The 56,857-nt window shown below is 67.7% G+C and carries 51 protein-coding genes and 1 riboswitch (1 of these 52 cut by a window edge); of the genes, 34 read left to right on the forward strand and 17 right to left on the reverse strand.

Going from position 1 to position 56,857, the window contains the following annotated elements; genetic code table 11:
* Positions 1-36 precede the first annotated feature (36 nt).
* Positions 37-765 carry a tetratricopeptide repeat protein gene (locus CWC60_RS22825; RefSeq protein ID WP_109796212.1) on the forward strand — a complete coding sequence of 243 codons (729 nt, stop codon included), beginning with the start codon at positions 37-39 and terminating at the stop codon, positions 763-765.
* A gap of 89 nt (positions 766-854) precedes the next feature.
* Complete coding sequence (locus CWC60_RS22830) at positions 855-1,766, forward strand: DnaJ C-terminal domain-containing protein (protein ID WP_109796213.1); 912 nt, start codon at positions 855-857, stop codon at positions 1,764-1,766.
* 17 nt (positions 1,767-1,783) lie between these two features.
* Here CWC60_RS22830 and CWC60_RS22835 read toward each other — a convergent pair whose 3' ends face one another.
* A complete protein-coding gene (locus CWC60_RS22835; RefSeq protein ID WP_125182858.1) occupies positions 1,784-3,070 on the reverse strand; it encodes a YihY family inner membrane protein in 1,287 nt (428 codons plus the stop codon).
* A 132-nt stretch (positions 3,071-3,202) separates the two neighbouring features.
* On the opposite strand from CWC60_RS22835, the gene fabI reads away from it, so the two are divergent.
* The 4 genes from fabI to CWC60_RS22855 all read left to right on the forward strand — a co-directional run bounded on the left by fabI (position 3,203) and on the right by CWC60_RS22855 (position 8,025).
* On the forward strand, positions 3,203-4,015 hold the full coding sequence (gene fabI, locus CWC60_RS22840; RefSeq protein WP_109796215.1) for an enoyl-ACP reductase FabI: 813 nt from the start codon (positions 3,203-3,205) through the stop codon (positions 4,013-4,015).
* A gap of 19 nt (positions 4,016-4,034) precedes the next feature.
* A complete protein-coding gene (gene aroC, locus CWC60_RS22845; protein WP_109796216.1) occupies positions 4,035-5,111 on the forward strand; it encodes a chorismate synthase in 1,077 nt (358 codons plus the stop codon).
* Entirely contained in the window at positions 5,108-6,835 is a 1,728-nt protein-coding gene (gene sppA, locus CWC60_RS22850) for a signal peptide peptidase SppA (RefSeq protein ID WP_109796217.1), read from the forward strand. The genes aroC and sppA overlap by 4 nt, the downstream gene beginning before the upstream one ends.
* A 62-nt stretch (positions 6,836-6,897) precedes the next feature.
* Complete coding sequence (locus tag CWC60_RS22855) at positions 6,898-8,025, forward strand: cyclic nucleotide-binding domain-containing protein (RefSeq protein ID WP_164516704.1); 1,128 nt, start codon at positions 6,898-6,900, stop codon at positions 8,023-8,025.
* 16 nt (positions 8,026-8,041) lie between these two features.
* On the opposite strand, the gene CWC60_RS22860 is transcribed toward CWC60_RS22855, so the two are convergent.
* The 6 genes from CWC60_RS22860 to gluQRS all read right to left on the reverse strand — a co-directional run bounded on the left by CWC60_RS22860 (position 8,042) and on the right by gluQRS (position 13,386).
* A complete protein-coding gene (locus tag CWC60_RS22860; protein ID WP_109796219.1) occupies positions 8,042-8,833 on the reverse strand; it encodes a DUF2927 domain-containing protein in 792 nt (263 codons plus the stop codon).
* The gene (gene plsY / locus CWC60_RS22865; protein WP_109796220.1) at positions 8,833-9,471 is read right to left on the reverse strand and encodes a glycerol-3-phosphate 1-O-acyltransferase PlsY; all 639 of its coding nucleotides are present in this window, start codon (positions 9,469-9,471) and stop codon (positions 8,833-8,835) included. Before plsY ends, CWC60_RS22860 begins: the two co-directional genes overlap by 1 nt.
* A gap of 5 nt (positions 9,472-9,476) precedes the next feature.
* Positions 9,477-10,778 (reverse strand): dihydroorotase, encoded by a 1,302-nt coding sequence (gene pyrC, locus CWC60_RS22870; protein ID WP_109796221.1) that lies wholly within the window; start codon positions 10,776-10,778, stop codon positions 9,477-9,479.
* Positions 10,771-11,745, reverse strand: a complete 975-nt coding sequence (locus CWC60_RS22875; protein ID WP_109796222.1) for an aspartate carbamoyltransferase catalytic subunit — start codon at positions 11,743-11,745, stop codon at positions 10,771-10,773. Before CWC60_RS22875 ends, pyrC begins: the two co-directional genes overlap by 8 nt.
* A 93-nt stretch (positions 11,746-11,838) precedes the next feature.
* Positions 11,839-12,462: a DUF2062 domain-containing protein gene (locus tag CWC60_RS22880; RefSeq protein WP_109796223.1), complete on the reverse strand. Its 624-nt coding sequence runs from the start codon at positions 12,460-12,462 to the stop codon at positions 11,839-11,841.
* A gap of 51 nt (positions 12,463-12,513) precedes the next feature.
* On the reverse strand, positions 12,514-13,386 hold the full coding sequence (gluQRS, locus tag CWC60_RS22885) for a tRNA glutamyl-Q(34) synthetase GluQRS (protein ID WP_109796224.1): 873 nt from the start codon (positions 13,384-13,386) through the stop codon (positions 12,514-12,516).
* A gap of 43 nt (positions 13,387-13,429) precedes the next feature.
* On the opposite strand from gluQRS, the gene CWC60_RS22890 reads away from it, so the two are divergent.
* From CWC60_RS22890 to rodA, 7 genes are all read left to right on the forward strand, one after another.
* Complete coding sequence (locus CWC60_RS22890) at positions 13,430-14,083, forward strand: DNA-3-methyladenine glycosylase family protein (protein ID WP_109796225.1); 654 nt, start codon at positions 13,430-13,432, stop codon at positions 14,081-14,083.
* 25 nt (positions 14,084-14,108) lie between these two features.
* Positions 14,109-14,843, forward strand: coding sequence for an alpha/beta hydrolase (locus CWC60_RS22895; protein WP_109796226.1), 735 nt, complete (start codon positions 14,109-14,111; stop codon positions 14,841-14,843).
* A gap of 130 nt (positions 14,844-14,973) precedes the next feature.
* Positions 14,974-15,525, forward strand: a complete 552-nt coding sequence (locus CWC60_RS22900) for an HNH endonuclease (protein ID WP_109796227.1) — start codon at positions 14,974-14,976, stop codon at positions 15,523-15,525.
* A 190-nt stretch (positions 15,526-15,715) separates the two neighbouring features.
* Positions 15,716-16,534, forward strand: a complete 819-nt coding sequence (gene mreC, locus CWC60_RS22905; RefSeq protein ID WP_206420112.1) for a rod shape-determining protein MreC — start codon at positions 15,716-15,718, stop codon at positions 16,532-16,534.
* On the forward strand, positions 16,531-17,049 hold the full coding sequence (gene mreD, locus CWC60_RS22910) for a rod shape-determining protein MreD (RefSeq protein ID WP_164516705.1): 519 nt from the start codon (positions 16,531-16,533) through the stop codon (positions 17,047-17,049). Before mreC ends, mreD begins: the two co-directional genes overlap by 4 nt.
* Positions 17,046-18,914, forward strand: a complete 1,869-nt coding sequence (mrdA, locus tag CWC60_RS22915; RefSeq protein ID WP_109796230.1) for a penicillin-binding protein 2 — start codon at positions 17,046-17,048, stop codon at positions 18,912-18,914. Before mreD ends, mrdA begins: the two co-directional genes overlap by 4 nt.
* 9 nt (positions 18,915-18,923) lie before the next feature.
* Positions 18,924-20,057 (forward strand): rod shape-determining protein RodA, encoded by a 1,134-nt coding sequence (gene rodA / locus CWC60_RS22920; RefSeq protein ID WP_109796231.1) that lies wholly within the window; start codon positions 18,924-18,926, stop codon positions 20,055-20,057.
* A 9-nt stretch (positions 20,058-20,066) separates the two neighbouring features.
* Here rodA and CWC60_RS22925 read toward each other — a convergent pair whose 3' ends face one another.
* Positions 20,067-20,624 (reverse strand): TlpA family protein disulfide reductase, encoded by a 558-nt coding sequence (locus CWC60_RS22925; protein WP_109796232.1) that lies wholly within the window; start codon positions 20,622-20,624, stop codon positions 20,067-20,069.
* A 19-nt stretch (positions 20,625-20,643) separates the two neighbouring features.
* Between CWC60_RS22925 and argH the strand changes: the two genes are divergently transcribed.
* The 12 genes from argH (at position 20,644) to CWC60_RS22980 (ending at position 35,375) form a co-directional block, all read left to right on the forward strand.
* Positions 20,644-22,038 carry an argininosuccinate lyase gene (gene argH / locus CWC60_RS22930; protein ID WP_109796233.1) on the forward strand — a complete coding sequence of 465 codons (1,395 nt, stop codon included), beginning with the start codon at positions 20,644-20,646 and terminating at the stop codon, positions 22,036-22,038.
* Complete coding sequence (locus CWC60_RS23805; protein WP_164516706.1) at positions 22,035-22,172, forward strand: hypothetical protein; 138 nt, start codon at positions 22,035-22,037, stop codon at positions 22,170-22,172. Before argH ends, CWC60_RS23805 begins: the two co-directional genes overlap by 4 nt.
* The gene (gene lysA / locus CWC60_RS22935) at positions 22,169-23,482 is read left to right on the forward strand and encodes a diaminopimelate decarboxylase (RefSeq protein ID WP_109796234.1); all 1,314 of its coding nucleotides are present in this window, start codon (positions 22,169-22,171) and stop codon (positions 23,480-23,482) included. Before CWC60_RS23805 ends, lysA begins: the two co-directional genes overlap by 4 nt.
* On the forward strand, positions 23,483-26,014 hold the full coding sequence (locus CWC60_RS22940; protein ID WP_109796235.1) for a TIGR02302 family protein: 2,532 nt from the start codon (positions 23,483-23,485) through the stop codon (positions 26,012-26,014).
* A gap of 143 nt (positions 26,015-26,157) precedes the next feature.
* Positions 26,158-27,279 (forward strand): ABC transporter ATP-binding protein, encoded by a 1,122-nt coding sequence (locus tag CWC60_RS22945; RefSeq protein ID WP_109796236.1) that lies wholly within the window; start codon positions 26,158-26,160, stop codon positions 27,277-27,279.
* Between the two features lie 46 nt (positions 27,280-27,325).
* Positions 27,326-28,426 (forward strand): extracellular solute-binding protein, encoded by a 1,101-nt coding sequence (locus CWC60_RS22950; RefSeq protein ID WP_109796237.1) that lies wholly within the window; start codon positions 27,326-27,328, stop codon positions 28,424-28,426.
* A gap of 155 nt (positions 28,427-28,581) precedes the next feature.
* Positions 28,582-29,850 (forward strand): ABC transporter permease, encoded by a 1,269-nt coding sequence (locus CWC60_RS22955; RefSeq protein WP_109796238.1) that lies wholly within the window; start codon positions 28,582-28,584, stop codon positions 29,848-29,850.
* A 4-nt stretch (positions 29,851-29,854) separates the two neighbouring features.
* Entirely contained in the window at positions 29,855-30,709 is an 855-nt protein-coding gene (locus CWC60_RS22960) for an ABC transporter permease (RefSeq protein WP_109796286.1), read from the forward strand.
* A 101-nt stretch (positions 30,710-30,810) separates the two neighbouring features.
* Positions 30,811-32,007 carry an acyl-CoA dehydrogenase family protein gene (locus CWC60_RS22965; RefSeq protein WP_109796239.1) on the forward strand — a complete coding sequence of 399 codons (1,197 nt, stop codon included), beginning with the start codon at positions 30,811-30,813 and terminating at the stop codon, positions 32,005-32,007.
* Positions 32,008-32,051: 44 nt separating this feature from the next.
* Positions 32,052-33,182: an acyl-CoA dehydrogenase family protein gene (locus CWC60_RS22970; RefSeq protein WP_109796240.1), complete on the forward strand. Its 1,131-nt coding sequence runs from the start codon at positions 32,052-32,054 to the stop codon at positions 33,180-33,182.
* A gap of 81 nt (positions 33,183-33,263) precedes the next feature.
* A complete protein-coding gene (locus CWC60_RS22975) occupies positions 33,264-33,836 on the forward strand; it encodes a PAS domain-containing protein (RefSeq protein WP_164516707.1) in 573 nt (190 codons plus the stop codon).
* A 66-nt stretch (positions 33,837-33,902) separates the two neighbouring features.
* Positions 33,903-35,375, forward strand: coding sequence for an AMP-binding protein (locus CWC60_RS22980; protein WP_109796287.1), 1,473 nt, complete (start codon positions 33,903-33,905; stop codon positions 35,373-35,375).
* A 66-nt stretch (positions 35,376-35,441) separates the two neighbouring features.
* Here the strand turns inward: CWC60_RS22980 and CWC60_RS22985 are convergent, their stop codons facing one another.
* Together CWC60_RS22985 and CWC60_RS22990 are read right to left on the reverse strand one after the other, a co-directional pair.
* Positions 35,442-36,437, reverse strand: a complete 996-nt coding sequence (locus CWC60_RS22985; protein ID WP_109796242.1) for an NAD(P)H-dependent flavin oxidoreductase — start codon at positions 36,435-36,437, stop codon at positions 35,442-35,444.
* 243 nt (positions 36,438-36,680) lie between these two features.
* A complete protein-coding gene (locus tag CWC60_RS22990; protein WP_164516708.1) occupies positions 36,681-38,306 on the reverse strand; it encodes an AMP-binding protein in 1,626 nt (541 codons plus the stop codon).
* Between the two features lie 107 nt (positions 38,307-38,413).
* Between CWC60_RS22990 and CWC60_RS22995 the strand changes: the two genes are divergently transcribed.
* Both CWC60_RS22995 and CWC60_RS23000 read left to right on the forward strand, forming a co-directional pair.
* Entirely contained in the window at positions 38,414-39,484 is a 1,071-nt protein-coding gene (locus CWC60_RS22995; RefSeq protein ID WP_206420113.1) for an isocitrate/isopropylmalate dehydrogenase family protein, read from the forward strand.
* Complete coding sequence (locus tag CWC60_RS23000) at positions 39,481-40,488, forward strand: Gfo/Idh/MocA family protein (RefSeq protein WP_109796245.1); 1,008 nt, start codon at positions 39,481-39,483, stop codon at positions 40,486-40,488. Before CWC60_RS22995 ends, CWC60_RS23000 begins: the two co-directional genes overlap by 4 nt.
* Positions 40,489-40,685: 197 nt before the next feature.
* Here CWC60_RS23000 and cobO read toward each other — a convergent pair whose 3' ends face one another.
* The 4 genes from cobO to CWC60_RS23020 all read right to left on the reverse strand — a co-directional run bounded on the left by cobO (position 40,686) and on the right by CWC60_RS23020 (position 47,035).
* Positions 40,686-41,303 (reverse strand): cob(I)yrinic acid a,c-diamide adenosyltransferase, encoded by a 618-nt coding sequence (gene cobO, locus CWC60_RS23005; RefSeq protein WP_109796246.1) that lies wholly within the window; start codon positions 41,301-41,303, stop codon positions 40,686-40,688.
* Between the two features lie 3 nt (positions 41,304-41,306).
* Positions 41,307-45,137: a cobaltochelatase subunit CobN gene (gene cobN / locus CWC60_RS23010; protein WP_109796247.1), complete on the reverse strand. Its 3,831-nt coding sequence runs from the start codon at positions 45,135-45,137 to the stop codon at positions 41,307-41,309.
* Between the two features lie 125 nt (positions 45,138-45,262).
* Positions 45,263-46,312 (reverse strand): cobalamin biosynthesis protein CobW, encoded by a 1,050-nt coding sequence (gene cobW, locus CWC60_RS23015; RefSeq protein ID WP_109796248.1) that lies wholly within the window; start codon positions 46,310-46,312, stop codon positions 45,263-45,265.
* Between the two features lie 84 nt (positions 46,313-46,396).
* A complete protein-coding gene (locus tag CWC60_RS23020) occupies positions 46,397-47,035 on the reverse strand; it encodes a HupE/UreJ family protein (protein WP_109796249.1) in 639 nt (212 codons plus the stop codon).
* A 37-nt stretch (positions 47,036-47,072) separates the two neighbouring features.
* Positions 47,073-47,290, reverse strand: a riboswitch (cobalamin riboswitch).
* 99 nt (positions 47,291-47,389) lie between these two features.
* Between CWC60_RS23020 and CWC60_RS23025 the strand changes: the two genes are divergently transcribed.
* From CWC60_RS23025 to CWC60_RS23055, 7 genes are all read left to right on the forward strand, one after another.
* Positions 47,390-48,904 carry an ABC transporter ATP-binding protein gene (locus CWC60_RS23025; RefSeq protein WP_109796250.1) on the forward strand — a complete coding sequence of 505 codons (1,515 nt, stop codon included), beginning with the start codon at positions 47,390-47,392 and terminating at the stop codon, positions 48,902-48,904.
* Entirely contained in the window at positions 48,901-49,986 is a 1,086-nt protein-coding gene (locus tag CWC60_RS23030) for an ABC transporter permease (RefSeq protein WP_206420114.1), read from the forward strand. Before CWC60_RS23025 ends, CWC60_RS23030 begins: the two co-directional genes overlap by 4 nt.
* Positions 49,986-50,906: an ABC transporter permease gene (locus CWC60_RS23035; RefSeq protein WP_109796251.1), complete on the forward strand. Its 921-nt coding sequence runs from the start codon at positions 49,986-49,988 to the stop codon at positions 50,904-50,906. Before CWC60_RS23030 ends, CWC60_RS23035 begins: the two co-directional genes overlap by 1 nt.
* Before the next feature lie 62 nt (positions 50,907-50,968).
* Positions 50,969-52,045: a BMP family ABC transporter substrate-binding protein gene (locus tag CWC60_RS23040; RefSeq protein WP_109796252.1), complete on the forward strand. Its 1,077-nt coding sequence runs from the start codon at positions 50,969-50,971 to the stop codon at positions 52,043-52,045.
* Positions 52,046-52,066: 21 nt separating this feature from the next.
* Positions 52,067-52,702 (forward strand): uracil phosphoribosyltransferase, encoded by a 636-nt coding sequence (gene upp, locus CWC60_RS23045; RefSeq protein WP_109796253.1) that lies wholly within the window; start codon positions 52,067-52,069, stop codon positions 52,700-52,702.
* Positions 52,703-52,729: 27 nt separating this feature from the next.
* Complete coding sequence (locus tag CWC60_RS23050; RefSeq protein ID WP_109796254.1) at positions 52,730-53,122, forward strand: rhodanese-like domain-containing protein; 393 nt, start codon at positions 52,730-52,732, stop codon at positions 53,120-53,122.
* A 102-nt stretch (positions 53,123-53,224) separates the two neighbouring features.
* The gene (locus CWC60_RS23055) at positions 53,225-54,091 is read left to right on the forward strand and encodes an ABC transporter ATP-binding protein (RefSeq protein ID WP_109796255.1); all 867 of its coding nucleotides are present in this window, start codon (positions 53,225-53,227) and stop codon (positions 54,089-54,091) included.
* On the opposite strand, the gene CWC60_RS23060 is transcribed toward CWC60_RS23055, so the two are convergent.
* The 3 genes in view from CWC60_RS23060 to CWC60_RS23070 are tightly spaced (at most 16 nt apart) and all read right to left on the reverse strand, a layout consistent with a single transcriptional unit that may run on beyond the window.
* On the reverse strand, positions 54,082-54,519 hold the full coding sequence (locus CWC60_RS23060; protein ID WP_109796256.1) for a DUF1801 domain-containing protein: 438 nt from the start codon (positions 54,517-54,519) through the stop codon (positions 54,082-54,084). The genes CWC60_RS23055 and CWC60_RS23060 overlap by 10 nt on opposite strands.
* A gap of 11 nt (positions 54,520-54,530) precedes the next feature.
* Positions 54,531-56,498, reverse strand: coding sequence for an acetyl/propionyl/methylcrotonyl-CoA carboxylase subunit alpha (locus CWC60_RS23065; RefSeq protein WP_109796257.1), 1,968 nt, complete (start codon positions 56,496-56,498; stop codon positions 54,531-54,533).
* A 16-nt stretch (positions 56,499-56,514) separates the two neighbouring features.
* Positions 56,515-56,857 carry the 3' end of an acyl-CoA dehydrogenase family protein gene (locus CWC60_RS23070; RefSeq protein ID WP_109796258.1) on the reverse strand. Its footprint extends 833 nt past the window's final position, so 343 of the gene's 1,176 nt are visible here — the last part of the coding sequence; its start codon lies off the right edge, out of view; its stop codon occupies positions 56,515-56,517.

A 56,857-nucleotide genomic window follows, 5' to 3' on the forward strand; every position in this document is an offset into this window, starting at 1 on the left:
CGCCTTGCCGTCAGAAGCACACCGGAGGGTCAAGTCATGACCAAGCGTATAGTCTCCCTTTTCGCCATTCTTTTCGTCTGCGCGCCGCTCGCGGCCGCCGAAGCCAGTTTCCGCGACGGGTTGGAGGCCTATCGCGCCGGTGATCACCCGCGAGCCGCGGAAATCTGGGAGGAAGCCGCCAGGGCGGGTGATCCTGCGGCGCAGCGCAATCTGGGCCTGATGTATCTGAACGGCGTCGGCGTGGCGCGCGATCCGGAGACCGCCGCGGACTGGTTCCGCCGCGCCGCCGAACAGGATTTCGCGCCGGCGGCGGCGAATCTCGCCGACCTCTATCTGAAGGGGAATGGCGTGGAAGCGGATGCCGAACGGGCCTTCCGCTACATGAAACAGGCGGCCGAGGGTGGCCTGGCGGAATCGATGCACAATCTGGGCATTCTCCATGAAAGCGGCTACGGCACGGCGCGCGACCGCGAGGCGGCGATCCGCTGGTTCCGCCGCGCCGCTGAACTCGGCTTCGGCCGCGCCGCGGCGCGGCTGACGGAGATGGGCGTTGACCGCCAGGCGCCTTCGGATGCCGAGGTTCGTGCGCCTGCCGGCGAGCGCCCCGAAAACGGCGCCGGGGCCGACACTTCACAGATCGAATCCGCGCCGGCGCCGGCCGGAGAGGAGTCGATCGCTTCCGGGCCGCCGCCGCGCAACACCGAACTGGTCAATGACGGTCTAGTGGATCATCTGGTGGTGCTCTTTTCACCGGATCGGCAGTGACCATATATATGGCCGGCCGGGCCCATCCGCGCTATTGATGGCGGCGTGGATGACGGCAGGGGGCCGTTGATCCGAAAAGACCGAATCAGATGATGCGAGATCCATATACGGTTCTGGGCGTCGGCAGGAACGCGTCCCAGGAAGACATCAAGAAAGCCTACCGCAAGCTGGCGAAGGACCTTCATCCTGACCGGCATCCTGGGGATTCGTCCGCCGCCGACCGCTTCAAGGAAGTGTCCGCGGCCTACAACCTGCTGGGCGACGTCGACCAGCGCGCGCGCTATGACCGGGGCGAGATCGGTCCGGACGGCCAGGAGCGCATGTCCCGCACCCAGTACCGCACCTACACCGGTCCGGAAGGCGGCGAGGAAGGCTTCGGCGGGTTTCACGGCGGGGGCGCGCGGGGCTTCGACGACATCTTCGGCGACATCTTCACCAGCTTCCGCGGCGGCCGGCAGCAGGCGCGCGGCCGTGACCGCAAGTACACCCTGGATGTGAGTTTCCTGGAGGCCGCGCGCGGCGCCAACCGCAGGCTCACCCTGCCCGGCGGCAAGACGCTGGACGTGCGGATTCCCGCCGGCCTGGAAGACGGCCAGCAGATACGCCTGAAGGGGCAGGGCGACGCGCCTCCCGGCGGCGCGCCGGGCGACGCCCTGATCGAGGTTTCGGTGAAGCCGCATCCGCTCTACACGCGCCGCGGCAACGACATCCATATCGAGTTGCCCATCTCGCTCACCGAAGCGGTGCTCGGCGCGAAGATCAAGGCGCCGACGATTCACGGGGATGTCACGGTCACGGTGCCCGAGGGCTCCAATACCGGACGCACGCTCCGCCTGAAGGGCAAGGGCATCGTCAACCGGAAATCGGGGCAGGACGGCGACCAGTATGTCCGTCTCAAGATCGTTCTGCCCGACGGCAAGGATCCCGAGTTGCAGCAGTTCGTGAAGTCCTGGTCGCGCGGCGAGGCCTTCGATGCGCGCGCCGACCTGAAGACCGACTGAGGCCGTCCCGGCTTCGCTCAGTCCGCGGCTTCCCGGGGGCGTGGCGTGATGGGCGTCGGCTGGTCGCCATCGAGAACCCGGGCCAGCGGTACGCCGAAGACCGAACGCTCCATCTGGATGGCCTCGTCGATGGGGCCTTCCAGGCCGGCGACCGGGCTGCCGGCCAGCGAAGGCTGCCGGGTCTGGATGTCCATGGCGAGCATCAGGTCGTACAGCGTCAGGTCGGCGATTTCCCTGGCCAGTATCCAGCGATGCCGCCGCGTTTCACGGACATAACCGGCATTTTCCAGGCGCTCGAAGAGCTGTTCGAGCGCGGTGGGGGACATCCTGAGTCGCCGCACCAGCACGTGCGGGCGCACGTCGTCGCCATCGCGGTGGGCCTTGCGCAGGATACGCAGGGCTTCGATGGCCAGCGCCAGCCGGCCCGAGCGGGGCGCGGCCACCAGTTCGACGCCGCTCGCCGCGCGCCATTCGGGCAGGGCGGCGGTGATCCCGGCGCCGACCAGGGTGACCACCCAGGCGAGATAGATCCAGAGCAGCAGGATCGGCAGCACCGAAATCGCGCCGTAAATCGTCTGGTAGACGGGAAAGGTGGTGACATAGAGCCCGAACAGCGCCTTCAGCGCCTCGAACAGCAGCGCTGCGACGCCGGCGCCGATCGCCGCGTCGCGCACCTCGACATGGCGGTTCGGCATAACCGTGTACATCACCACATAGCCGGCGAAGGCCAGCACATAGGGCACAACGCGGCCCAGGAAAGAGACCGCATTGCCCAGTTCCTGCCCGCCGGCCTGGTTGGCGAAGGCGAACAGCATCGAGGACAGGGTGACGCTGACCAGGAAGAAGATCGGTCCCAGCGTCAGCAGCGCCCAGTAGGCCAGCAGCCGCCGAATCATCGAGCGCTGACGGCGGACGAGAAACAGGCGGTTGAGCGCACTCTCGATGGTCACGAGCAGCAGCACCGAGGTCACGCCCAGTCCGACGATGCCGAAGGCGGAGAGCTGCCCGACATTGCCGCGGAAGCGCGTGATGTACTCCTGCACCGCGTCGCTGGCGTGGGGCACGAAATTGCCGAAGATGAATGCCTCCAGCTCGGCCTCGGCCTGATTGAAGGCCGGAAACGCGGCGAATATGGCGAAACTGATCGTCATCAGCGGCACCAGCGCCAGCAATGAGGTGAAGGTCAGCGCCGAGGCCACTTCCGGCAGGCGGTTGGCGACGAAGCGCCTGGCCACGAAGACGGCGAGCGACGCCCCGAGGCGCCCCCAGCGCCGCGCCAATTGCATGGCCTTTTGCCGGTTCAACGCTTATAAATCCTCGTCAATTCGCTTCGGTTGCACATGGCGCCAATGGATCACATGGTTGCGCTGAACCGGGCGTCAAAGCAACTCGGGCCATGGCCGCCGGTGGCGGATGGTCCTGTAGGAGAGACAAGCATGAGCGAACCGAGCGGGCTGTTGGCGGGCAAACGCGGACTGGTTATGGGCGTTGCCAACGACCGCTCAATCGCCTGGGGCATCGCGCGCGCGGCCGCCAGGGAGGGCGCCGACCTCGCCTTCACCTATCAGGGCGACGCCCTGAAGAAGCGCGTCGTGCCGCTGGCGGAGTCGATCGGCTGCGACTACGTGATGCCCTGCGACGTCACCGATCCCGCCTCGATGGATTCGGTCTTCGAGGATATTTCCGGCCGCTGGGGCGGCCTCGACTTTCTGGTCCACGCCATCGCCTATGCCGACAAGGACGAGCTCAAGGGCCGCTATGTCGACACCAGCCTGGAGAACTTCCGCCGCTCCATGCAGATCAGCTGCTATTCCTTCACGGCGATCGCGCGCCGGGCGGAGCCGCTGATGGCCGATGGCGGCAGCATGCTGACGCTGACCTACTACGGCGCCGAGCGGGTCATGCCCCACTACAACGTCATGGGCGTTGCCAAGGCGGCGCTGGAGGCGAGCGTGCGCTATCTCGCCGTCGATCTCGGGCCGAAGAACATCCGCGTCAACGCGGTCTCGGCTGGACCGATCAAGACCCTGGCGGCTTCGGGCATCGGCGACTTCCGTTACATCCTGAAGTGGAACGAACTGAATTCGCCGCTGAAGCGCAACGTCACCATCGACCAGGTGGGCAACTCGGCGCTCTATCTGATCAGCCATCTGGGCGAGGGCGTCACCGGCGAGGTGCTGCACGTCGATTCGGGCTACCACGTCGTCGGCATGAAGGCCGTGGACGCGCCCGACATCGGCAACATCTGAGCCGGGCCGGGGACCGGCCATGTCGCACAACACCTTCGGCCATCTGTTCCGGGTCACCACCTGGGGGGAAAGCCACGGACCCGCCATCGGCTGCGTGGTCGACGGCTGTCCGCCGCTGATCGAACTGGCGGAAGCCGATATCCAGACCTTTCTCGACCGCCGCCGGCCCGGGCAGAACCGGTTCACCACGCAGCGCCGCGAGCCCGACAGCGTGCGCATCATGTCCGGCGTCTTCGAAGGCCGCACGACCGGCACGCCGGTCATGATGATGATCGAGAACGTGGACCAGCGCTCCAAGGACTATTCCGACATCAAGGACAAGTACCGTCCCGGCCATGCGGACTATGTCTACATGCAGAAATACGGCATACGCGACTATCGTGGCGGCGGCCGTTCCTCTGCGCGGGAGACGGCGAGCCGCGTCGCCGCCGGGGCGCTGGCGCGCAAGGTGCTGGGGTCCGGCGTCCGCATTCGCGGCGCACTGGTGCAGGTGGGCGAGATCGCCATCGACCGCGACGCCTGGGACTGGGAGACGGTGGACCGCAATCCGTTCTGGTGTCCCGATCCGCAGACCGCCGCGCGCTGGGAGGACTATCTCGACGGCGTGCGCAAGGCGGGCAGCTCGGTCGGCGCGGTGATCGAGGTGGTAGCCGAAGGCGTGCCCGTGGGCCTCGGTGCGCCGATCTACGGCAAGCTGGATGCCGACCTGGCCCAGGCGATGATGTCGATCAACGCGGTCAAGGGCGTGGAGATCGGCGACGGCTTTGCGGCCGCGGCTCTGACCGGCGAAACCAATGCCGATGAGATGCGCATGAAGGATGGCGCGGTTTCCTTCACCTCCAATCACGCCGGGGGCGTGCTGGGCGGCATTTCCTCCGGCCAGCCGGTGGTCTGCCGTTTCGCGGTCAAGCCGACGTCCTCGATCCTCAGCCCCCGGGCGACCGTGGACAGAGAGGGCAACGAGACCGAGATCGTGACCAAGGGGCGCCACGACCCCTGCGTCGGCATTCGCGCCGTGCCCGTGGGCGAGGCGATGATGGCCTGCGTGCTGGCGGACCATCTGCTGAGGGCCAGGGCCCAGGGACAGGCGTCGTGAGCGCGCTTGGCCGTGCCCTCAGGATCGTCTGGTTCGGGCTGAAATCGATCCTGTTCGTCGTCGGCTTCCTGGTGATCGGCGGGCTGGTGGCGCTGGTCGTCGTGGAACCCTGGCAGCAGCGCCCGCCGGAGATCGCCGACGGCTCGGTGCTGGAAATCAGATTCGACGAGCGCCCGCCGGAATCGGCCAGCGAGGGCGGGTTCCTGAGCGTGGTGCGCGGTAACGCCCTGACGCTTTCGCGTCTGGTGCGGGTGATCGACCGCGCCGCCGGCGATCCGCGCATCAGGGCGATCCGGATGGATCTGTCGGCGGCAGAGCTGCCTTTCGTCCACGCCGAGACGCTGGCCGGCGCGATCGGCCGTTTCCGCGCAGCGGGCAAGCGCACCTATGTCGTCTCCGAACACTATGATCTCGCTCGCTACCGCTTCGCCGCCGCCTTCGACGAGATCTGGATGCCGGCCGCGGGCGAATTCGCGGTCACGGGCGTGGCGCTGCAGACGCCCTATGCGGGCGAACTGGTCGACGATCTCGGCATCGATCCCCAGCTCGAACGCCGCAAGCGCTACAAGTCCGCGGCCAATGTGATCGCAGAGCGGCGCATGCCGCCGGAACTGCGCGAGGCCATGACGGCGATGGTCGTCGATCTGGACGACAGGCTGAAGGATGGCATCGACGCCGACCGGCCCGGCGTGGCCGAGGGTCTGGAAGGACGGCTGGACCGGGCCCTGATGAACCCGGCCGCGGCGCTGGAAGCGGGGCTGGTCGACCGGCTGGGCCATGGCTTCGAACTTGATGACGCCCTGGACGCCCCGGTCATCGCGGCCCGCGACTACTTGCCCCTGATCCTGGAGCGGGATGGCGACGCGATCCGCAGTGTCGCCCTTGTCGTCGCTTCAGGTCCGATCAGCGGCGGCTGGGGGTCGCCTCTCGAAGGCGATCAGATACGCGCCGAGCGCCTGATCGCGACGCTCAGGGAAGCGGACGCCGATCCCGCCATCGACGCCATCGTGCTGCGGGTGGACAGCCCCGGCGGCGCCTATGCGCCTTCGGATGCGATCCACCGGGCCATCGAAGCTCTCGACAAGCCGGTCATCGTCTCCATGGGCGAGGTCGCCGGCTCCGGCGGCTATATGATCGCCATGGCGGCGGACCGCATCGTCGCCGCCGAAACCACGATCACCGGTTCCATCGGCGTGATCGGCGGCAAGATCGTGTTCGAGGAGCTGCTGGCGCGGAACGGCGTGCGCATCGAGACCGTGCGCAGCGGCCCCGACGCGGCCTTCAACTCGCCCTTCAGCGCCTATAGCCCGGCGCAGCGCCAGCGGCTCAGCCGCCGCATCGACGAGATCTACGCCGAGTTCGTCGAACGGGTCGCCGAGGCGCGCGGGCTTGGCCCGGCCGCGGCGGAAGCGGCGGCCCAGGGCCGCGTCTGGACCGGACGGCAGGCGCTGGAACGGGGGCTGGTCGACCGTCTGGGCGGTTTCCGCACGGCTCTGGAGGAGGCCGCCGAAGCCGCCGGCGCCGGCGGCGCGGCCGACATGGAGATCGTGGAGTATCCGCGCATCGGCTGGCGCGAGAGGCTGCGCGCCGCCGCCGATCCGGGCTTCGTGGCCGCGCGCATCGGCCTTGCTCATCCGCTGCTGAAGAAGGCTGCCGAGACCGCCGCCGTGCTGGATCAGCCTGCGCTGATCCGGCTGGAGATGCCGCTCTTCGATCTGCGCTGAGGGCCGTTAACGCGTTCTTCAGGTACCACGCCTAGCATTGGACCATGTCCGCAAGCCCCGACATGGATATCCTGATCGCGCAGTCGCCCGAAGAACTGGCGGAAGTCTACGGCTTTCGCTACGAGGTCCTGGTCGGTCAACTCGGGCGGACCTATGTCAATGCCGACCACGAGAACAGGGCCCTGTCGGACCCGGCGGATCGCGCCGCGATGCAGATCTACATGCGCCGCGCCGGCCGAATAGCCGCCACCCTGCGCGTCATCGTGGCGCCCGTGCCCATGCTGCCGGTCTACATGCGCGAGCGCTTCGGTCTTGGCGCCTTCGACCTCGAGGGGCTGACGGTATCCTTCACCGATACCCTGGTCGTCGATACCGACCGCGCCGACAGCCGCGCCGCGGCGATCCTGATGACGGCTGCCTACAAGATCGCCTGCGCCAGGGGCAGCGGGTTCGATTTCACCAATGCCGCGCCGGGCGAAGTGGGCGTGTTCGAGCGGCTGGGCTACCGCAGCTATGGCGCCAACTACCAGGACGCCGACCTCGGCTTCCGCGTGCCCATGGTGCTGCCCACGGGCGACCTGGAGCACATGACGGCGACCAGATCGCCGTTCCTGTCGCTGGCGCGGACGATGAAGCACGACCGGGAACTGGTGAACTGGTTCCGCCGCGCCTTTGCCGAGGCCTGCAATTCCGTCCAGCCCGCGGCGATGGACGAGGAAGCGCTCTGGAGCTATCTGACCCGCAAGCTCAACCAGACGCCGCACAACGGCATCCCGCTGCTGATGGCGCTGGAGTATCGCGACGCGGCCCGCTTCCTGAAGCTGGCGACGGTGGTGAAGTGCGGCGCGGGCGAAACCATCGTCAAGAAGGGCGACATGGGCAACGAGATGTTCGTCGTCCTGGACGGCGCCGTCGAGGTCCGTGACGGCGACCGGCGCATCGCCCGCTTCGGCAAGGGCGGCATCTTCGGCGAGATGGCCTATCTCAATACCGAGCCCCGCACGGCCGACGTCGTCGCGCTGCGGCCTGCCGAAATTCTGGTGCTCACCCAGGACACCATGACCCGGGCCATGACGAAGATGCCCGACATCGCCGCGCGCATCCTGTTCAATCTCTCGCTGATCCTCGTCGAGCGGCTGAAGGACACCACCGGAAAATACGTGAAGGCCAGCGAGACGGCCGCCGCCTGAGCGGAGACGCCAGTCTCTATTCGGCGCTCCGACGCCGCGCCAGGTGGCTTGGCCACAATTCCCTGACCAGCCCCGGCACCTGCTGCATCACCTGCCGGCGGCTCTGACCGGGCCGCAGCGCGTCCGAATAAAGTACCGAAACCAGCAGGTTGTCGAAGTCCGTCGGAAGCCGGACGTCGTTGGAATCGTTGAACATCGACCAGATGAGCGAATCGTCGTCGTCGGGCAGGCCCAGCGACTGGAGGATTTCCTCGGCCAGGCACTCGTTCAGGATCGGGCTCATGTCATCCACGTCCAGGAAGACGACGGCGCGGCGGATGCGGCCCTTCTGATCGCTGATGCTGGCGCCGCAGCGGCTGAAGTAGAAATGGTCCGCGACCAGCAGCTTGCCGCCCTCGATCCAGCGCTGCGAGGCCTTCTCGTAGAAGGTCTCGTAGTTCCGCGAGCCGAGCGCCACGACCAGGATGTGAGCGTTGTCGAGGGCTTCCGAGCCGCCCTGGTCGATCGAGGCGTGGGTCAGGCCGGCGAAGGCGGGCGGGCGGTGGAACCCGGCGACCATATCCATCACGGCCCGCGTGCCATCGACCGGCCGGAGATCGAGAGGTTCGTGCAGCACGTGGATGCGGATGGGCGCGTCGAACTTGGTGACGTAGGTCGCCTCCGTATCGGCGAATTCGCGTCCGAAAGCGACGATCTCGAAGCCCCGCACGACATCTGCTTCCGTGAAGTCACCGTGCTGGCCCGGCGTCGCGCACCCGGCCAGCAGGAGGGTCGCGGCCAGCAGAGCCACCAGGACCCGAAGGGACATCAAGGCTTCTTCCCGCCGCCGATCCTCGGTTCCTCGCCGGTGACCAGCCGCCGGATATTGCCGCGGTGCTTGAGATAGATCAGGGCGGCCAGGACGACGTCGAGTTCCATTGCCAGCGGGCCGTGCAGGTAGAAGGCCAGAACAGGGGTCGCGATGGCCATCACCAGCGCCGCCAGCGAGGAGTAGCGAGTCAGGAACGCGACCGCCAGCCAGATGGCGCAGGCGGCGAGGCCGACGTGGAAGTGCAGCGCCAGCGCGATGCCCAGAAAGGTGGCCACGCCCTTGCCGCCGCGGAAGGCCAGGTAGACGGGGAAGAGGTGACCGAGGAAGGCGCCGATGGCCGCCAGAACCTCGCCATTGGGACCGTAGAGATGTCCGGCGATCAGCACGGCCGCGGCGCCCTTGCCCCCGTCGAGCAGCAGGGTGATGAGCGCCAGATCCTTCCGCCCCGTGCGCAGGACATTGGTCGCGCCGATATTGCCAGAACCGATCCGGCGCACGTCGCCGAGTCCGGCGACGGAGGTCAGCACCACGCCGAAAGGCACCGAGCCCAGCAGATAGGCGACAAGCAGGGTGCCGCCAAGCTGGACCGGCGCGACGCCGATCTGGCCGAGGACGAGGGCGAGGTCGGAATACATGGCCGCTACTTTTCGACCCGGCGGACGAAGACGGTGCGCCCGTCGACCACGGTGCGCACGGCGTGGCCCTGCAGCGGGCGCTCATCGAAGGGCGAGTTCTTGGATTTCGATCGGAACTTCTTCGAATCCACAACCCATGGCGCCTCGGGATCGAAGATCACCAGGTCGGCCGGCCGGCCCGGCTCCAGAACCCCGCAGTCGAGACCCAGCAGCCGCGCCGGATTGCAGGTCATGCAGGCGAGCACCGTCAACAGCGGCACGCCCTCGCTCATGTTGAGCTGCAGACCCAGCGCCAGCATGGTTTCCAGTCCGACCACACCGAAGGCCGCCTGCTCGAACGTCTGGCGTTTCGCCTCCGGATCCTCCGGCGTGTGCTGGGAGGCAATGACATCGATCGTGCCGTCGCGGATCGCTTCGACGACCGCGCGGCGGTCGTCCTCGGAGCGCAGCGGCGGCGAGACCTTGGCGAAGGTCCGGTAGCCCGAGACTTCGTGCTCGTTCAGGGTGAAGTAGTGCGGCGCCGTTCCGCACGACACCCTCAATCCCGCCTTCTTGGCGCGGCGCATGGCGTCCAGCGCATCGGCGGTGGTCAGCTGCGCGGCGTGATAGCGCGCGCCGGTGAGTTCCACCAGGCGCAGGTCGCGTTCGACCATGATCGTCTCGGCCGCCGTCGGGATGCCGGAGAGGCCGAGACGGGTCGCCAGCTCGCCGGCGTTCATCACGCCGCTGGCCAGTGTCGGCTCCTCGGCGTGCTGGACGATCAGGGCGTCGAAAGCCGTGGAATAGCTCAGCGCCCGGCGCAGGATATTGGCATTGGCGATGGCGCGGTCGCCGTCGGTGAAGGCGACGGCGCCGGCCGCCTTCAGCAGCCCGAACTCGGTAAGCTGCGCTCCTGCAAGGCCCTGGGTCGCCGCGGCGAAGGGGCGGATGTGGACGTCCGAACCCTCGTTGGCGCGGCGGAGCACGTATTCGACCAGCGCGACATTGTCGATCACCGGATCCGTGTTGGGCAGGGTGCAGAGCGTGGTGACGCCGCCCGCGCGGGCCGCGGCCGCGGCGCTGGCGAAGCTTTCCTTGTGCTCCGCGCCCGGCTCCCCGACCACGACGTGCATGTCCACCAGTCCCGGCGCCAGGCAGAGGCCGGCGAGGTCGACGACCTCGGTCCGGTCCGGCAGGCCTCTGGGGAAGATGTCAGGGCCGACGGCGGCGATCCGCTCATCCTCGATCAGCAGATGGCCCGTTTCGTCACGGCCGCTGGCGGGATCCAGAATGCGGCCGTTCATGTAGGCGATGCGGTGGCTAGCCATTGGCCGGTCCCCCGTTGCCCTGTTTCGGCGTCAGCAGCAGCAGCACGGCCATGCGTACGGCAACGCCCATCTCGACCTGTTCGCGGATGACGCTGCGGTGAATGTCGTCGGCGACCTCCGTATCGATCTCCACGCCCCGGTTCATCGGCCCCGGATGCATGATCAGCGCGTCCGGCTTGGCGCAGGCCAGCTTGTCGTGATCGAGCCCGTAATAGTGGAAGTATTCGCGCACGGATGGCAGGAAGGAGCCGGTCATCCGCTCTCGCTGAAGGCGCAGCATCATCACCACGTCGGCGTCCTTCAGTCCCTCGCGCATGTCGATGAAGGGCGTGGCGCCGAGCCGGGCGATCCCCGTCGGCAGCAGCGTCGGCGGGGCGATCACGCGGACATGCGCGCCCATCGTGTTCAGCAGATGGATGTTGGACCGCGCCACCCGGCTGTGGGCCACATCGCCGCAGATCGCGACCGTGAGACCCTCCAGACGCTTCAGGCGCTGGCGGATGGTCAGGGCGTCCAGCAGCGCCTGGGTCGGATGTTCGTGCTTGCCGTCGCCGGCGTTGATGACGGCGCAGTCCATCTTCTGGGCCAGCAGGTCCACCGCGCCCGAATCGGGATGGCGGACCACCAGCACGTCGGGGTGCATGGCGTTCAGCGTCATCGCCGTGTCGATGAGGGTCTCGCCCTTCTTGGTGGAGGAGACTTCGGTATTCATGTTGATGACGTCGATACCGAGGCGCTTGCCCGCCAGTTCGAAGGAGGTCAGCGTCCGCGTCGAATTTTCGAAGAACAGGTTGATCTGGGTTCGGCCGTAGAGATCGGTGCGATGCTTGTTGGCCTGCCGGTTCTGGTCGATGAACCGCTCCGACAGGTCAAGAATACGCTCGATGTCGCCACGGCTGAGGTTCTGCGTCCCCAGCAGGTGCCGGTGGGGGAAGGGCAGATCGAAGGCGTCGTCCGCATGGTCCATGAAGCCCGGACAATAGGGGCAAGCGCCGTCCGTGCAAGGGGGCAAATCGGATTTCTGAAAGGCTGTCCCGGGGTTGCCGCCGCGGGCCCCGTTTCAGGCTGGCGGACCGCCCGCGTCGTGCTGGTCGCGGCGCTGCAGTTTCCTTGCCCAGCGCTTCTGGCGCGCCTCGCGGAAGCGGATGATGAATCGCCTGGACCAGACATAGCCGATCCATGCTGTCCCCACGGCCCAGGGAATCGAGCCGATGAACAGGGGCAGGCCCCAGACCTTGAACAGCGTGAGCGTGCCGATCCAGAGCCCTTCCAGGAAACTGGAATCGGCGTTCACGACGTCAGTGAGCTGGGCCGTGAAGGTGCCGAAACCGATCGAGCCGAGTTCGTCGAAACGGCCGAGCATGAGCTGTCCGGTGAGCAGGAAGGTGTAGTAGATCGGGCCGATGGTGAAGATGTTGGTCACCCACACCCAGGCCAATGCGGCCACGAGGTGGAACTGGAACCGGGTGGCGATGGCCCGCGCCAGCGCCCAGATGCCGAAAACGGCGATGAGCTGGATCCCGACCGTCGGCGTGAAGGCCACGGCGAGGCCGACGGCGACACCCCGGGCGACGTGCTCGGGCGGCATCTGGCCGCGTTTCAGGGGAATGATGAGCCGATAGCGGGTCAGCCGTCCCAGATTGGTCATCGGACCGCGCGCATCGCGGCCTCTGTCTGTGTCCATCGCGCTCAAGAACCGGCTGCCTCCAACTGGCGTTGGCGGATAGTACCCATATCATTGTGACGGGAAAGGGGTGTCCATATGCAGAATCCGCGCGGGCGCCCCCCGCGCGACGAGAAGCCGCGCCAGGCCCGCCCGGTCGAGTCCCGAATCGATGAGGCTCCGCAGGCTTTCCGCGCCATGACGCTTGGACAGCTTGACGCCGTCCTCGCCGGTCAGAAGTTCGTGATGGGCGTAGTGTGGCGTCGCCAGCCCCAGCAGGCGCTGCAGCAGGACGTGCACATGGGTGGCGTGAAACAGGTCGAGCCCGCGGATCACGTCGGTGATCCCCTGGGCGGCGTCGTCGACCGTCACCGCGAGGTGATAGCTCGTGCCGATGTCCTTGCGGGCCAGCACCACGTCGCCCCAGCCCCTGCCGTCCCATGTCTGCGCGCCGGCACGGGCGTCCGTCCAGGTCACCGGCCCGGCCGCCCCTAGTGCGGCGGCGAGATCCAGCCGCCAGGCCGCCGGCTCGCCTGCGGCGATGCGCGCGCGCGCCGCTTCCCGCGGCAGCGCGCGGCAGGTGCCGGGGTAGATGGGCCCCTCCAGACCCTCCGCCGTCGCCAGTTCCCGGACATCGGCGCGGGTACAGAAGCAGGGATAGACCAGCCCGCGGCGTTCCAGCGCCGCCAGCGCGGCGCGGTAGTGTGGCATACGCTCCGACTGCCGCCAGACCGGTTCCTCCCAGGCGAGGCCGAGCCAGGCGAGATCGTCGAAGATCATCGCCTCGTATTCGGGCCTGCATCGCGTCGTGTCGATGTCCTCGATGCGCAGCAGCAGGCGGCCCCCGGCCATCCTGGCCGCCTCGCCGCACAGCAGCGCCGAGAGGGCGTGGCCCAGGTGAAGGGGGCCAGTGGGACTGGGCGCGAAGCGGGTGATGAAGGTCATGCTGGCTCGACAGTGACGGTGGCTGCGCTCTATTTAGCGTTCCATGTCACTGCGCTTCAAATCGGGAGAGACGCCGGAGCTTCGGGCGGCGATGGAGGCGCTGTTCGCTGCCGACCCGGATCTCCGGCGCGCGCGGCAGGTCGCCGGCGCACTGCCAGACCGCAGCCGCGCGCCGGGTCTCAAGTCCCTGATGATGCTGATCGTCGAGCAGCAGGTCTCCGTCGCGTCGGCGCGTGCGATCTGGGCCCGCGTAGAGGCGGGGACGAAGCCCTTTTCGGCCCGCCGCTACCTCGATCATGACGAGGAAGCGCTGCGCGGCTTCGGCCTGAGCCGCCCGAAGATGGTCTACACGCGCGCGCTGGCGCAGGCGGTGACCGACGGCGACCTGCCGCTGCGGCGGCTCAAGTCCATGACCGACGCCGAGGCGATGGCGGCGCTGACGGCGGTGAAGGGCATCGGGCGCTGGACGGCCGAAGTCTATCTGCTGTTCGCGCTGCAGCGCCCCGATATCTTTCCGGCGGGCGATCTGGCGCTGCAGGCGGCGGCGCAGGATCTCAAGGGTCTGCCGGCGCGGCCCGACGAAAACCAGCTCGCCGCCATGGCGGAAGCATGGCGGCCCCATCGCGGCGTCGCCGCGCGTCTGCTCTGGCGCTATTATGGCGTCACCCGCCGGCGCGCCGATCCGGTTTCGGTGTGAATGTTCCCTTGATGGTGAAGGCTCCATGAAACAGCTCTCCGGCCCCCGCGTGCCGCCTGCCAGCGGCGGCAAGCCGAAACAGCTCGTCGTCCTGGTGCATGGCTATGGCGCCGACGGCAATGACCTGATCGCGCTGGCGCCCTATCTGCAGCGCGCCCTGCCGGAGGCCGCATTCGTGGCGCCCGACGGTCCGGACCCCTGCGGTTCGGCGCCCATCGGGCGGGAGTGGTTTCCGATCTCGCTGGACGATCCGGCGATGATGAGCCGCGATCCCGAGAGGCTGGCCGAACGCTATGCGGCGATGGCCGACCGCGCCACCGACGCAGCCCCGGCGCTCGATGGGTTCATCGACGAAGAGCTGGCGCGCCACGGGCTCGACGGCGGCGCGCTGGCGCTGGTCGGGTTCAGCCAGGGCACGATGATGTCGCTGCATCTGGGACTGCGCCGGCCGACACCGCCGGCGGCCATCGTCGGCTTTTCCGGCGCCCTGCTGGGTCCGGAGGCGCTGGCCGGGGAGCAGGTCGCGCCGGTGCCGGTGCAACTGGTCCACGGCGACCAGGACGACCTGGTGCCGCCGCTGGCCATGTTCTGGGCCGCGGCCGGCCTCGGACGCGCCGGCGTGCCGGTCGCCTTCCACATCTCCGCCGGCATCGGTCACGGCATCGCTCCGGACGGCATCGAGATCGCCACGCGGCATCTCGCGCTGGCCTTCGCCGGCCGGCTCCGCTGCGCCGGTCCCGTATCCTGCGCCATCGGCTGAGGGATATCTTGTGTCATATTTCCGTCAGCGCCACCGGATATGGATTCCCTAAGCGGTTGCGCTTTCGATTCGCCGGAGAGACAATCCGCACGCGGCCTGAACAGTTAAGGATTCGCCTGGGGGCAAGCCCGTGTATCTGAAGCCCGAGAAATATCCCGCGCTGGTGCTCAATGCGGATTTCCGGCCGCTCAGCTATTTTCCGCTCTCGGTCTGGCCCTGGCAGGAGGCCGTGAAGGCCGCCTATCTGGAGCGGGTCAACATCATCCAGTTTTACGACCGGCAGGTATCCAGCCCCAGCCTCTCGATGCAGTTGCCCAGCGTCATCGCGCTGAAGGAATACATCCGGCCCGCCGCCTATCCGGCGTTCACGCGCTTCAACCTGTTCCTGCGCGACCGCTTCCGTTGCCAGTATTGCGGCTCGACGGAGGATCTGACCTTCGACCACGTGATCCCGCGCCGGGCCGGTGGGCGCACGACCTGGGAGAATGTCGTCGCCGCCTGCGCGCCGTGCAACATTCGCAAGGGCGGCCGCATGCCGGCCCGCGCCCAGATGCATCCGCGCCGTGCGCCGATGCGCCCGACGGTCCATCAACTCAACGATGTCGGCCGCTCCTTCCCGCCGAATTATCTGCACGACAGCTGGCGGGACTACCTCTACTGGGATACCGAACTGGAACCTTGATCTCTCCTGAAACGCCGCCGGTTCATCACTTGTCAAGGCCCGTGAATTATGACTAGCGGTCCCAATCGGCAGCGGCTAGAACGGATTATCGTTTCCGTTGTCCCGGCAACGATACAACGCTTCCGAATGAGGGGTTGAGTGTAGCGTGCGACGTCCGTCGAAACCGCTGGCGGCACGTATGGCAAGTCCCATGAGCTTGCTGGTGAACCGCTTTTCCCTGGCGGCCCTTGTGGCGGCGTCGGTGATGTTGCTCGCGGCAGGCGGTTCGGGCCTGCCTGCGGTCGAAAGGGCGCGGACGGCGATTCTGGACGTCGCCGCCCCCGTGCTGGACGTGCTTTCCCGCCCCGTTGCCGCGGTCAACGCGGCCCTGGAGGAGGCGGACAGCGTCCTCCGGGTCTACGAAGAGAACGCCCGGCTGCGCGAGGAGAACGCCCGGCTGATGCACTGGCAGGAAGTCGCGCGGCAGCTGGAGCGCGACAACGCCCAGTATCGCAGCCTGCTCAGCGTGCGCAGTCACGACGATGTCCGCTACATCACCGCCCGGGTAATCGGCGAAAGCGGCGGGCCGTTCGTCCGCACCCTGGTGCTGGCCGCCGGCGAACGCGACGGCGTCGCCCCGCAGCAGGCCGTCGTCAATGCCCGCGGCCTGGTCGGGCGGGTGACGGAGACGGGCCGCAATGCCTCGCGCATCCTGCTGATCACCGACCTCAACAGCCGCGTGCCCGTCCTGGTCGAGGACAGCCGCCGCCGCGCCATCCTTTCCGGCGACAATACCGCCCGGCCGCGTCTGGAATTCATGGAGGCGGAGACCCGGGCGCGTCCCGGCGACCGCATCGTCACCTCCGGCCATGGCGGCGTCTTCCCGCCCGGCCTGCCGGTGGGCGTGGTCGCCCGAGCCGAACAGGGAGACGTGCGTATCCGGCCCTTTGTCGAATGGTCGCGGCTGGAGATGGTCAACGTGCTGCGCTACAGCCCGCCATCGCTGGACCCGGGGGCCAACGGGCCGTGAGCGACGACCGCATCTGGCATCCGTCCAGGCTGCTGCTGGCGCTGCCGGGGCTGGTGACTGTGCTTCTGATCCTGGTCGGCAGCGTCCCCATCGGCGCACCTCTGGTCGGTCCGGTCCTGCCGGCCTTCGGCATGATCGCCGTCTTCGTCTTCGCGGTGCAGCGGCCCGATCTGATGCCTCACTGGCTGGCCTTCCTGATCGGCCTTGCGCAGGATCTCGTTACCGGCGGTCCGCTGGGTCTCAACGCGCTGCTGCTGATGGTCGTGCAGGCGGTCTGCGCCGGGCAGCGCCGTTTTCTGGTCGGACGGCCCTTCGCCCTGGCCTGGGCCGGCTTCGCCGTGATCGCACTGCCGGCCGCTCTCGCCCAGTGGCTGATCGCCTGCATCTACTTCGCCGAGATCGTGCCGATCGGCGATGTGATGCTGCAGGCCGGTTCGACTGTGGCGCTGTTTCCCTTCGTCGCTGCGCCGCTGCTCTATGTCGCGCACCGCCTCGGACAGGAGCAGCCGGCGTGAAGCAGCGGGTCGAGAAGGCGCGGTTTCCCGTCTTCACCCGGCGGGCGGCGATCCTGGGCGGGGCCAAGCTCGGCCTGATGGGACTGCTGGCGGGGCGGCTCTATTACCTGCAGGTGCTGGAATCCGACCAATACCGTATGCAGGCCGACGAGAACCGCATGAACCTGCGCCTGCTGGCCCCGCCGCGCGGGCGTATCCTCGACCGCAACGGCCTGCCCGTGGCGACCAACCGCCAGAATTTCCGCGTCGTCATCGTGCCCGAGCAGACGAGTTCGGTGTCCGGAACCCTGGATGCGTTGAACCGCATCGTGTCCGTCAGCGACCATGAACGGGAGCGGGTGCTGAAGGAGGCTGCGCGCAAGCGCAGCTTCGTGCCCATCGCTGTGGTCGACAACCTGACATGGGAGGAATTCGCGCGGATCAACGTGCGCAGTCCCGAACTGCCCGGCATCCAGCTCGATGTGGGCGACACCCGGGACTATCCCTATGGCGCGCACCTGGCCCATGCCGTCGGCTATGTCGCCCCGGTTTCGGAGGCCGACCTGAAGAACGGCGACGGCGACCCGTTACTGGAACTGCCCGGATTCCGCGTCGGCAAGCGCGGGCTGGAACGCAGCCAGGAATCCCGGCTGCGGGGTGCGGCCGGCAATCAGCGCGTCGAGGTCAACGCTTTCGGCCGTGTGATCCGCGAACTCTCCCGCACCGAGGGCCGGCCCGGCGCCGACGTCCGCATGACACTTGACGCTCGGCTGCAGCGCTTCGCCATGCGCCGGTTCGCGGGCAACAGCGGTTCGGTCGTGGTGATGGATGTCCATTCCGGCGAACTGCTGGTCATGGCCTCCACGCCGACCTTCGATCCCAATGCCTTCAACGTCGGGCTCAGCAACGCGGAATGGCGGCGTCTGACGACCAATCCCCGCAATCCCCTGACCAACAAGGCCGTCGCCGGCCGCTACCCGCCGGGTTCCACCTTCAAGATGGCCGTGGCGCTGGCGGCGCTGGAGGCCGGGGCCATCGACGCGGGACATCGGGTCTTCTGCAATGGCCGCCACCAGCTCGGCAACCACACCTTCCATTGCTGGAAACGCTGGGGGCACGGCTGGATGAATCTGACCGAGGCAATCACCCAGAGCTGCGACATCTACTTCTACGACATCGCCCGCAAGGTCGGCATCGAGCGCATCGCCGACATGGCCGAGAAACTCGGCCTGGGCCGGAAGCTGCTGCCCGATCTGCCGGGCGAGAGCGCCGGGCTGGTGCCGCGCAAGATGTGGAAGGAGGCGCATTTCGGCGAATCCTGGCAGCTCGGCGAGACGCTGATCGCCGGTATCGGCCAGGGCTATCTGCTGACGACGCCGCTGCAGCTCGTCACCATGACCGCGCGCCTCGCCAACGGCCGCCATGCCGTCACGCCGACGATCCTGCGCCGGCCGGCGGATGAACTCGCCGCCGAACCCGCGCCCCTCGGCATTTCCGTCGAGGCGCTGGATCTGGTGCGGGAGGGCATGAACCGCGTGGTCAACGGCGAACGGGGTACGGCGCGCGCCTCCAGCATCGATCGGGAGGGCTGGGAGATGGCGGGCAAGACCGGCACCGCCCAGGTGCGCCGCATCACCAAGGCCGAGCGGCTTTCGGGCGTGCTCAAGAACGAGGAACTGGAGTGGCGCAGCCGCGATCACGCGCTGTTCGTCGCCTACGCGCCTGTCCACGCGCCGCGCTACGCCATCGCTGTGGTCGCCGAGCACGGCGGCAGCGGCTCCTCGACGGCGGCGCCGATCGCCCGCGATATCCTGGAGGAGACCCTTCGCCTGGATCCCTCCAAGCCCGAGGTCGCGGGGCGTGCCCCGGTCTCGGAGGAGGGCTGAGCCGTGGCAATGACCTATCGCAGGGGCGACGCGCATCTGGGCCTGGGCCGCAAGCTGCTCGCCCTGAACTGGGGCCTGGTTGTGCTGCTCGCGCTGGTCGCGGGCATCGGTTTCGCCATGCTCTATTCGGCCGCCAACGGCTCGCTCGAGCCGTGGGCGATCCGGCAGATGATGCGCTTCGGCGTCGGTCTGGCGCTGATGGTGGTGATCGCCCTGATCGACATCCGCTTCTGGATGCGCTGGGCCTATCTGATCTATTTCGGCGCGCTGGTCCTGCTCATCGGCGTCGAGGTCGCCGGCACCACGGGCATGGGCGCGACCCGCTGGATCAGCCTCGGCTTCATCAACCTGCAGCCGTCCGAGTTGATGAAGATCGCGCTCGTGCTGGCGCTCGCGCGCTATTTCCACGGACTTTCGCTGGAGGAGGCGGGGCGGGTGCTGTGGCTGGTCCCGCCCTTGCTGCTGATCGCCGTTCCGACGGCTCTGGTGCTGCGCCAGCCCGATCTCGGCACGGCCCTGCTGCTGGCCGCGGGCGGCGCGGTGATCTTCTTCCTCGCCGGCGTGCGGATCTGGAAGTTCGCGCTCGCCATCGCCGTGGCCGTCGCCGCCCTGCCGATCGCCTGGTCGCAGCTCCACGACTACCAGAAGGGCCGGGTGATGACCTTCTTCAACCCGGAGCGCGATCCGCTGGGCGCGGGCTATCACATCCTGCAGTCGAAGATCGCGCTGGGCTCGGGGGGCGTCTCCGGCAAGGGATTTCTCGAGGGCACGCAGAGCCACCTCAACTTCCTGCCCGAGATGCGCACCGACTTCATCTTCACCATGCTGGCGGAGGAATTCGGCATGATGGGCGGGCTGGCGCTGCTGGCGATCTACACGCTGATCCTGATCTACGCCTATGTGATCGGCTTCCGCAGCCGCAACCAGTTCGGCCGGCTGGTGGCGATCGGCATCGCCGCGACGTTCTTCCTCTACGTCTTCATCAATGTGGGCATGGTCACCGGCATCCTGCCGGTCGTGGGCGTGCCGCTGCCGCTGATCTCGTATGGCGGCACGGCCATGCTGACGCTGCTGATCGGTTTTGGTCTGATCCTGTCGGTGTCGATCCACCGTCAGGTCGAGATTCCCCGCGCCAGCGGCTGACCGGCCCGCTCAGGACCCGCCGGCCAGCGCCGCGCGGATCAGATCCTGGGCTTCCTCGCTGTCCCACTCCGCCGGACCGACGAGACGGCCGAGTTCCCGGCCGCTGCGCCCGATCAGTATGGTGACCGGCAGGCCGAACGCCTGCAGGCGCATGCCGGTCCGCGCCGTGGGATCGATGTAGAAATCCAGGTTCTCCACCCCGATTTCGTCCAGGAAAGCCTTCGCCTTGTCGGCGCCCGACCGGTCCAGCGAGATCGCCACCAGGCTGAAATCCGGATCGTCGATGGCTTCGGCCAGCCGGTCCAGCGAGGGCATCTCGTGCCGGCACGGCGCGCACCACGTCGCCCAGAGATTGACCAGCACCACCTGTCCCTCGAAGTCGGCCAGGCTCCTCTCGGCGCCATCGGCGTCCTGGAACGCGATCGCCTCCAGCGGCCTGGGCTCCGCGTGTGCGGTGAAGTTCGCCACCTCGCCGGCGGCGAATTTCGCCAGCGGGGGTTCCGCTGCCGCGGCAGTCAGATTAAGGAACGTGATGGCGACGAGCGCCGGCAGCAGACGCAACTTCATTCAGGTCCTCCGGGTATCCATGTCCGACAAAGATGCCAGCAATATCATGTGGGGCGGCCGTTTCGCCGGCGGCCCCGCGAAGGTGATGGAGAAGATCAACGCCTCCATCGATTATGACAAGCGCTTCTATGCCCAGGACATCCGGGGTTCGATCGCGCATGCGACCATGTTGGCCGATCGGGGTGTGCTGACAAGGGAAGACCTGACGGCCATCACCGACGGGCTGAACACGATCCTGCGAGAGATCGGTGAGGGCCGGTTCGAATTCTCCGCCGCGCTGGAGGACATCCACATGAACGTGGAGGCGCGCCTGCGCGAGCTGATCGGCGATGCCGCGGGCCGTCTGCACACCGCGCGCAGCCGTAACGACCAGGTGGCGACCGACTTCAGGCTCTGGCTGCGCGACGCCATCGACCGCCTGGACGGCATGCTGGCCGACTTCCAGCGGGCGCTGCTGGCGCAGGCCGAAGCCCACGCCGAGACCGCGATGCCCGGCTTCACTCACCTGCAGGTGGCGCAGCCGGTGACCTTCGGCCATCACATGATGGCCTATCTGGAGATGACGGCGCGTGACCGCGACCGCTTCGCCGAAACGCGGCGACGGCTGAATGAATGCCCGCTCGGCGCGGCTGCCCTGGCCGGCACTTCCTTCCCGATCGACCGGGAAGCAACGGCGGCTGCGCTGGGTTTCGACCGGCCGACGGCGAACAGTCTGGACTCGGTCTCCGACCGGGACTTCGCCCTGGACTACCTGCACGCCGCCAGCGTCTGCGCGATGCACCTGTCGCGCCTGGCGGAGGAACTGGTGATCTGGTCTTCGGCGCAGTTCGGTTTTGTGAAGATGTCGGATGCCTTCTCGACCGGCTCGTCGATCATGCCGCAGAAACGAAATCCCGACGCCGCCGAACTGGTCAGGGCCAAGATCGGCCGCATCACCGGTTCCTATGTCGCGCTGACGACGGTCATGAAGGGCCTGCCCATGACCTATGGCAAGGACATGCAGGAGGACAAGGAGGCGGTCTTCGACGCCGCCGACACGATCGAGCTGTCGGTCACGGCCATGACCGGGATGATCGCCGACATGTCGCCGGATGCCGGCGCGATGGGCCGCGCGGCCGCCCAGGGTTTCGCCACCGCCACCGACTTCGCCGACTGGCTGGTGCAGAACCTCGACATGCCTTTCCGCGAGGCCCATCACGCCACCGGCGCCGCCGTGCGCATGGCCGAAGCGAAGGGCTGCGACCTGGGCGACCTCTCGCTGGAGGAGCTCCGCTCGATCGCGCCCGGCGTGAGCGAGGCCGTTTTCGAGGCGCTGACCGTCGAGCGCGCCGTGCACGGGCGCAACTCCTATGGCGGCACCGCGCCGGCGCAGGTCCGCGCCCAGATCGAACGCTGGAAGGAGAAGCTGGCATGAGACCTCTCCTGATCCTGTTGGCCGTCGCCGTCCTGGCGCTCGGCGCCTGCGGCAAGAAGGGCAATCCGAAGACGCCTTCGGAAGCAGCCGCCGCTGCGGCGTCCGTGGACGCCGAGGAGAAGAAGCAGCAATGAACTATTTCGATTACCGCGGCGGCCGGCTCCATGCCGAGGGCGTGCCGCTGGCGACGATCGCGGCGGAGGTCGGCACGCCGGCCTATGTCTATTCGGCGGCGACGCTCCGGCGGCACTACAAGGTCTTCGCCGGCGCCCTGGCCAGCGCCTCGCCGGGTGTGAAGCATCTGATCTGCTATTCGCTGAAGGCGAACTCCAACCAGGCCGTGATCCGGGTGCTGGCTGATCTCGGCTCCGGCGCCGATGTCGTCTCCCTGGGCGAACTCCGGCGCGCCCTGGCCGCCGGCATTCCGGGCGGAAAGATCGTCTTCTCCGGCGTCGGCAAGACGGCTCCGGAGATGCGGGCCGCGCTGGAGGCCGGCATCCGGCAGTTCAACGTGGAAAGCGAGCCGGAGCTGGAAGTGCTGGCCGCGGTTGCGGGCTCGATGGGCCTGCGAGCGCCGGTTGCCTTCCGCGTCAACCCGGACGTGGACGCGGAGACCCACGCCAAGATCTCCACCGGCAAGAAGGAAAACAAGTTCGGCGTGCCGTTCGAACGCGCCAGGGAGATCTACCGCTGGGCCGCGACCCACCCGTCCATCGAGATCGTCGGCGTGGACGTCCACATCGGCTCCCAGCTCACCAACCTGACGCCGTTCGAACGCGCCTTCGCGAAGGTTGCGGAACTGGTCCACGCGCTGCGCGATGACGGCCATGCCATCCGTTCGGTCGATCTGGGCGGCGGTCTGGGCATTCCCTACGAACGCAACGCGCCCTGGCCGCATCCGGACGCCTATGCCGGCGTCGTCCAGCGCACGGTCGGCAATCTGGGCTGTGAACTGATCTTCGAGCCGGGCCGGATGATCGCCGGGAACGCGGGCGTGCTGATGGCCTCGGTGATCTACGTCAAACAGGGGCAGGACCGGAAATTCATCATCCTCGACGCGGCGATGAACGACCTCATCCGCCCGGCGATGTACGACGCCCGCCACGAGGTGATGACCGAACGCGAGCCGGCGCCAGACAGCGCCTTCGAGAAAGTCGACCTGGTCGGGCCGGTCTGCGAGAGCGGCGACATGTTCGCTCGGGATTGTGAAGTGCCCCCTCTCGCCGCGGGTGATATCGTCTGTTTCGAGACTGCGGGCGCCTATGGCGCGGTGATGTCGTCGACCTACAATACCCGGCCACTGGTCGCCGAGGTGATGGTGGACGGCGATCGTTTCGCCGTGGTCCGTCCGCGCGAGGATCTGGAAAGCCTGATCGCGAGGGACCAGATACCTGAGTGGCTGCGCGGCGGTGCGGCCCGGGGGGGCTCGGCGAAAGGAGCGTGAATGTCGCCAGCAGATAGACCGACGGCCCACGACATTCTCGACGCCGACGCCCGGCGACGCCTTCGCCGCAAGAGACTGCTGACCCGAACCTCGCTGATCCTCGAACGCCTGACGCCGCTGCTCTGGGCGCCGGCGGCGCTGCTCTGCGTCGGCCTGGCGGCAACCGCCGCGGGTCTCTGGAGCGCGCTGCCCGGATATCTGCATCTTGCCCTGATCGGTCTCTGGCTCCTGGCCGTGGCCGGGCTGGGCGTCAGATCCCTGATCCTGTTCCATCCGCCCTCGGCGGCCGAGGTCACCCGGCGCCTTGAGGGCGAAGGTGTCAGCCACCGGCCGCTGACGGCCGTCGGCGACCGTATGGCGCTGGGCGGCCGCGATCCGGCCGCGGCGGGGCTGTGGGAAGCCCATCGCCGCCGCATGGCGGAACGGATCGACGCCCTGACCGTGCCGGCGCCGAAGCCGGATACGGCGCGCCGCGATCCTTACGCCCTGCGCTTCGCCGCGGTCCTGTTGCTGGTGCTGGGCGTCGCCGCGAGCGGGCAGCGTTTCGGCGACAACCTGCAGGCCGCGCTGGAGCCGGGCTTCGCGCCGGCCGGCACGGAGCCGGCGGTGATGGAGGCCTGGATCACCCCGCCGGCCTATACCGGCCATCCGCCGATGTTCATTTCGGCGATGGCGGGGGCGGAGACCCGGACGCTGCAGGTGCCGGTCAACAGCCGCCTGCTGGCCCGTTATCACGGGTCCGGCCTGCCGGAGATGCGGCAGGGCGAGACGGTGCGCGCCTTCGAGGCCGTGAGCGAACGGGACGCGCAGTTCGAGACGGAACTCACTTCCGGCGGTCCGCTGGGCATCGAGAACGATGGCGAAGTCCTCGGCCGCTGGATGATCGAGATCATTCCGGACGCGCCGCCCGCGGTGGAAATCACCAAGGATATCGAGACGTCGCTCCGCGGCGCGATGCGGATCGGCTATCACGCAACCGACGACTACGGTCTGACCTCGATCAGCGCCCATATACGGCGCGCGGATGGCGAGGGGGAGGAACTGGTGCTCGATCTGCCCCTGCCGGGCCGGGGACAGCGCAGTATCGAGGACGTTGTCTTTCGCGATCTGACCGCGCACCGGTGGGCCGGCCTGCCGGTCACCTTCCATCTCCGGGCCCGGGACCAGGCGGGGCAGACCGCCGACAGCGGCGTGCTGGAAATGACACTTCCCGCGCGGCAGTTCTCCCAGCCGGCGGCGCGCGCGGTCATCGAACAGCGCCGCAAGCTCATTGTCGACGCCGACGCGCATCGCGAATGGGTGGTGCGCGCGATCAGCGCGCTGCAGATCAATCCGGGCGTCTACGACGATGACCTGGCCGCGCATCTGATGCTTTCGCTGGCGCGGGCGGAACTGGCCGAAAGCGGCGCGCCCGGCGTCCTCTCCGACAATGAGGAGCTGCTCTGGCGCACGGCGCTGCGCATCGAGGAGGGCCAGATATCCGTGGCGCTGAAGAAACTTCGCGACATCCAGCAGAAACTGCAGGAAGCCTTGGCCAGCGGCGCCTCGGAGGAGGAGATCCAGCGCCTGATGGACGAACTGCAGCAGGCGATGGACGAATATCTCCAGGCCCTGCAGCAGCAGGCGATGGAACAAATGCAGCGCGGCGAGGAACTGCCTGAGATGCAGGACGGCGAGACCATGGATCAGCGGGATCTCGCCGACATTCTCGACCGGGCGCGGGAGCTGTCGCGGTCGGGCGCGCGAGACCAGGCGCGCGACATGCTCTCCCAGCTTCAGGAGATGCTGGAGAACCTGCAGATGGGCAAACGCCCGCAATCAGCCCAGGGCCAGCAGGAGGGCGCGCAGATGCTGGACGAACTGGGCCGCATGATGCAGCGCCAGCAGGAGCTCATGGACGAGACCTACAAGCGCCAGCAGCGCCGCAACCAGCCGAATTCCCGCCTGCCCACCCAGCGCAACCCCTTCACGCCGCCCGGTCGTCAGGGGCGTCAGGGCCAGCAAGGCGAGCGCGGCGAGCCCCGGCAGGGACAGGGCGGTCAGCCGGGCGACGGGGATCTGGCCCAGCAGCAGGAGGCGCTGCGGCGCCAGCTGGGCGAACTGATGCGGCGGCTGGGCGAGGGCATGGGCCGCATTCCCGACGAGCTGGGTCAGGCCGAGCAGTCGATGCGCGGCGCCGAGGGCTCGCTGGGCCAGGGCGACCGGGACGGGGCGCTGGACCGGCAGGATCAGGCGCTGGATCAGCTGCGCCGGGGCACGGAGTCGGTGCTCGAGGACATGGCCAATCGCGGCGAGAACGAGGGCCAGAGCGACCAGGGCGCCGGCCAGGCCGGCATCGACGGCGAGGACACCGACCCGCTCGGCCGGACCCCGGCGGAGAGCTGGGGCGACACCTCCGGCGACATGGTGCCGGACAAGGGCGCATTGCAGCGATCACGGGAAATACTCGATGAGTTGCGCAAGCGTTCGGGGCAGCGCCATCGCAGCGAAAACGAACTCGATTACCTTGATCGTCTGCTGCGTCAATTCTGATTTTCGACAGGCGGGTTGCGCGCCCGACGCAAAACTGACATCGTAGCAGCGCCTTCGGGAGGTTGCGGGTCGAAGCCGAAAGAAAATCGGCAGGCACGCAGTAGAGCGACCAACGTCGGCAAGGGACGGTAAGAAAAGACTTCATGAACGATGCGACCGCAACCGTGGCGGCGGGCGATCCTTTCGTCAGCTTCCAGGAAGTCCAGAAAAGTTATGATGGCGAAACGCTAGTCGTCAAAAACTTGAATCTTGATATCGCCAAGGGTGAATTCCTGACGATGCTTGGTCCTTCCGGTTCCGGAAAGACCACCTGCCTGATGATGCTGGCAGGTTTCGAGACCCCCACCCACGGCAAGGTCGTCCTCGACGGCAACCATCTGAACAACGTGCCGCCGCACAAGCGCGACATCGGTATGGTGTTCCAGAACTACGCTCTGTTTCCCCACATGACGGTGGCCGAGAACCTGGCCTTTCCGCTGCGCGTGCGCCGGATGGGGCGCGCCGAGATCGAGGAGCGGGTGCAGCGGGCGCTGGAGATGGTTCAGTTGCCGGAGCTGGGCCATCGCCGCCCGGCGCAGCTCTCCGGCGGCCAGCAGCAGCGTGTCGCCGTGGCCAGGGCGCTGGTCTTCGATCCGAAGCTGGTGCTCATGGACGAACCGCTCGGCGCGCTGGACAAGCAGCTCCGCGAACAGATGCAGTTCGAGATCAAGCACATCCACGACAATCTCGGCATCACCGTGGTCTACGTCACCCACGACCAGTCGGAGGCGCTGACGATGTCCAACCGCATCGCGGTGTTCAACGACGGCGTGATCCAGCAGCTGGCCGAGCCCGACGCGCTCTACGAACGGCCCGACAACGCCTTCGTGGCGCAGTTCATCGGCGAGAACAACAAGCTCACCGGCCGCGTCGAGAGCGTCGAGGGCGATCAGTGCGTCGTGACGCTGAAAACCGGCGAAAAGGTTCGTGCGCTCTCGATCGGCCATGAGGGCGTGGGCAGCGAGACCATGCTGTCGCTGCGGCCCGAGCGGGTGCGCATGGGCGAAGAGGCCGAGGCCTGCGATTCCCGGGTCGAAGGGCGGGTGGAGGAGCTGATCTATCTCGGCGACCACATCCGCACGCGCATGACCGTCTGCGGCCGCGACGATTTCGTCGTCAAGATACCGAATTCAACCGAACGTGCCGGGCTGTCGCCCGGCAATGAAGTCGCCCTCGGGTGGCGGACACGCGATTGCCGGGCCCTCGACTGGCCCGAAGGTCTGTGACGCCGAACAGGGCGCAAGCAGCGCGAGTAGCAACAAGGAGGCATCCATGAAACGCTTCGCACTAACGGCCGCAGCCGCGGCCATGGCGGCGGCGGCCGGCGGCTTTGCCGGCAACGCGTCGGCGGACACCGAACTGGTGATCGTGAGCTGGGGCGGCGCGTATTCCGCGAGCCAGCAGAACGCCTATCACGATCCCTACATGAAGAATAATCCCGAGGTATCGATCGTGAACGACGATTCCTCGAGCGAGGCCGTGGCCAAGCTCAGGGCGATGAACGAGGCCGGCAACGTCACCTGGGATCTGGTCGACGTGGTCGCCGCGGACGCCATCCGTCTCTGCGACGAAGGTCTTGCCAAGCCGATCGACCATGACGCCGTGCTGGCGCCTGCACCGGACGGCACGCCGGCCTCGGAAGACTTCGGCGACCTGATCGTTTCGGAATGCTTCATTCCGCAGATCGTCTACTCCACCACCTGGGGCTACCGCCACGACATGCTGGACAAGGAGCCGACCAGCGTCTGCGACGTCTTCGACCTGCAGAATTTCCCCGGCAAGCGGTCGATGGAAAAGAACCCCATCAACAACATGGAATGGGCGCTGATCTGCGATGGCGTCGATCCGGCCAACGTCTATGACGTGCTCGGCACCCGGGAAGGCGTCGAGCGTGCGCTCGCCAAGCTCGACACCATCAAGGACAGTGTCGTCTGGTGGACCAAGGGCGCGCAGCCGCCGCAGCTTCTCGCCGACGGCGAGGTCGTGATGGCCTCGGCCTACAACGGCCGGCTGTTCGCCGCCATCGAGGAGCAGAAGCAGCCGATCAAGATGCTCTGGGACTGGCAGGTCTTCGACCTGGACGGCTGGATCGTGCCCACGGGGGGCGACAATGAAGCCGAGGTGATGGAATACCTGAAGTTCGCCACCGACACCCAGCGTCTGGCGGACCAGGCCAAGTACATCTCCTATGGCCCGGCGCGCAAGTCGTCGGCGCCCCTGGTCGGCGATCACGCGGAACTCGGTATCCCGATGGGTCCGCACATGCCGACCGATCCGGAGAATTCGAAGACCACCCTGCTCTACAACTACGAGTTCTGGGCGGACAACCGCGACGACATCGACGAGCGGTTCCAGGCCTGGCTCCTGGAGTAGTCCCCGACGTCCGACGGAAACCGGGGCGGGTCCGCCCGCCCCGGCATTCGCCGCTGCAATTGCCGCGGCGCGGACGGACCCATTCCCGACGGCCGCGACCACGGCCGCCCGGCATGGGCGCCGGAACCCATCGAGGGGGCGCTTGAGGGAGCAGGATGAGTTACACCACCGTCAAGGAAGCCGGTCTTGTCACCGCCGACGGCCGCTCGCTGAAGTCGAGCCTGGCGCGGGCGATGTTCCGCAAGAAGGTGATCTCGATCGGCCTCGTGCTGCCGCTCTTCGCCTTCATCTTCTTCACCTTCATGCTGCCGATCGGCGACATGCTGCTCCGCTCGGTCGAGAACGACATGGTCGCCGAAATCCTGCCGCGCAGCACCGAGGCGCTGGAGGACTGGGACGAGACCTCGGGCGAACTGCCCGGCGAGGCGGCATTCGAGGCGATGGTTCTCGACCTCCAGGAAGCCAAGGAGAACCGCACCAACACCAAGGTGGGCCAGCGTCTCAACTACGAGCGCTCCGGCATGTCCAGCCTGTTCCGCGGTTCTGCCCGCAAGGCCCAGCGCATCGAGGAAGGACCCTACAAGGAAAAGCTCATCGAGGCCGACAAGGATTGGGCGAATGTCGCGACCTGGCAGACGATCAAGATGTTCTCGGGTCCGTTCACGGCCGGCTATTTCCTCTCCGCGATCGACGCCAAGCCGCTGCCGGACGGCGGCATCGAGTTCGTCGATTCCCAACGCGCCATCTATTCCAAGCTGTTCATCCGCACGGTGCTGCTGAGCACGCTGATCACGGTACTGACGCTGGTCCTCGGCTTTCCCGTCGCCTATCTGATCGCCACCCAGCCGGCGCGCATCGGCAACCTGCTGATCATCTGCGTGCTGCTGCCCTTCTGGACCTCGCTGCTGGTGCGGACGACATCCTGGATCGCCCTGCTGCAGCAGCAGGGTGTGCTCAACGACACCTTCATCTTCCTCGGCCTGATCTCCGAGGACGGCCGGCTGGCGATGATCCACAACGCCACCGGTACGGTGATCGCCATGACGCATATCCTGCTGCCGTTCATGGTGCTGCCGCTCTACAGCGTGATGAAGACGATTCCGCCGAGCTACATGCGCGCAGCGACCTCGCTGGGCGCCCATCCCTGGCCCGCGTTCTGGAAGGTCTACTTCCCGAATACGGTGCCCGGTATCGGCGCGGGCGCCATCCTGGTGTTCATCCTGGCCATCGGCTACTACATCACGCCGGAACTGGTCGGCGGCACCGACGGCACCTTCATCTCCAATCGCATCGCCTACAACATCTCGGTTTCGCTGAACTGGGGACTGGCGGCGGCGCTCGGCGTGATCCTGCTGGGCATCGTGCTCGCCTTCTACATTCTCTACGACAAGATCGTCGGCATCGATAACATGAAGCTGGGCTGATATGATGGCGGCGCTTCCTCCGTACTACTCTCCGATCGAGCGTGTCTGGCACTACGCCTTCCGCGTGATCTGCGCGCTGATCCTGTTCTTCCTGATCTTCCCGCTGGTCGTCATCATCCCGCTGTCGTTCAATTCGGTGCCCTATTTCTCCTTCACGCCGGAGATGCTGGCGCTGGATCCGGCCGGCTATTCGACGAAGTGGTACCAGGACTTCCTGACCAATCCCAACTGGCAGGGCGCGGTCTGGAACTCGGTGGTGATCGCCATTTTCGCGACCATCATCTCGACCACGCTCGGCACCCTTGCGGCGCTGGGCCTGTCGCGGCCGACCATGCCCTACCGCACCATCGTCATGTCGATCCTGATCTCGCCGATGATCGTGCCGCTGATCATCTCCGCGGCGGGCATGTTCTTCTTCTACAGTTCCGTTGGTCTGCAGGGCACGCATATCGGGGTCATTCTGGCCCATGCTGCGCTGGGCACGCCCTTTGTGGTCATCACCGTGACGGCGACCCTGGTGGGCTTCGACCACAACCTGACCCGGGCGTCCTACAGCCTCGGCGCCTCGCCGGCGCGGACCTTCTTCAAGGTGATCGTGCCGCTGATCACGCCCGGCGTGATCTCGGGCGCGCTGTTCGCCTTCATCACCTCCTTCGACGAGGTCGTGGTGGTGCTGTTCGTCGGCTCCTTCGACCAGCGCACGATCCCCTGGCAGATGTTCTCCGGCATCCGCGAGCAGATCAGCCCGACGATCCTCGCCGTGGCGACCCTGCTTACCCTCGTCTCGGCGATGCTGCTGTTCACGCTGGAACTGCTGCGACGCCGGACGGAGAGGCTGCGGGGCATCCGGGAAACCTGAGCCGGCGCCTTGACGCGGGGGCATTGTGGACAGCGCTCCGGCCCTCGCGCTAGAGTTCCGCGCGCGCCAGGGGAGATGGCGCGCCGGGAGGACCACGAAGCATGGATCTGGCGTTTTCGCCCGCAGAATTGGCGTTCCGCGAGGAAGTGCGCGCCTTTCTGGCCGAGCACTTGCCGGACGATCTGCGCGAGAAGGTCCGCAACCGCCGCGAACTGAAGCGCGACGACTATCTGCGCTGGCACCGCATCCTGCACCGCAAGGGCTGGGTTGCCGGCTGGTGGCCGGAGGAACATGGCGGCTGCGGCTGGACCCCCGCCGAGCGCCACATCTTCGACGAGGAATGTCACAACGCCGACGCTCCGCCGATCCTGCCCTTCGGGCTGCAGATGGTGGGGCCGGTGATCTATACCTTCGGCAGTCAGGCGCAGAAGGATTTTTTCCTGCCGAAGCTGCTGTCGGGCGAGCACTGGTGGTGTCAGGGCTATTCCGAGCCGGGCTCGGGATCCGACCTCGCGAGCCTGAAGACGTCAGCCGTCCGCGACGGCGACGAGTACGTCGTCAACGGCCAGAAGATCTGGACCTCCCTGGCGCACTATGCTGACTGGATATTCTGCCTGGTCCGCACCGCCTCGGACGGCAAGCAGCAGGAGGGGATCACCTTCCTGCTGATCGACATGAAGTCGCCCGGCGTCACCGTCCGGCCGATCCACCTCATGGACCGGGGTCATCACGTCAACGAGGTATTCTTCGAGGACGTGCGCGTGCCGGTGGAGAACCGCATCGGCGAGGAGAACAAGGGCTGGACTTACGCCAAGTTCCTGCTCGGCAACGAGCGCGCCGGCATCGCCGAGGTCGCCTGGAACAAGAAGCTGCTGCGGCGGCTGAAGGAGATCGCCTTCTCCGAGCAGGCCGACGGCCGCCCCCTGATCGAGGACGATGTCTTCAGCCGCAAGGTCGCCGAAACCGAGGTCAAGCTGACCTCGCTGGAATACTGCAACCTGCGCGTCCTGGCCGAGATGCAGGAGGGCTCGCCCCCCGGTGGCGAGGCGTCCATGCTCAAATTGCTCGGTTCGGAGGTCACCCAGTCGATTACCGAGTTGACGGTCGAGGCGCTGGGATACTATGCCGCTCCCTACGACATGCCGGACGAGACCCCGGGCAGCAACCGGACCCCGGTCGGACCGGACCATGCCGAGGGCGTGCTGGGACAGCATCTCTTCATGCGGGCGATCACCATCGCCGGCGGTTCGAGTGAAATTCAGAAGAACATCATCGCCAAGATGGTGTTGGGACTTTAGAGCCGGCGACGGGGTCCGGCGAGCGCGGGAGGAACAAAGGGCAGATGGATTTCAACCTTTCCGAGGACCAGCAGCTTCTCAAGGACAGCGTCGACCGTTTCATCCAGAACGAGTACGACTTCGAGACGCGGCGCAAGATCGCGAACTCCGACGAGGGCTTCAGCCGCAAGAACTGGAAGACCTTCGCGGAGCTCGGCTGGCTGGCCGTGGGCCTTCCCGAGGAACATGGCGGCTTCGGCGGCCCCGTCGAGACCATGGTGATCATGGAGGGCATCGGCCGCGGCCTGCTCACCGAGCCCTATCTCCCCACCGTCGTTCTGGGCGGCGGCCTGATCGCCGAGGCCGGCAACGAGACGCAGAAGTCCGGGATCCTGAGCGCCATCGCCGACGGGTCCTGCATGGTCGCCTTCGCCTATGCCGAGCCGACCAGCCGTTTCAACCTGGCCGACGTCGCCACGAAGGCGGAGAAGTCCGGCGGCGGGTGGAAGCTCTCGGGCCACAAGTCGGTGGTCTACGGCGCGCCGTCGGCGGACAAGATCATCGTCTCCGCCCGCACGTCGGGCGGTCAGCGCGACCGTGACGGCGTCTCCCTGTTCATCGTCGACAACAACGCCAACGGCCTGAGCCGGCGGGACTACCCGACCGCGGACGGCCTGCGCGCGTCCGAGGTGATGCTGGAGGGTGTCGAGGTTGGCGCCGACGCCCTGCTGGGCGAGGAAGGCAAGGCCATGCCGGTCATCGAGAAGGTCGTCGACCGCGGCATTGCCGCGCTCTGCGCCGAGGCAGTCGGCTGCATGGAAGTGCTCAAGGACGAGACCAACGAGTACCTCAAGACCCGCAAGCAGTTCGGCGTGCCGATCGGCAAGTTCCAGGTGCTGCAGCACCGCATGGTCGACTGCTTCATCGAACTGGAGCAGTCGCGCTCCATGGCCTACATGGTGACGCTGAAGCTGGACGAGGACGAGGCCGAGCGGCGCAAGGCCGCGACCGCCGCCAAGGCGCAGATCGGCAAGGGCGGGGTTTTCGTCGGCGCCGAGTCGGTGCAGATGCACGGCGGCATGGGCATGACCGACGAACTGAAGATCAGTCACTACTACAAGCGGCTGATGCAGATCGACACCATGTTCGGCAACCGCGACTACCAGCTGAAGCAGTTCGCGGCCCTCACCCAATGACGCCCTTCGGGCCGACGCTCTGACCGCTGTCCATTGCGCCGCGTCCGCGTTATGAAGTGGCGGGCGCTGGTCGGGGGCGATATGATATTCGAGCTTGCAGAGGGCAATGCGCTGTTTCTCGCAGCGTGGAACGGCTGGCGGAAGGGCGCCGCGCCGCCGCGCCGCCGTGATGTCCGGCTGGAGGACATCGTCGAACTGCTGCCGGGCATCATCCTGCTGGAGGCGCGGTCGCCGGATGTCTTCCATTTCCGGCTCACCGGTACGGGCGTCGACGAGTACTCGGGCATGCACATGACCGGTGTGAATGCGCTCGACCTGACCGCGCCCGAGAACCGCGCCGCGCGGGCGCGGCGGCTGTGGAGCCTGGCGAGCACACCCTGCGGCGGCTTTTTCCGTTTCCTTCACCGTTATCCGGAATCCCGCGCCGAGGCGCCGATGGAAGGCATCACCCTGCCGGTTCTGGCGGACGCCGACGATGCGCCGGTCCAGCTCATGAGCGTTTTCTCGTCGTCCCGGTCCAGGGCGGAATCGGAGCGGCCGAGCAACGACATGCGAAACGCGCTGCCCGACGAGTTCTACTTCGTCGACCTCGGTTTCGGCGCGCCCGAGGGCGAGGAGCCGGTGATCGGCCTGGACAGCCTGCGCACGGTCTAGCCTTGGCCGCGCGCCGGGCTATTCTCTGAACGGCTTCGGAATCAGCATGTCTCGGGGGAGGGGATGATGGCGGAAATCTCGTTCGCGCGAAATCTGGCGGCGCTGGCGGCGGAGATGCCGGACCGGCCCTTCGTCACCCACAACGGCCGCACCTGGACGGCTGAGGAATTCCACCGCTGGACCAACCGCCTGGCCCGGGTCTACCGCGACATGGGCGTCGAGCGGAACGCCATGGTCACCATCGCCCTCCCCAACGGGGCGGAGTTCTTCGCCGCCGCCTGGGCGGCGTGGAAGGCGGGCGGGATCCCGCAGCCCGTCTCGGCCCGCCTGCCGAAAGCCGAACGGGACGCCATCATCGAGGTCGCCGGCAGCCGGCTGGTCGTGGGATCCGACGAGCCCTCGCCCAATGGCTGCCCCGTGCTGCCGCAAGGCTACATGCCGCCCCGGGAAACCGACGACAGCGACCTCGACGACGTCGTCGCCGACAGCTGGAAGGCGCCGACCTCCGGCGGCTCCACGGGGCGGCCCAAGCTGATCGTCTCGGCCAGCGCGCCGCTCTACGATTTCGAGGCCTCGACGCTGGCCGGTTCGGACAATTCCTGGCTCTTGCAGGAAAACTACCGCAACCATCTCGTGGTCGGGCCGCTCTATCACAACGGTCCCTTCATCTTCGCCATCCAGGCGATGCTGAAGCGCAACCACGTCATCGTGGCCGACCGCTTCGACGCGGAGGAGACGCTCCGCCTTATCCAGGATCACGAGATCGACTGGATGATGATGGTGCCCACGATGATGCACCGCATCTGGCGCCTGCCGGAAGAGGTCCGGAACCGCTACGACCTCTCCAGCCTGCGGGTCCTTCTGCATCTCGCCGCGCCGTGCCCGCCCTGGCTGAAGGAGGAATGGATCAACTGGCTGGGCGCGGACCGCATCTACGAACTGATGGGCGGCACAGAGGGCACCGGCGTCACCTGGATCACGGGCGATGAATGGATGACCCACAAGGGTTCGGTCGGCAAGCTGCTCCCCGGTTCCACCATGAAGATCGTGCGCGAGGACGGGACCGAGGCCGAACCGGGCGAAGTCGGCGAGGTCTTCTTCCTGCCCGATGGCGGGCAGGGCTCGACCTACACCTATCTCGGTGCGGAATCCAAGGCGATCGAAGGCGGCTGGGAAAGCCTGGGCGATCTCGGCTATGTCGACGGGGAAGGCTATCTCTATCTGACCGACCGCATTGCCGACATGATCCTGGCCGGCGGCGCCAATATCTATCCGGCCGAGGTGGAGGCCGCGATCGACCTTTTCCCCGGCGTCCGCTCCTCGGTCGTCATCGGCCTGCCGGACGACGATCTCGGCAACCGCGTGCACGCCATCGTCGATGCGCCCGGCGGCGTCGACGAGGAGGAACTGAAGGCCTTCCTGGCCGAGCGCCTGGTCCGCTACAAGATCCCGCGCAGCTTCGAATTCACCTCCGGCGCGCCGCTCCGCGACGACGCCGGCAAGGTCCGCCGCAAGGAACTCCGCGCCGCCCGGTTGTGATCGGAAACCTCGCTGCCTGAGCCGTCCCCGGCAACGGCGACGCCTGCCGCGGAACGCGGATGCGGCCTACGCCGCCACGGCCGGGGCGCCGCCCAGCATGCCTTCCAGGCGCTGGCGGATGATCGTATCGGCCTCCGACATGATCCGGTCGATCAGCTCCTTGCAGGTCGGGATGTCGTGGATCAGGCCCGCGACCATGCCGCAGGACCACACGCCGACATCCATGTCGCCGTCGAGCATGATCTTCGGATAGACGCCCGCGACCTCCTGCAGGATGTCCTCGAACTTCAGCTCCGCGCCCTTCTCGCGCTCGGTGGCGAGGACTTTCTCGGCGGCGGCGTTGTTCAGAACCCGCTCGGTGTTGCGCAGCGGACGCATGACCAGCCTGGTGTCGAGTTCGGAGGCGGCAACGATGGCCTTCTTCACGTTCTCGTGGACCGGTGCCTCCTTCGTGGCGATGAAGCGCGTGCCCATGTTCATGCCTTCCGCGCCCATCGCCAGCGCGGCGACCAGGCTGCGCGCATCGGCCATGCCGCCGGAGGCGACGAAGGGGATCTTCAGTTCTTCCGCCGCGCGCGGCAGCAGGATCATGTTGGGCACGTCGTCCTCGCCCGGATGGCCGCCGCATTCGAAGCCGTCGACGGACACCGCATCGCAGCCGATGGCCTCGGCCTTCAGCGAATGCCGGACCGAGGTGCACTTGTGGATGATCCTGCAGCCCGCTTCCTTCAGCTTCGGCAGGTGCGCCTCGGGGTTGCGGCCCGCCGTCTCCACGATGCGCACGCCGCCGTCGATGATGGCGTCGATATAGCCCGGATAGTCCGGCGCGGTGACCGTCGGCAGGAAGGTCAGGTTCACGCCGAAGGGCTTGTCCGTCAGCGCCCGGCATCTGGCGATTTCCCGCGCCAGGTCCTCGGGGGTCTTCTGGGTCAGGCCGGTGATGATCCCGAGCCCGCCGGCGTTGGAGACCGCCGCGGCCAGTTCGGCGAAGCCGACATAGTGCATGCCGCCCTGGATGATCGGATGTTCGATGCCGAACAGCTCGGTGATGCGCGTCTTCATGTGACTGGTTTCCCCTCGGATGAAAGCATTCGCGAGAAACTATGCCGACGGCGTCCCGGGTCAATGGATTTGGGACGAGGCAGACGCCCAAACACAAGGTCATCCCCGCCTCCGTGCGGGGATCCGGTTACAGTTTGTCCACATTCTTCGGAACCGCCGCGTGCGCGCCGCCTCCTGCCGGATGCCCGCACAAGCCTGCCCCTGACCCCGTTCGGGGGGCGGGCATGACGTCATTTCCGGAGGCTAGATCCGCTTCACCTTGTAGCCGACGGATTCGCGGTCCCAGGTGCTTTCGGTCAGGCCGCGCTCGCGCAGCTTGTTCTTCTGGATCTTGGACGACGGCGTCTTCGGGATCTCGTCGAGAAATTCGATGAAGCGCGGCACGGCGAAATAGGGCATGCGGGGCGTGCAGAAATCCAGCAGTTCCACGGGGTCGGGCGCCTGGGCGCCGGGCTCCAGCACGAGGCAGGCCATGACCTCGTCCTCGCCGCCTTGCTCGGCCTTCACCGCGACGGCCGCCGCCTCGGCGATGGCCGGGTGTTCCAGCAGCACCGATTCCACCTCGTAGGAGGAGATGTTCTCGCCGCGGCGGCGGATCGTGTCCTTGATGCGGTCGATGTACCAGAGGAAGTTCCGCTCATCGAGGCGGCCGGCGTCGCCGGTGTGGAACCAGAAATTCCGCCAGGTGTCGACCGTGCGGTCGGGCATGCCGTTATAGCCCTGCATGAAGCAGAAGGGTTCCTTCGGCCGGATCAGGATCTCGCCGACCTCGCCGGTGGGCAGCGGTTCGTCGGTCTCCGGGTCGGCGATGCGAACCTCGAAGAATTCGTCCCAGACCTTGCCGGAACAACCGGGCTCGTCAGGCGCGTCGAAGGGCCGCCAGGCGGGGATGTTGCACTCGGTCATGCCGAACAGCTCGCTGAATTTCGGAATGCCGAAGCGTTCGCGCAGCGCCGAGACCGTCTCGTTGGTCACCGGCACGGCGTTGAGCATACGCAGCCTGTTGTCGCGCTCGCCTTCCTTCCTCGGCTGGGCAAGGACGAAATCGTTCATCACGCCCAGCAGGTTGGTGACGGTCGCCTGATACTTCTTCACGTCATCGATCCACTGCTTCGGGCTGAACTGCTTCATCAGCACGGCGCTGCCGCCCGCCAGCATGGTCGAGTAGGTCTGCATCAGTATGCCCTGGGCGTGGAACAGCGGCATGCAGATGTAATAGCGGTCGTCTTCCGTCAGGTTCAGCGCACGCTGCTGGGAGACGCCGATCAGGTGCAGGTGCCCGTGCGGCATCAGCACCGCCTTGGAAGGTCCTGTGGTGCCGGAGGTGAACATGACCATGCCGATGTCGCGGTAGGTGACCTCGGTGTTGTGATCGGCCGTCGAGCCGCCCTCCAGCTCCGAATAGGGCCTGACGTCGATCCGGTCGAACGCCGGCACTTCGCCGTCCTGCAAGGGCTCGCCCGGCACGTAGATCGTTTCCAGATCCGGGACCGTGTCCTCGATGTCGGCCACCCAGGGCAGGAACTCCCGCTCGACCACGGCGATCCGGGCCTTGCAGTTGGTCAGCACGTGGGTCAGGAAGCGTCCCTTGTAGGCGGTGTTCACCGCCACCGCGACCGCGCCGATGCGGTTCAGGCCGAACCAGCACCAGAGATATTCCAGCCGGTTGTGCAGCATCAGCACGACATGCTCGCCGAACTGCACGCCGATCTCACGGAAGCGGTGGCCCGTCGCGTTGGCGATCTCGTGCGCCTGCGCATAGGTGTAGGGTTCGCCGTCCTCGAACTGCATGAAGGGGCGGTCGCCGCGCTCGCGCGCCTGCCGCGCCAGCGTCCGGCCGATCACCCATTCGGACTTGTCCGTCATCATCTGCCGCCTCCCCAAGCGTCGCCTCTGACCGAGGGGCATACTATAGTGCGCGGTGGACAATGAAAACGCGGCCTGCTGAATGGCCGAAGGCCCGGGAGGGGCGCAGCTTGAACGACACGATTTCCATCGCCGTGCTGCCCGGGGACGGCATCGGGCCCGAGGTCACGGGGCCGGCGCTGAAGGTGCTGGACCGAGCCGCCGGCATCTTCGGCTTCCGCGTCTCCGCGGTCGAACATCCGGCGGGCGCCGGGCACTACCGCGATCACGGCGAGGCGCTGCCGCAGTCCACGGTGGACGCGGTGGGCCGGGCGGACGCCACGCTGCTCGCCGCCATGGGCCTGCCGGAAGTGCGCTATGCCGACAACACGGAGATCGTGCCCCAGATCGACCTGCGCGAGATCTTCGGCCTTTTCGGCGGCGTGCGTCCGATCCGCGCCTGGCTGCCCGACGCCGTGCCGCTGAAGGACCCGCGGGGCCGCGATATCGACTTCGTCCTGGTCCGGGAGTCTACCGAGGGCCTGTTCGTCGGCCGCGGCAAGGAACAGGCCGACGGCGACCGGGCCGTCCGCGACATCATGGAGGTGACGCGGACGACGTCGGAGAAGCTGTTCCGCTTCTCCTTCGACCTCGCCCGCACGCGCCGCAAGCAGCTGACCCTGGTCGACAAGGCCAACGTGCTGGGCTCCATGGCCTTCTTCCGGCGCATCTTCGACGAGATCGCGGCCGAATATCCGGACGTCACGACGGAGCGGCTCTACGTCGACGCCTGCGCCATGGCGATGGTGCAGCGGCCATGGGCCTTCGACGTCATGGTGACCGAGAACATGTTTGGCGACATCCTCTCCGATCTCGGTGCCGGCCTGATCGGCGGCCTGGGTCTGGCGCCCTCGGGCGATATCGGCGGCGACGTCGCGATCTTCCAGCCGAGCCACGGCACCGCGCCGGACATCATGGGCCAGGGCATCGCCAACCCGGCCGCCATGATCCTCTCGGCCGCGCTGATGCTGGACTGGCTGGGCCGCCGCCGCGAGGACGAACGCCTGCAGCGGGCGGCCTCCGCCATCGAACGGGCCGTCGAGGCGGCGCTCGGCTCCGGCGCCGCGCGTACCCGCGACCTGGGCGGAAAAGCCACCACTGCCGCCGCCGCCGACGCGGTGCTCGCGGAACTCAAGGGGTGAGTTTGCGCGTCCTCGGCGTCGGCGCCGGCTATTTCGCGCAGTTCCACTACGATTCCTGGAAGCGGCTGGACCGCGCCGAACTGGCCGGCGTGTGCGACCTCGACGTCGGAAAGGCGGAGGCCGTGGGCGGGGCGCCGGCCTTCGCCGATCTCGATGAAGCGCTGGAGAAGACCGCGCCTGACGTGGTCGATCTGATCACCACGCCGGCGACACGTCTGGTGCTGGCACGGCGCGTGTCCGAGCGCGGTCTGCCGATGATCCTGCAGAAGCCGCTGGCCGACGACCTGGCCGGCGCCCGGGCCATCGCCGACACGGTCGAGGCGGCCGGGGTCCGGGCGCTGGTGCATGAGAACTTCCGCTTCCAGCCCTGGTACCGGGAAGCGCGGAGGCTGCTCGACGCGGGCCTGCTGGGCGCGCCGCAGTCGATCCTGTTCCGCCTCCGGCCCGGCGACGGTCGCGGCCCGGACGCCTACCTCGCCCGCCAGCCCTATTTCCGGCAGATGCCGCGCTTCCTCGTCCACGAGACCGGTATCCACTTCATCGATACCTTCCGCTTCCTGTTGGGCGAGGTGGGGGAGGTTTGCGCCGATCTCCGCCGCCTCAACCCGGCGATCGCGGGCGAGGACGCCGGGATCGTCCTGTTCCGCTTCCGGGACGGTGGCCGCGGCGTCTTCGACGCCAACCGGCTGGCGGAGTTCGAGGCGGCGAACCCGCGGCTCACCATGGGCGAGCTCTGGCTGGACGGTACGGAAGCGCGGCTCCGGCTCACGGGCGACGGTGCGCTCTGGGTCAAGCCCAACGGACAGGCCGAACGCCGCCATGGCTACGCCTGGGACGACCGGGGCTTCGGCGGCGACTGCGTGCATGCCTTCCAGGCGCACGCCCTGGCCCACTTCCTGGACGGCGCGCCGCCGGAGACGAACGTCCGCGCCTATCTCCGCAATATCGAGATCGAGGAAGCCGTCTACCGCTCGGCCGAGGAAGGGCGGTGGGTGGCGGTGTAGCGTCGAATTCGCGGTGTCATGCCCGCCCTGTGCGGGCATCCGGTTGAATCATTGACTGGCGGCGCAGCCGCTCCGGACCCCCGCACCAGGCGGGGGTGACAGGTTCTTGCCGGAACGTCATTGCCCGTTCGTCCGGCCGGTCGCTCGCGGGACGGCGGGCTGGCCGGCCCCGCCATCTCCAGTTCGCCTGTTCCGTTCTAGAACTCCACGCCCTGCTGCGCCTTGACGCCGGCGCGGAAGGGGTGGGCGAGCATGGTCATCTCGGTGGCGAGATCCGCGATCTCCAGCAGCTCGTCCTTGGCGTTGCGGCCGGTGATGACGACGTGGGTCATCTCCGGCTTCTCGTTCTTCAGGAAATCGACGATCTCCCCGACCGGGATGTAGTCGTATCGCAGCGCGATGTTGAGTTCGTCCAGCAGGACCATCTTCACCTCCGGGTCGAGGATCAACTCCTTGGCGCGCTCCCAAGCGGCGCGGGCGTTGGCGACGTCACGCTCGCGGTCCTGGGTCTCCCAGGTGAAGCCCTCCCCCATGGTCTCGAAGGTGCAGAGGTCGGAGAACCGCTCCTCGATCAGGCGCCGCTCGCCGGTGTCCATGCCGCCCTTGATGAACTGCACCACGGCGCAGCGCATGCCGTGGGCGATACAGCGGAAGATCATGCCGAAGGCGGCGGTCGACTTGCCCTTGCCCTTGCCGGTGTGGACCACGATCAGGCCCTTCTCGCCGGTCTTGGTGGCCATGATCTTGTCCCGCGCGGCCTTCTTCTTGGCCATCTTCTCGTTGTGGCGGGCGTTGGGATCTTCATGCTCGGCCATCGGTCAGCCTCCCTCGATCAGTTCGTTCAGTCGTACTGTGGCGTCATTGGCCTGCGGGCGCCAGAAGCCGCGCCGGATCGCCTCGTCCAGCCGCGCCGCGATTTCCTTCAGCGCCGCCGGATTGTGTTCGGCGATGAAGCCGCGCACGGCATCGTCGGCCAGATAGGCGCGGTAGAGCAGGTCGAAATGGTGCGAGCCGACCGCGCTGGTGGTCGCCGCGAAGGCGAAGAGGTAGTCCACCGTCGCTGCGATTTCGAAGGCGCCCTTGTAGCCGTGGCGCATGACGCCTTCGATCCATTTCGGGTTCGCGGCGCGAGAACGCACGACCCGGCCGACCTCTTCCGACAGGGTACGGATGACGGGACGTTGGGGCCGGGAATGGTCGTTGTGATAGCTGACCGGCTCCGCCCCCCTCAGGTGGGTGACGGCGGCGTTCATCCCGCCCTCGAACTGGTAGTAGTCGTCGGAATCGAGGATGTCGTGCTCGCGGTTGTCCTGGTTCTGGACGACCGCCTCGACGTTGGCGAGCCGGGTTTCCAGTTCGCCGCGCGCCCGGTCGCCCTCCGCGCCCGCGCCATAGGCGTAGCCGCCCCAGTTCAGGAAGCTGTCGGCCAGATCGCCCCGGTTCTCCCACAGCCGTTCGTCGATCAGCGCCTGCAGCCCTGCGCCATAGGCGCCGGGCTTGGCGCCGAAGATGCGGTAGCCCGCCCGGCGCTCGGCTTCGGCGCGGTCCAGCCCGCCATCCGCGAGTTGCGCCGCCTCGCGGACAAAGGCGGCGGCCAGCGGGTTGTCGTCGGGACTCTCGTCCAGCGCCATGATCGCGCGCACCGCCGAATCGAACAGGTCGATCTGCACGGGAAAGGCGTCGCGGAAGAAGCCGGAGATGCGCAGCGTGACGTCGACGCGGGGCCGGCCCAGCGCCGTGGCGGGAATGATCTCGAAGCCCGTGACGCGCCGGGACGCCTTCTCCCAGACCGGACGCGCGCCGATCAGGGCCAGCGCCTGGGCGATGTCGTCGCCGCCGGTGCGCATGTTCGACGTGCCCCAGGCGGTCAGCGCCATGGTGCGCGGCCAGTCGCCCTGGTCCTGCATGTGGCGTTCGATCAGCCGGCTGGCGGACTTCCAGCCCAGCGTCCACGCGGCCTCGGTCGGCATGGCGCGGCTGTCGATGGAGAAGAAGTTGCGGCCCGTCGGCAGCACATCGGCCCGGCCCCGCGTCGGCGCGCCCGACGGTCCCGGCGGCACGAAGCGGCCGTCGAGGCCACGCAGCAACGCTGTCATCTCCGCCGCGCCGCAGCTATCCAGCGCCGGCGCGAGGTCTCTGTCGAGACGGTCGAGAATTTTCGCTGACTCCGGCATCCCCCCCACCCGGCGCTCCGCGCCGACCTCCCCCAAGGGCGAATTGAAGCCCGTCTCCTCTTCTCCCTTCCCCTTGATGGGGGAGGGCCGGGGAGGGGGTAATAGCGAAACGCTTGCCACCAGTTCGGCCGCCAGAAGTTCGATCCGCTCGACGGTGTCGCCCGCCGTGCGCCAGGGGGCGTCGTCGGCCTTCGCCAGCGCGTCCGGTTTCGGTCCCGTCCACGGCGCGCCGAGGTCGCAGTCCAGCGGATCGAAGCCCAGTCCGAGATCGTCGGCGATGGCGCGGTGGAGCGAACCGTGGTTGCGACCCGGCACGCGGGCGAGAGCGACCAGCAGGTCGCGCCTCTGCCGTCCATCCGGCGATTGACCGAAGACATGCAGGCCGTCGCGGATCTGCGCTTCCTTCAGTTCGCAGAGATAGTTGTCGAGCGCCTGGAAGGCGGCCTCCTCGTCGTCGCCGGGGGCGATGCCGGCATCGGCGTCCAGCCCCTCGGTGCGGACCAGCGACAGGATCTCCTTCTTCAGGTGCTCCAGCCGGCGGCGGTCGAGGCCGGCGGCGTCGTAGTACTCGTCGACCAGCGCTTCCAGGTCCTTCAGCGCGCCATAGGTCTCCGCGCGGGTCATGGGCGGCGTCAGGTGGTCGACGATCACGGCGGCGCTGCGGCGCTTGGCCTGGGAGCCTTCGCCCGGATCGTTGACGATGAAGGGATAGAGATGGGGCAGGGCGCCCAGCGCCGCCTCCGGAAAGCAGCTTTCCGAGAGCGCCAGGGCCTTGCCCGGCAACCATTCCAGATTGCCGTGCTTTCCCAGATGGACGATGGCGTCCGCGCCGAAGGACCGCCGGAGCCAGCAGTAGAACGCGAGATAGCCGTGCGGCGGCGGCAGATCGGGGCTGTGATAGCTTTCCTTCGGGTCGATCTGGTAGCCGCGGGCCGGTTGCACGGCGACCACGGCGTTGCCGAACTCGATGACGGAGAGCACGAAGCCGCCGCGGGCGGGATCGTGGAACGGATCCGTTTCCGGCGCGCCCCAGCGGTCCTCAACGGTCCGCCGCAGGTCTTCCGGCTGGCCTTCCCAGAAACGGCGGTAGTCGTCCGTCGCCAGCACCACGCCGCCGGTGCGTTCGGTCCGGTCGGTCAGCCAGTTGGTCGGACCGGCCATGATCCGGTCCATCAGCACCTTGCTTGCCTCAGGCGCCCCCTCGATGCGGTACCCGGCGTCCCGCAGCGCGCTCAGCACGCCAACCGTGCTGGCGGGCGTGTCCAGACCGACGCCGTTGGCGAGCCGTCCGTCGCGGTTGGGGTAGTTGGCGAGCACCAGCGCGACCTTGCGTTCGGCAGCGGGCTTGCGGCGCAGCGTCGTCCAGTTGCGCGCCAGTTCGGCGACGAACCGGACCCGGTCGGCGCGGGGCTTCGGCGTGACGATGGCGCACTGGACGTCCTCGTCGAACGCCGCCTCGGCCTTGAAGGAGATCGCCCGGCTGAGCACCCGGCCGTCCACTTCCGGCAGGGCGACGTGCATGGCGATGTCGCGCGGTCCCAGGCCCTGCATGGATTCGGCCCAGGCCGCCTCGGAACTGGAGGCCATGACGACCTGCAGCACCGGCGTGTCCTCCGATTCCAGTACGGTGTTCAGGATCTCGGCCGAGCCGTCCGCCTCGCCCGGCTTGCCGACGGCGAAGGCGGTCAGGTTGAGGACGATGTCGGGGCGCGCCTCGGCCATGATCCCGCGCAGCACATCCGCCGAGAGCTCTTCCTTCAAGCTGGCGACGAAGACTGGCACGGGCTGCAGCCCGGCTTCTTCCAGCGCCCCGATCAGCGCGTCGACAGGTTCCGTCGAGCCGCCCTGCAACAGTGCGCGGTAGAAGACGACCATGGCCGCCGGCCGGGCGCGTCCGGTCTGCACCTCGGCGAGCGAGGGCGCTTCCCGGCCGGGCCAGTAGAGCCCGGCGCGCATGAGTCGCTTCGGCGGGGGCGGGGCCTCGCCGCCTTCCAGCAGCGTGCGGCAGAGCGCCAGCCAGTGGCGGTAGTTGGCCGGGCCGCCCTCTGAGAGATAGCGGTGCAAGTCCTCGTAGCGCTCGCCATTGAGCGTCGAAACCGCCTTCAGGTCGGCGTCGGGCTTCTCGTCGCCGGGCAGGGCGGCGAACGCGATTCCCTTCTCCCGGCAGGCGTTGGCGATCTCCTCGATGCAGTAGGACCAGTAGCCGACGCCGCCCAGGAAACGCCCGACCACCAGCCGCGCGCCGGCGACGGTGTTCTCGACATACTGGTCCACCGACATGGGATGCTTCAGGAACATCAGGTTGGCGAGACGCAAAGCCGGCGCTTCCGGTCCAAGCTCCCGCCGCGCCGCGGCCAGCGCCGCGATCTCCGTGTCTGCCGCGGTCAGGAAGACGACATCGGCCGGGCTCTGGGCCAGGTCGACCGCTTCCGTCCCGTCGTCGATCTGTCCGGGCTGCGCCTGGAGGAGATGCATCAGACCCTTCCGATGAATGTGGTGGCGCCCCTGGACCGGATCCAGGAGGCCGGGCGCGGGCGGTTCAACCGGATTCCTGGGGCAGGCCCGAGGATATCAAGCCATGGCGACCGGCAGGCCGGTTCCTACGCCGCGCGGTCGTAGACGCGGCGGAGGTCGGCCTCGATCGCGGCGCGGTCGAAGCCGGTCTCGCCGATCACGACCAGTCTCGTCCCCCGGGGTTCGCCCGCGCGCCAGGGGCGGTCGAAATAGCTGTCGATGCGTGGGCCCACGGCCTGCACGACCAGCCGCATTGGCTTGCCGGCAACGGATGCGAAGCCCTTCAGTCTGAGGATGTCGTGCGCGCGGATGACCTGGGCGACCTGCATTGCAAACGCCTTCGGATCGCCGATCTCCGGCAGTTCGACGGCGAAGCTGTCGAACTCGTCATGGTCGTGATCCTCGGCGCCTTCCCGTTCGTGATGGGTGGGACGGTTGGCGATATCGTCCTCCGCGCCGATGCCGAGACCGAGCAGCGCCGCAGGCGCCACGGCGCCGTGGCTGGAGCGGATCACCTGCACGCCCGGGCGGATGTCGTGCCGGAGTTCCGCCATGACCTTCTCGAGGCCGCCTTCGCCCAGCAGGTCGGTCTTGTTGATCACGACGATATCGGCGCAGCCGAGCTGATCCTCGAACAGCTCCGAAAGCGGCGTTTCGTGGTCCAGCATCTCGTCGGACAGCCGCTGGCGGTCCAGCGCCGCCTCGTCGTGCGCGAAGCGGCCTTCGGCCACCGCCGCGCCGTCGACCACGGTGACCACGCCGTCGACCGTGACCCGCGTGCGGATGTCGGGCCAGTTGAACGCCTTCACCAGGGGCTGGGGCAGGGCGAGGCCGGAAGTCTCGATGACGATGTGGTCGGGCCGGATCTCGCGCTCCAGCAGGGCGGTCATGGTGGGGATGAAGTCGTCGGCGACCGTGCAGCAGATGCAGCCGTTCGCCAGTTCCACCACGTCTTCCTCGCGGCAGGTTTCCTCGCCGCAGCCCTTCAGCACCTCGCCGTCGACGCCCAGGTCGCCGAATTCGTTGATGATCAGGGCGATGCGCTTGCCGCCCGCATTCTGCAGCAGGTGTCGGATCAGCGTCGTCTTGCCGGCGCCGAGAAAGCCGGTGACGACGGTCGCCGGGATCTTGCTCATGGCAGGGACTCCAATGTCGCGCGGCCGCCCGGCCCGGGGCCGGACGGCGGCGATGTTCCGTGATGGTACCGGGCGTCGCGCCGGTCAGCCGAGGATCATGCCCTCGACGTTCTCCAGGAAGAAGGTGAGGCCGACGCCGGCGATCACCGCGCCCGCCAGCCGGGGCTGCAGCGCTTTCGGCTCCGCCGCCTTCCAGACCGCGGTCACCAGCGCCATGGCGCCCAGCGCGATGACGTACTGGGTCAGGCCGAAGCTGACCAGATAGGCGAGAAGCGGCGTCGTCTCCGCGCCGACGATGGCCGATCCGTAGGCGAAGCCATGGAACAGGCCGGCGACGGCGAAGAAGCCGATCTGCAGCGCCGGCGCCATGGTGCGGCCCGACAACACCACCGCGCCCAGCGCGACGACGGACGCCGAGATCAGCAGCTCCGGCAGGGGCAGCATGACGCCCGCGACATGCAGCAGGCAGCCGGCGACGGTCGCCGCAACGAAGGCCAGCGGCGTCAGGAGGCGCCGGGCGCTGAACGCAGCGGCAAGACCGACAGCGACGATGAAGGCCAGATGGTCGAAGCCGATCATCGGATGGCCGATGCCGGACAGGAAGCCCTGGAAGAAGGTCTCCGGCGTGGCGCCGCCCAGCGGATGGTGCGCCAGGGCCGGCGCGGCGGCCAGCATGGAAAGTATCAGGGCGCCAAGGCCGGCGTTGAGCGATTTGAACTTCATGTGTCTCTCCCTCGACCGCCCCTCCGGCGGTCCGTTGGCGTGCTCTCTCGCGGCGGCAGGTTTCCTGGCTCGCGCCTCGGCGGACCTTCCCCGCCTTCCCGGGCTGGCGGCCCAGTGGCGTATCGGGGCGTCCTCGACGCTTACAGTTGCGGGGGCAGCCACGGTCTAGGTCCCTGATGGGTACGCCGCACCGTGTTCCCTTTTGCATCCGCCGAACGCTTCGGATTCGGCGGAACCGCTGCTGGGTGTCATGGTGGCCCATGCGGCAGTCGAGGACAAGCCCCGGTACGGCATGGCTTGCGCGATCCGCGACTCGGGTGGAATAACCGTCCCCACGCGGTAACGGGAAGATCGATGGAAGACGTCCCCCTGCTGGAACTGAACGGCGTGGCCAGGTCCTTCCCGGGCGTGGTGGCGAACCGCGACGTCAGCCTCGCCGTGGGGCGGGGCAGCATCCACGCCCTGCTGGGTGAGAATGGCGCCGGCAAGTCGACGCTGGTCAAGATCATCTACGGCGTGCTGCGCCCCGACGCGGGCCAGATGTTCGTCAACGGCCGCAGGCATCGTCCGCAGAAGCCGGCCGACGCGCGCGCGGCCGGTATCGGCATGGTCTTCCAGCACTTCTCGCTGTTCGACGCGATGACGGTGGAAGAGAACATCGCCCTCGGCTTGCCGGCCGACGCGATCGGCGACGACCTCGAACACCGCATCCGCGCCGTGTCCGCCGAATATGGCCTGAAGGTGGATCCGACGCGGCGCGTCGACGACCTCTCGGTCGGCGAGAAGCAGCGCGTCGAGATCGTCCGCTGCCTGCTGCAGTCGCCCAGTCTGCTGATCATGGACGAGCCGACGTCGGTGCTGACGCCCCAGGAGGCGGAGAAGCTGTTCGACATTCTCCGGCGTCTCAGGGACCGCGGCTGTTCGGTGCTCTACATCTCTCACAAGCTGGACGAGATCCGGGCCATCTGCGATGCGGCGACGGTGCTGCGCCGCGGCGAGGTGGTCGCGCGGTGCGATCCGCGAAAGGAGACCGCGCGGAGCCTCGCCGCCATGATGATCGGCGCGGAACTGCCGCCGCCCCGCCGCGCGAAGCAGACGCCGGGCGATGTGCGTCTGAAGGTGGACGACCTCTCCCTGCCGGCGGTCTCGGAGTTCGGCACAGCGTTGCGCGGTATCTCCTTCGAACTGCGGGCAGGCGAGATCCTTGGTATCGGGGGTGTCGCCGGGAACGGTCAGACCGAGTTGATGGAGGCACTGATCGGGGAGCGGCCAAGCGCCAGGCGGGAGACCATCGTCCTGGACGGCAAGCCCGTGGGCACGCGTGGACCGGTCGGCCGCCGCGCCCGCGGCATGGCCTTCGTGCCGGAGGAGCGCATCGGACACGGCGCCGTGTCCGAGATGTCGCTGGCGGAGAACGCGATCATTTCGGCCCGCGGCGGCCAGGGCCTGGTAAGGCGAGGCTTCCTGAGTTTCCTTTCCGCCGCCGGCTACGCGAAACGCGTGATCGAGGTCTTCCGCGTTGCCGCCACCGGCGCCTCCGCGCCGGCCGGCAGCCTCTCGGGCGGCAATCTGCAGAAGTTCGTGGTCGGCCGCGAGGTGCTGCAGGAGCCGGGCGTGCTGATCGCCGCCCAGCCGACCTGGGGCGTCGATGCCGGTTCGGCCGCCGAGATCCACGCCGCGCTCGACCGCCTGGCGGCCGCCGGCGCCGCCGTGCTGGTGATCAGTCAGGACCTGGACGAACTGCTGGCGATCAGCGACCGCTTCGCGGTGCTCTCGGAAGGCCGGCTGAGCCGTCCGCGGCCGACAGGCGAACTGGATATCGAGACCATCGGCCTGATGATGGGCGGACGTCTGGAGGAGGCCGCGTGATCCGGCTGGAACGACGGCCGCAGCCTTCCCGGGCGGTGGTCTGGATGACGCCGGTGCTGGCTGTTCTGCTGACAGTCGCTGCCGGCATGGCGCTGTTCGCGATCATGGGTGTCGACCCGGTACGGGCGGTGGGAATCATCTTCCTCTCGCCCTTCTCGGACGCCTACAGCCTCTCGGAACTGATCGTGAAGGCCACGCCGCTGATCCTGATCGGCGTCGGACTGTCGCTCGGCTTCCGGGCCGGGGTCTGGAACATCGGCGCGGAGGGCCAGTTCGTCATCGGCGCGCTGACCGGCGGCGCTGTGGCGCTCGCGTTCTACGACATCTCCGGCGTCTGGCTGCTGCCGCTCATGAGTCTTGCGGCCGTCGCCGGTGGCATGGCCTGGGCTGCCGTGCCGGCCTTCCTGCGCACCCGCTTCGGCACCAACGAGATACTGGTCAGCCTGATGCTGACCTATGTCGCCATCCTGTTGCTGAGCGCCATGGTCACCGGCCCGCTGCGCGATCCCGACGGCTTCAACTTCCCCGAAAGCCGCATCTTCCACGACAGCGCCCTGATGCCCCAGCTTTTCGAGCAAGGCCGGGCCAACGCCGGCTTCCTGGTGGCGCTGGCTGCGGCGGCGACGGGCTGGATCCTGCTCGGCCGGCATGTGGTCGGCTTCCAGATCCGTCTGATGGGCCAGTCACCGCGCGCCGCCCGCTTCGCCGGCTTCCGGGAGAAGCGCATCATCTGGTTCTGCCTGATGGTCTCCGGCGGGCTGGCGGGCCTCGCCGGCATGTTCGAGGCCGCAGGCCCGGTCGAACAGCTCGTGCCGGCCCTGCCGGCGGGCTATGGCTTCACGGCGATCATCGTCGCCTTCCTCGGACGCCTGAACCCCATCGGGATCGTGCTGGCCGGCTTCGTCATCGCCGTCACCTATATCGGCGGCGAGGCGGCGCAGATCCAGATGCAGCTTCCCGCCGCGGTCACGCGCGTCTTCCAGGGCATGCTGCTGTTCTTCCTGCTGGGCATGGACCTGCTGGCCGGCTTCCGTTTCCGCCTCAGGCTGCCGCGCCGGGCCAACGTGGTGGAGACGCCCTGATGGAGCTCGCCGTCGACATCCTGGTCGGCATGATGCTGGCGGCGACGCCCCTGCTGTTCGCGGCGCTGGGCGAACTGGTGGCCGAGCGTGCGGGCGTGCTGAACCTGGGCGTCGAGGGCATGATGGTGGTCGGTGCGGTGACGGGTTTCATCGTGACCGCCGAGAGCGGCTCCCATTTCGCCGGCATCGCCCTTGCGGCCTTCGCAGGCACGCTGATGGGGCTGCTGTTCGGGCTGATGACCCAGATCCTGCTGGCCAACCAGGTCGCCACCGGCCTGGCGCTGACGATCTTCGGCCTCGGCCTCTCGGCGCTGATGGGGCAGGGCTATTCGGGCCTGTCCGTGCCGCCGCTGGAGGCCATCCGGCTGCCGGTGCTGAGCGAGCTGCCGGTTCTCGGGCCGCTGCTGTTCCACCACGAACCGATGTTCTATCTCTCGATCCTGCTGACCGCGCTGGTGGCCTGGTTCCTCTACGCCACCCGCGCCGGCATGATCCTGCGCGCGGTGGGGGAGAACCATCACGCCGCCCACGCCATCGGCTTCCCCGTGGTGCGGGTGCGGCTGGCCGCGGTCGCCTTCGGCGGCGCCATGGCGGGGCTCGGCGGCGCCTATCTCTCCGTCGCGCGGACGCCGCTCTGGTCGGAAGACATGACCGCCGGTCGGGGCTGGATCGCGCTGGCCATCGTCGTCTTCGCCAGCTGGCGTCCCGGGCGGGCGCTGCTCGGCGCCTATCTCTTCGGCGGCGTCACCATCGTCCAGCTTCACGTCCAGGGCGCCGGCGTCGACATCGCCAGCCAGTATCTCTCGATGCTGCCCTATCTCGCCACCATCGTCGTGCTGGTGCTGATCTCCGGCGGGCGGGGGGCGGCGGTGCTGCGCGCGCCGGGCAGCCTGGGCCGGACCTTCTACGCTTCTTCTTGACCGGGTCGCTCAGACGGTTAGGGAGAAGGAGCCTGCATCCCTGTTCAGGAGGACCCATCGACATGTTCAAGCGCATCGGGGCGCCGCTGTTGGCGGCGGCCATGGCCGCATCATTCGCCTTCGCGGCGACGGCGGCGGAGAAGCTGAAGATCGGATTCGTCTATTGCTGTCCGGTCGGTGACCTGGGCTGGTCCTACGAGCATGATCAGGGCCGCAAGGCGATCGAGGAAGCGCTGGGCGACAAGGTTGAGACGACCTATGTCGAAGGCGTCGCCGACGGTCCCGATGCCGAGCGCGTCATCCGCCAGCTCGCCCAGGGCGGCAACGACCTGATCTTCACCACCTCCTTCGGTTTCATGAACCCGACCGTGAAGGTGGCGAAGCGCTTTCCCGACACGATGTTCGAGCACGCGACCGGCTTCAAGCAGGCCGAGAACCTGGCCACCTATTCGGCGCGCTTCTACGAGGGCCGGCACGTCATCGGCCTGATCGCCGGCGAGATGACCGAGAGCAACATCGTCGGCTACATCGCTTCCTTCCCGATCCCCGAGGTCGTGCGCGGTATCAACGCCGCCTACCTGGCCGCGAAGTCGGTCAATCCCGACATCCAGTTCAAGGTCGTCTGGGTCAACACCTGGTTCGATCCGGGCAAGGAGGCCGACGCGGCCAAGGCGCTGATCGACCAGGGCGCCGACATCCTGATGCAGCACACCGACAGCCCCGCGGCGATGAAGATCGCTGAGCAGAACGGCATATACGCCTTCGGTCAGGCCTCCGACATGACCCGCTTCGGCCCGAACGCGCAGCTCACGGCGATCATCGACGACTGGGCGCCCTATTACATCGAGCGCGTCAAGGCGGCGCTGGATGGCGCCTGGGAAGCGAAGGACACCTGGGGCGGCATCGGCAGCGGCATGGTCGCCTTCGCGCCCTACAACGACGCCATGCCCGGCGACGTCAAGGCGCTGGCGGACAAGGCCCGTGCCGAGATCGCCGCCGGCGAGCGCCATCCCTTCACTGGCCCGATCCGCCGTCAGGACGGCAGTGTCTGGCTGGCGGAAGGCGAGACGGCGAGCGACGCGGACCTGCTCGGCATGAACTTCTATGTCGAAGGTCTCGAGGGCAGCCTGCCGAAGTGACCCGGACGGTTTGAAACAGCCATGACGGCGGCGGGCGTTACGGTCGTCGACCATCCCGTGGCGCAGCACAAGCTGACGCTGCTGCGCCGCGCGGCGACGCCGCCGTCGCTGTTCCGCCGCACGCTGCGGGAACTGGGTGCGCTGCTGGCCTACGAGGCGCTGCGTGATCTGCCGGTCGCAGCGGTCAGGATCGAGACGCCGGTGGCGGAGATGGACGCTTCGGAGATCGCGCAAGGTACGCTGGCCGTGGTTTCTATCCTCAGGGCGGGCAACGGGCTGGCCGACGGCGTCTCCGACCTGCTGCCGGACGCGCCGGTCGGGCATATCGGCCTGCGCCGCGACGAGGCGACGCTGAAGCCCGAACGCTATTACCTCAACCTGCCGCGTGGCATCGGACGGGCGCGGGTGCTGCTGGTGGATCCGATGCTGGCGACCGGCGGCTCCGCGGCGGACGCCATCGATCAGCTGCGCGCGGCCGGCGTGCGCGAGATTCGCTTCGTCTGCGTGCTTGCCGCGCCGGAGGGTCTGGCCCATATGGCCGAACGCCATCCGGACGTTCCCGTGGTCACCGCCGCCATCGACAGCCGTCTCAACGAGGTCGGCTACATCGTCCCCGGGCTGGGGGATGCGGGCGACCGGCTTTATGGTACCGTTTGAGCGCAACATTCAGGGGAGAACACGGAAATGCCGTCAGGTGTGAATCAGATGGTCGACGACGCGATGGCCAGGGTGGAAACCATCAGCGTCGACGACGCGAAGGAACTGGTGGGCAAGGATGGCGTCACCATCGTCGATATCCGCGATGTCCGCGAACTCTGGCGTGACGGCAAGATCCCCGGCGCCTATCACGCGCCCCGCGGCATGCTGGAGTTCTGGATCGCCGAGGACAGCCCCTACACCAAGGATGTGTTTCAGACGGGCAACAGGTTCGTCTTCTATTGCGCTGCCGGCGCGCGGTCGGCTCTGGCGACCGACACGGCGATGAAACTGGGCCTGACCAATGTCTGCCATATCGGCGGCGGTTTCGGCGCGTGGAAGAAGGCGGGCAACGAGATCGAAGCGGTCGAGAAGAAGTAGCCGCGGCCGGATTCGGGTTCCGATCAGGAGCGCCGAACCGGAAGGCGACAGCGGCGGTCATCGATGCGGAGGGGACATCATGAACGCGCGGCTGCGCCTGTGATGAGCGCGCTTCTCGACATCCGCGATCTCCGTATCCGCCGCAAGGACGGCGGCAACGTTCTCCGTGGCGTCTCCGTGACGGCGGCGGCGCGCGAGGTCCATGGACTGGTTGGCGAGAGCGGCGCGGGCCGGACCACTGTCACCCGCGCCATCCTCGGCATGCTGCCGGACGACATGCGCATCGCCGGAGGCCGGATCCGCTTCGACGACAGCGATCTGCTGGACATGCACCCTTCGCCCAGGCGGCGGCTTCTGGGTCGGCATATCGCCACCATCCCGCGCGATCCGCTGATGGCGCTGACGCCCTCGCGCCGGATCGGCCGCCAGGTCGCCGATGTCTTTCGCGAGAACCTGAAGTTCGGCCGTACCGAATCGCGGCGCGCGGCGCTGCAGCTGCTGGAGGAAGTCGGCGTCCGCGAGCCCGAACACGCGGCTGAACGCTATCCCTATGAGCTTTCCGCGGTCGCGCGGCAGCGCGTGCTGATCGCCATCGCCTTTGCCTGCAGCCCCAAGCTCGTCATCGCCGACGAGCCGACGGCGGCCCTCGACGTCACGGCGCAGATGCAGATTCTCCGTCTGATCGCCGACATGACCGAAAGCCGCCGGTCGGCGCTGCTGTTCGTCACGCATGATCTGAGTGTGGTCGCGCGGATGTGCGACCGGGTGACCGTGATGCATGAGGGGATGGTGGTCGAGCAGGGGCCGGTCTCGCAGATGCTTTCGAAGGACGCGCAGCCATTTACCCGCGCGCTGATGGCCTCGATGCCGCGTCATGACCGGCCCGGCGAGATACTGGAGCCGGTGCCGGAGCTGGTCCGGGCCGAACTTCGTGCCCGCGTCGCGGAGTACGACCGCCGTCACCGCTGAGGACGGGCTGCCGGTTTCCGCTTTCTCAGGCGCCAGGTCAGGGCGCTGGAGATCAGAAGGCGCAGCCGTTCCAGCGGCAGCGAATCCGCGTCGCGGAAGTGGATGGCGCGGTTCCCCTCGTAGTCGAAGCCTTCGGGAAAGAGATCGCGGAAATCCGGGATGATCGTGGTCTGGCAGTGGGCGTAGATCGCGAACCCGCCCTGTTTGTCCGGGGCGAGCCGGAGCGTGGAGCCCGACTTCGTCTCCGGCGTCAGATAGGCTGGCTGGCCCCATTTCAAGGTCTCTTCCACCGCGCCCACGCCCGGCGTCGCCGCTGCGGTCTCGAAGATCAGTCCGCGCAATGCCAGCAATCCTTCCCGCGCCGGCTCGGCATAGGAGTCGAAGACAGCCTGGACGGCCGCGTCCCGGAATGGCGGCGCCACCTTCATCGCGGTCCGCCTCAGTTTCCCGCCTCGATGCGGACCAGCAGCGCGTTGGTGGCGACCTGCTGACCTTCCGCGGCGGCGGTCTCCGAGACCTCACCGGCGACGGGCGCGGTGATCTCGTGCTCCATCTTCATGGCTTCCAGCACGGCGACGATCTGGCCGCGGGTCACCTTGTCGCCGGCCTTCACCGCCAGGCGCAGGACGCGGCCGTTCATGGGCGCGACCACGGCGCCGTCGCCGCCCGCCGCCTCGGCGGCGCGGTCGAGATAGGTCGTCTCCTCCGCCGCGATGTCCGCCATTTCCGTCTGCAGCAGCAGGCTCTCTCCGTCGAAGCAGAATGCGGCGCGTTTCGTGCCCGCTTCCGTGCGCCAGGCGATTTCGGCATTGCCCACGCAAGTCCCGGCAACGGTCACTGTCCCGCCGCCCGTGGCGACGTCGTAATCGTCACCGCCATGCCAGATCACGGTGACTTCGTGCTCGTCCTCGCCGATGCGGATCACCATCGGGCTGCGCGGCGTCTGGCCGGAACTGCGCCAGCCGTGAAACGCCGCCGGGGCGTCCGTCCGCGTGCGCCGGAACAGCAGGACAGCGGCCAGGGCGATGTCTTCAGCCCCGATCGTCGCCGGCTTCAGCCGGGATTTCGGAAAACGCTGCTCGATGAAAGCCGTGGTCGCCTCGCCGGCGGCGAAGACCTCGTCTTCCAGCGTCTCGATCAGGAAGCGCCGGTTGGTCTCGACGCCCAGCAGCTTCGTGTCGCGCAGCGCATTCGCCAGCCGCAGCCGGGCCGCGTCGCGGGTCGGCCCGTGAGCGATGACCTTGGCGATCATCGGATCGTAGAAGGGCGTGATCTCCTGGCCTTCCGAAAGGCCTGCATCGACGCGGATGCCGGCGCCTTCCGGTATGCGCCACAGATGCGCACGGCCGGTGCGCGGCAGGAAGTTCTTCGCCGGACTCTCGGCGTAGAGCCGGACCTCGATGGCGTGCCCGTCCAGGCGGATATCCGCCTGCCGGGCGGGCAGGTTCTCGCCCTCGGCGACGCGGATCTGCCATTCCACCAGGTCGTAGCCGGTCACCATCTCGGTCACCGGATGCTCCACCTGCAGGCGGGTGTTCATTTCCAGGAAGTAGAAGTCGCCGTTGCGGTCCAGCAGGAACTCGACCGTTCCCGCGCCCAGATAGCCGATGGACTGCGCCGCCTGCACCGCGGCCTCTCCCATCGCGCTGCGGATTTCCGGCGTGACGGCCGGGGAGGGGGCCTCCTCGACCACCTTCTGGTGGCGGCGCTGGACCGAACAGTCGCGCTCGCCCAGATGGACGACATTGCCGGACCGGTCGGCGAAGACCTGGATCTCCACATGGCGCGGCTCGACCACGGCCTTTTCCAGGATCAGCCGGTCGTCGCCGAAGGCGTTCTTCGCCTCCGATCGCGCCGCCTTCAGCGCCCGTTCCAGCTTTGCCGGATCGTCGACCAGGCGCATGCCGCGGCCGCCGCCGCCGGCGCTGGCCTTGACCATCAGCGGAAAGCCGATACGGCTCGCCTCGGCCAGCAGCTTCGCGTCCGACTGGTCCTCGTCCTGGTAGCCGGGCACCGTCGGCACCCCGGCCTCGATCATGCGCAGCTTGGACCGCGCCTTGTCGCCCATCAGGTCGATGGCCGCGATCGGCGGGCCGACGAAGGTAATCCCGGCGTCTTCGCAGGCCCGGGCGAACTTCGCGTTCTCCGACAGGAAGCCGTAGCCGGGATGGATGGCGTCGGCGCCCGTCTTCCTCGCGGCGTCCATGATGCGCTCGATCGAAAGATAGCTTTCGGCGACCGCGGCGGGGCCGATCTCGATTGCCGTGTGCGCCATGTGGACGTGCGGCGCGCCGGCGTCCGCGGCCGAATGCACGGCGACGGTGCGGATGCCCAGACGGCGCGCGGTACGGATGACGCGGCAGGCGATCTCGCCGCGGTTGGCGATCAACAGGGTGTGGATGGTCATGTTTCCCCCGTTCCGGTCAGCCGCCGGTCTTCTGGTTCCGGCCGGGCAGGGTGCCCATGTACTTGCAGATGATCGACAGCATCACCTCGTCGGCGCCGCCGCCGATGGAGGCGAGGCGGCCGTCGCGGTAGCGGCGGCTGATCGGCGTTTCGTTCATGAAGCCCATACCGCCGAAATACTGCAGGCAGCCGTCATAGACCTCCCGCTTCAGCCGCCCGACCTTCAGCTTGGCCATGGAGGCGAGCTTGGTGACGTCGTTGCCTGCGGTGTACTCCTCGATGCAGCGGTACATCAGCGAACGCAGCATCTCGACCTCGGTCTGCATCTCGGCCAGGCGGAAGTGGATCACCTGGTTGTTG

This window comes from Minwuia thermotolerans (genome assembly GCF_002924445.1).
Lineage (GTDB): Bacteria > Pseudomonadota > Alphaproteobacteria > Minwuiales > Minwuiaceae > Minwuia > Minwuia thermotolerans.

What these genes read in the sequence shown, in the direction of transcription:
- CWC60_RS22945 (WP_109796236.1), top strand. Translation starts at nt 26,158, where the DNA reads ATGAACGATGCGACCGCAACCGTGGCGGCGGGCGATCCTTTCGTCAGC.
- rodA (WP_109796231.1), top strand. Translation starts at nt 18,924, where the DNA reads ATGACCTATCGCAGGGGCGACGCGCATCTGGGCCTGGGCCGCAAGCTG.
- CWC60_RS22860 (WP_109796219.1), bottom strand. Translation starts at nt 8,833, where the DNA reads ATGTCCCTTCGGGTCCTGGTGGCTCTGCTGGCCGCGACCCTCCTGCTG.
- CWC60_RS22950 (WP_109796237.1), top strand. Translation starts at nt 27,326, where the DNA reads ATGAAACGCTTCGCACTAACGGCCGCAGCCGCGGCCATGGCGGCGGCG.
- CWC60_RS23040 (WP_109796252.1), top strand. Translation starts at nt 50,969, where the DNA reads ATGTTCAAGCGCATCGGGGCGCCGCTGTTGGCGGCGGCCATGGCCGCA.
- CWC60_RS22875 (WP_109796222.1), bottom strand. Translation starts at nt 11,745, where the DNA reads ATGGACCATGCGGACGACGCCTTCGATCTGCCCTTCCCCCACCGGCAC.
- upp (WP_109796253.1), top strand. Translation starts at nt 52,067, where the DNA reads ATGACGGCGGCGGGCGTTACGGTCGTCGACCATCCCGTGGCGCAGCAC.
- CWC60_RS22980 (WP_109796287.1), top strand. Translation starts at nt 33,903, where the DNA reads ATGGCGGAAATCTCGTTCGCGCGAAATCTGGCGGCGCTGGCGGCGGAG.
- CWC60_RS23805 (WP_164516706.1), top strand. Translation starts at nt 22,035, where the DNA reads ATGAGACCTCTCCTGATCCTGTTGGCCGTCGCCGTCCTGGCGCTCGGC.
- CWC60_RS22960 (WP_109796286.1), top strand. Translation starts at nt 29,855, where the DNA reads ATGGCGGCGCTTCCTCCGTACTACTCTCCGATCGAGCGTGTCTGGCAC.
- CWC60_RS23020 (WP_109796249.1), bottom strand. Translation starts at nt 47,035, where the DNA reads ATGAAGTTCAAATCGCTCAACGCCGGCCTTGGCGCCCTGATACTTTCC.
- CWC60_RS22965 (WP_109796239.1), top strand. Translation starts at nt 30,811, where the DNA reads ATGGATCTGGCGTTTTCGCCCGCAGAATTGGCGTTCCGCGAGGAAGTG.
- CWC60_RS23060 (WP_109796256.1), bottom strand. Translation starts at nt 54,519, where the DNA reads ATGAAGGTGGCGCCGCCATTCCGGGACGCGGCCGTCCAGGCTGTCTTC.
- aroC (WP_109796216.1), top strand. Translation starts at nt 4,035, where the DNA reads ATGTCGCACAACACCTTCGGCCATCTGTTCCGGGTCACCACCTGGGGG.
- CWC60_RS22990 (WP_164516708.1), bottom strand. Translation starts at nt 38,306, where the DNA reads ATGATGACGGACAAGTCCGAATGGGTGATCGGCCGGACGCTGGCGCGG.
- cobO (WP_109796246.1), bottom strand. Translation starts at nt 41,303, where the DNA reads ATGGCCGAGCATGAAGATCCCAACGCCCGCCACAACGAGAAGATGGCC.
- mreC (WP_206420112.1), top strand. Translation starts at nt 15,716, where the DNA reads ATGAGCTTGCTGGTGAACCGCTTTTCCCTGGCGGCCCTTGTGGCGGCG.
- CWC60_RS22895 (WP_109796226.1), top strand. Translation starts at nt 14,109, where the DNA reads ATGAAACAGCTCTCCGGCCCCCGCGTGCCGCCTGCCAGCGGCGGCAAG.
- CWC60_RS23055 (WP_109796255.1), top strand. Translation starts at nt 53,225, where the DNA reads ATGAGCGCGCTTCTCGACATCCGCGATCTCCGTATCCGCCGCAAGGAC.
- CWC60_RS22940 (WP_109796235.1), top strand. Translation starts at nt 23,483, where the DNA reads ATGTCGCCAGCAGATAGACCGACGGCCCACGACATTCTCGACGCCGAC.
- CWC60_RS23050 (WP_109796254.1), top strand. Translation starts at nt 52,730, where the DNA reads ATGCCGTCAGGTGTGAATCAGATGGTCGACGACGCGATGGCCAGGGTG.
- CWC60_RS22825 (WP_109796212.1), top strand. Translation starts at nt 37, where the DNA reads ATGACCAAGCGTATAGTCTCCCTTTTCGCCATTCTTTTCGTCTGCGCG.
- gluQRS (WP_109796224.1), bottom strand. Translation starts at nt 13,386, where the DNA reads ATGACCTTCATCACCCGCTTCGCGCCCAGTCCCACTGGCCCCCTTCAC.
- CWC60_RS22975 (WP_164516707.1), top strand. Translation starts at nt 33,264, where the DNA reads ATGATATTCGAGCTTGCAGAGGGCAATGCGCTGTTTCTCGCAGCGTGG.
- CWC60_RS22855 (WP_164516704.1), top strand. Translation starts at nt 6,898, where the DNA reads ATGGATATCCTGATCGCGCAGTCGCCCGAAGAACTGGCGGAAGTCTAC.
- CWC60_RS23065 (WP_109796257.1), bottom strand. Translation starts at nt 56,498, where the DNA reads ATGACCATCCACACCCTGTTGATCGCCAACCGCGGCGAGATCGCCTGC.
- plsY (WP_109796220.1), bottom strand. Translation starts at nt 9,471, where the DNA reads ATGTATTCCGACCTCGCCCTCGTCCTCGGCCAGATCGGCGTCGCGCCG.
- CWC60_RS22925 (WP_109796232.1), bottom strand. Translation starts at nt 20,624, where the DNA reads ATGAAGTTGCGTCTGCTGCCGGCGCTCGTCGCCATCACGTTCCTTAAT.
- lysA (WP_109796234.1), top strand. Translation starts at nt 22,169, where the DNA reads ATGAACTATTTCGATTACCGCGGCGGCCGGCTCCATGCCGAGGGCGTG.
- CWC60_RS22830 (WP_109796213.1), top strand. Translation starts at nt 855, where the DNA reads ATGATGCGAGATCCATATACGGTTCTGGGCGTCGGCAGGAACGCGTCC.
- CWC60_RS23025 (WP_109796250.1), top strand. Translation starts at nt 47,390, where the DNA reads ATGGAAGACGTCCCCCTGCTGGAACTGAACGGCGTGGCCAGGTCCTTC.
- fabI (WP_109796215.1), top strand. Translation starts at nt 3,203, where the DNA reads ATGAGCGAACCGAGCGGGCTGTTGGCGGGCAAACGCGGACTGGTTATG.
- cobN (WP_109796247.1), bottom strand. Translation starts at nt 45,137, where the DNA reads ATGCATCTCCTCCAGGCGCAGCCCGGACAGATCGACGACGGGACGGAA.
- CWC60_RS22985 (WP_109796242.1), bottom strand. Translation starts at nt 36,437, where the DNA reads ATGAAGACGCGCATCACCGAGCTGTTCGGCATCGAACATCCGATCATC.
- CWC60_RS22890 (WP_109796225.1), top strand. Translation starts at nt 13,430, where the DNA reads ATGTCACTGCGCTTCAAATCGGGAGAGACGCCGGAGCTTCGGGCGGCG.
- CWC60_RS22880 (WP_109796223.1), bottom strand. Translation starts at nt 12,462, where the DNA reads ATGGACACAGACAGAGGCCGCGATGCGCGCGGTCCGATGACCAATCTG.
- cobW (WP_109796248.1), bottom strand. Translation starts at nt 46,312, where the DNA reads ATGAGCAAGATCCCGGCGACCGTCGTCACCGGCTTTCTCGGCGCCGGC.
- CWC60_RS22955 (WP_109796238.1), top strand. Translation starts at nt 28,582, where the DNA reads ATGAGTTACACCACCGTCAAGGAAGCCGGTCTTGTCACCGCCGACGGC.
- pyrC (WP_109796221.1), bottom strand. Translation starts at nt 10,778, where the DNA reads ATGGCTAGCCACCGCATCGCCTACATGAACGGCCGCATTCTGGATCCC.
- CWC60_RS22970 (WP_109796240.1), top strand. Translation starts at nt 32,052, where the DNA reads ATGGATTTCAACCTTTCCGAGGACCAGCAGCTTCTCAAGGACAGCGTC.
- CWC60_RS23035 (WP_109796251.1), top strand. Translation starts at nt 49,986, where the DNA reads ATGGAGCTCGCCGTCGACATCCTGGTCGGCATGATGCTGGCGGCGACG.
- argH (WP_109796233.1), top strand. Translation starts at nt 20,644, where the DNA reads ATGTCCGACAAAGATGCCAGCAATATCATGTGGGGCGGCCGTTTCGCC.